The organism is Streptomyces niphimycinicus, assembly GCF_018883605.1.
Lineage (GTDB): Bacteria > Actinomycetota > Actinomycetes > Streptomycetales > Streptomycetaceae > Streptomyces > Streptomyces niphimycinicus.
Genome location: NZ_JAHLEM010000095.1, coordinates 1 through 44,540, shown reverse-complemented (window position 1 = coordinate 44,540; position 44,540 = coordinate 1). Strand labels below are relative to the sequence as shown.

The window sequence follows — 44,540 nt, the reverse complement described above, 5'->3', positions numbered from 1 at the left end:
GATCAGCTCATCCGCCAGGGCCTCGACCGCGCCACCTGTCGCGCGGTGGACGAGCCGCCGGCCGGTGAACGGGCGGACCCCCGCGCCGTCCAGGTCGTCCGGCCGGGTTCCGGGGCGGAGCCCCCCACGCGGCGGAGCCGCATATCGTCAGGTGTCGGGAAAGGGCGGGGAGGGGAGAAGCCCGCCGCAGGCGGCACGAGCCGCCGGGCGCCTCCTAGCCGACCAGTGCCCCGCCGTCCACGGGCAGGACGACGCCGGTGGTGTAGCCCGCCTCGGGCCTGGCGAGCTGGGTGATCCAGAAGGCGACCTCCTCCACCTGGCCGAGCCGCCGGAGCGGGACGTGCTCGCTCAGGGTCGTCCGCAGGGCGTCGATCTGCTCGGTGTCGAGCCCCTGGTGCCGCCCGATCGAGGTGGCGATGGGGCCGGGGGCCACACCGGCCACGCGCACTCCGCGCGGGGCGAACCGCACCGCCCAGCTCCGTGTCAGGGTGTCCAGGGCGGCCTTCAGCGCGGCGTACAGCTCGGTGCCGGGCATCGGCCAGCCGCGCCGGCCGATCGCCGTACTGACGTTGATCACGACACCGGCGCTCTCGGTCAGATGCGGAACGGCGGCCTCGGTGAGGTACATCGGCGCGAGCAGGTTGACGGCGAGCATCTCGTCCACGGCTTCCCGGCGGATGTCCCCGAGCGGCGTCTGCCGGACCACGGCGGCGTTGTTGACCAGCACGTCGATCCGGCCGAACGCCTCCAGCGCGGTGTCCACGATCAGTTCGGCGGCGCCGGGCGCCGAGACGTCGGCCACCAGCGGCCGGATGCCCGGCGCGTCGGCGGCCGTCTCGGCGAGCCGGGCCGCCGTCCGGCCGACCACCAGGACCTGGGCGCCCTGCTCGGCGAAGGTCCGCGCGGCGGCCCGCCCGATCCCCGTGCCCCCACCGGTGACGATCACCGCTGTGCCGTCGAAGTGCGCGGCTGTCATGTCTGTCATGCCAACGCACCGTAAACATTGACGCCTGCGTCAAGGTCAACTCCGGTGGCCCTCGGGTCGCTCACCGGGCCGCGGCGCCGCATATCCTGGGCGGGTAGATCCACACCATCCCTACCGGAGTGACCCTTGTACTTCACCGATCGCGGTATCGAGGAGCTGGAGCAGCGACGCGGCACCGAGGAGGTCACCTTCGAGTGGCTCGCCGAGCAGCTCCGGACGTTCGTCGACCTGAACCCGGACTTCGAGGTTCCGGTGGAGCGGCTGGCGACCTGGCTGGCCCGGCTCGACGAGGAAGACGACGACGTCTGAGCGCGAACGGCGCCTCAAGGCGGCGCCTGAGGGCGGTGGCGTATATGCGCTACGCGGCCCTAGCTGCCGCCCCTCACGCCACCACCGGACCGCGCCCCGGCGCCCCCGCCTCGTGGTCCAGCCGGGGGTCGGAGACCAGCACCGCCTGCTGTAGCCGTTGCAGTTTCGCCGAGGGTTCCAGCCCCAGCTCCTCCGTCATCGTCATCCGCAGCCGCTGGTAGACGGTCAGGGCGCGGGTGCGCTGGCCGGAGCGGTGCAGGGCGAGCATGTACTGCCCGTGCATGCCCTCGTGGAAGCGGTGCTCCACGACCAGCGAGGCGAGGTCGCTCAGCACCTCCAGATGGCCGCCGAGCCGCAGCCGGGTCTCGATGCCGCGCTCGGTGACCGTGAGCCGGGACTGCTCCAGCCGGGCGACCTCCGCTTGCAGCGGGCGCCCGTGCGGGGTGACGTCGACCAGGGCCGGTCCCTGCCAGAGGGCCAGCGCGCGCCGGAAGGAGATGTCCGCCGTCCGCTCGTCCCCGGCCTCCAGCGCGCCTTCGCCCTCGGCGACGAGGGTGCGGTACTCATGGACGTCGAGCTGGCCCGGGCCGACCACCATGGCGTAGCCCCCGGGCCGGGTCTGGAGCACATCCCGGGTGACGGCGGCCGACGGCATCCCCAGCCCCTCGGCGAGCAGCTTGCGCAGATGCAGGATGTACGTCTGGAGCGTGGTCAGCCCGGTGCGCGGCGGATGATCGCCCCACAGCTCGGCCATCAGCGACTGCACCGGCACCATCCGTCCGGCGTGGAGCAGCAGCAGGGACAGGACCTTGCGCGGCTTCATCGCGCTGGGCACCCCGGACCGGGCGCCGAGGCCGAGTGTCAGCGGTCCGAGCACGCTCACCCGCATGGGTGGCACCTCTCTTCGGGCTTCATGGGCGGTAGGCACGGACGAGCAGGTCGGCGGCGCTTTCGCAGACGGCCGTGGCCTGCGCGTCGGCGAGCGGGCAGGTGCCGTACATCGACTGATAGAGGCCCTGCTGGACGATCAGGGCCACGAACTGGCGGGCGGCGGTGGCCGGTTCCGGCACGGTCAGCTCGCCGCGGGCGGTGCGCCGGCCGAGCAGCTCGGCGAGGTGGGTCACCAGTCGCTGGGGCTCTCCCTCGGCGCAGGCGGGGCGCAGCGAGGGGTGGCGGGCGACCTCGGCGATGACCAGGCGGCGGAGCGCGGAGGCTCGTTCGTCGAGGAGTACGGCGAGCACCCGGTGGCCGAAGTGGATCAGCGCGGTGCGGGCGTCGCCGTCGTCGTACGCCTCGCCGGGCTCGGTGCCGTCGGGCTCGGTGCCGTCGGGTCCGGGGGCGTCGGGTCCGGGGGCGTCCGGGGAACCGGCGGCGAATCCTGCCGCGACCCGCTCCCGTTCCTCCTCGACGGCGGCGATGAACAGCCGTTCCTTGTCGCCGAAGTGGTTGTAGACGGTCTGCTTGGACACGCGGGCCTCGTCCGCGATGACGTCCACGCTCGCCCGGGTGTATCCCTCGCGCAGAAAGACGGCCACGGCCGCCTCCAATATCGCCTGCCGCTTGGCGGGCTGGGGGCCCGCGGGCCGCCCCGCGGCGCTGCGCCGGGGACCGCTGTCCGTCCGCAACGGCCCAACCTCCTCGCTCCGAGCCGGTCTTGCCTCGATGGACGTGTGAGTCTAGCCTTCGTTTACTGCAATGGACTAGCCCGTCCAGTCCAATTAATTCATCGGCAGATCATGTCGTTTCCGCACCGCTTCACAAGGAGAGCCCCTCATGAGCGCACCGGAGAGCAGCGGGGCCCTGAGCCCTCTCACCCTGGCGCCCGAGGCGCAGCGGCAGTTGTTCCTGGAGGCCCGGACGGCCAACACGTTCACCACCGAGCCGGTGACGGACGAGCAGGTCCGCGCGATCCACGAGCTGGTCAAGTACGCGCCCACCTCGATGAACCAGCAGCCGCTCCGGGTGGTCCTGGTGCGCTCGGAGGAGGCGCGCGCCCGGCTGGTGGGGCATATGACGGGGCGTAACCAGGAGAAGACGGCCAAGGCGCCGCTGGTCGCGGTGCTCGCCGCGGACCTGGATTTCCATGAGGAGCTGCCGCGGCTGGTGCCGTTCATGGAGAACCCGCAGCAGATCTTCGCCGACCCCGGTATGCGGGAGGCGTCGGCACACTTCAACACCGCGCTCCAGGTGGGCTACTTCATCCTCGGCGTACGCGCCGCGGGGCTCGCCGCCGGGCCCATGATCGGCTTCGACCACGCGGCCGTCTCCAAGGAGTTCTTCGAGGACGGGCGGCACGCGGCGGTCTGTGTGGTCAACATCGGCAAGCCGGGTCCGGACGCCTGGATGGGCCGGCTGCCGCGGCTGGAGTACGAGGAGGTCGTGCGCACCGTCTGAGACCTGCCAGCCGTCCGCTCCCGCGCCGAGGAGGCGCGGGAGCGGACGGCTGGCAGTCGATTCCGGTCAGCTCTCGATCAGTTCATGGAACGCCACGGTGTCGAAGATGTCCTCCATCCTCGCCGCCTTGCCGTCCCGCATCGTCCATGAGTGGACGAAGTCCAGCGTCGCGGTCGTACCGCGGCGCGAGGTCACCTCACGGGTGCCGAACACCACGACCCGGTCGCCCTGTTCGATGAACTCCTTCGGCGCGAGCTTCATCCCGCCCAGCACGGTCGGCACATGGGCGAGGAACTCCTTGATCCCCGCATGGCCCAGCTTGGTGCCGCCGAGCCCGTACTTGGCCATCCCCTCCGGATGGACCCACTCCACATCGGGGTGCACGCCCGACAGGATCCCCTCGATGTCGCGGTCGCGGAAGCCCGCGTAGGAGGCGCGGATGGCCTCGATGTTCGGTGATGCCATGGTGGTCGCCACTCCTCAGACGGCTGTGTGCCGCGGCTTAAGACGGAAGGTGCTCGGGATGGAGCGCCTGGAGCGTGCGCCGCACGCCCTCGCGCCACGGCACCCGGCAGGGCCCGGTGAGCTCGCGCCGCCGGGCGGGGTCGAATTGATAGGTCTCGCGGGTGACCTCGCTGGGCACGAGCCGGGCCCGCACCCCGGTGAGCTCCTCCAGATGGCGCACGCAGTCGGTCATCCCGACCGCCTCGTCCCCGCCCCAGTTGACCAGCGTGGCCGGGGCCGAGGCGGCCTTCCACAGATGGGGGACATGGGCGATGAGATCGTCGGTGTGGAGGAGCGAGCACCAGTTCTGGCCCTCCATGGGCACCGGTATCGGCTCGCCCGCGAGCATCCGCTTGAAGTAGAGCATCGGCACCCCGCCGTAGCCGCCGGGGCCGTAGGCGATGTTGAGCCGGGCGATGGTCGTCGGCAGGTTCAGCACCTGGGCGAACGCCCGTACCGCGCCCTCGGCGGCGATCTTGCCCACCGGGTAGGCGGGCAGCCAGTCGGCCACTCCGTCGACGGGGTCGTCCTCCGTGTACGCGTGGTCGAGGGTCTGCCGCTTGTAGAGCGCTCCGGTGGAGACGAAGAGGAACGCCTCCGCCGTCCGGCAGTGGCTCATCAGCCGGCCGGTGGCCACCGAGTTGACCTCGATGGCCGCGTTGACATCGCCGTCCTCACCGCGGCGCACCGCCGAGTGGAAGACATGAGTGAAGTCGTCCGGCAGCGCCTCGTACGCCGCCGCGTCCAGATCGTTCATATCCCAGTGGAACGTGGTGATCCCCTGGTCGTTCAGCTCCTTCTCGACACCGGGGGTGCCGAACCGGCCGAGGCACCACACCTCATTGCGCTCGGCCAGTGCCTCGGCCACCGGCCGGGCGACCTGTCCGGTGCCCCCGGTGACCAGGATCTTCTTGCCTTCCACCCTGCTCTTCTCCTTGTGCCTGGCCCGCTCGGGCCGCTGCCTGGCCCGGTCGGGCCTATGCCTGGTCCACTCGGGCCTATGCCTGGTCCGGTCAGTCCTATGCCTGGTCCGCGGTCCGGGCCCGGTCGGCGTCGCCCAGCGCACGGTCGAGTTCCCTGCGCAGAACCGCCTGGAAGGCCGCGACATGCCGCGGACCCATCAGTGTGTAGTGCTCACCGGGTACGTCCAGATACCGGTTCGGCTCCGTGGTGTGCTCGTCCCACCGGCGCAGCTCGTTCGCCAGCCAGTCCTCCTTGGTGCCGCGCAGCGGAATCGCGTAGAAGACCGTCATGGACCGGGTGGTGCCGCTGGGGTGGTAGTCGCGGCCCAGGGTGGTGAGGCCGTGGGCCAGCTCCGCCCAGGCGGTGAACGTCGCCAGGTCCAGGTCGAGTTCGTCCAGCCGGCCGCGCGGGGCGATCCGCAGCAGATGCGCGAGCTGCTCCTCGCGGGACAGGGGGCGCAGCTCGGCGGGGAGGTCGAGCGACTGCTTCTTGTTGATCAGGTCGAGGAAGAAGGCGAGGTTGGTCGCGGTCTCGATGAAGTCGAGCTCCTCCATGCGGTACTTGATATGCGGCGGAAGGTTGAAGCTGCCGACGAAGTCGACCTGCTCGCCCTGGGCCTCCAGCGCCTTGGCGATCTCGAAGGCCACGGCGCCGCCGTAGGAGTAACCGGCGACGGCGTAGGGGCCGTGCGGCTGGCGGGCGCGGATGGCCTCCACATAGCACTCCACCATCTCCTCGAAGCTGGTGAAGGGCTTCTCGTGCTCGTTGAAGCCACGGGCGCGCAGCGCGTAGAACGGCCGGTCGCCGACGAAGTACTTGGCGAGGTTGACGAAGACCAGCACCTCGCCGACGCCGGGGTGGACACAGAACAGCGGGGTCTTCTCGCCGCCGGTCTGGAGCGGTACGACCGGGTCGTACACCGCGGCGCCGGGCGTGCCGCCATCGCCGAGCCGGGCGGCGAGCTGCCGTACCGAGGGCGCCGTGAGCACCGTGATGACCGGCAGCTCCGCGACGCCGAGGCGCCGGTGGACCTGGCGGCGCAGCCGCAGGATGTCCAGTGAGGTGCCGCCCAGGTCGAAGAAGCTCGCGGTGGCGCTGATCCGCTCCGGGGCGGTGTCGAACATCTCGGCGTAGATCTCGGCCAGGACCCGCTCGGTCCCGCCCTCGGGCGGGGTGTGGCCGCCGAGCCGGCGAGTGGTCAGCTCCGCGACCCGCTCGATGACCTCGTCGAATCCGCCGGACTCCAGACGCCGGCGCATCCGCCGGCGCAGCGTCTTGCCGAGGCTGGTCTTGGGGAAGGCGTCCTTGGGCAGCGGCAGGATGAGGAAGGGCCGGAAGCCCCAGTGGATCACGACGGTGGAACGCACCGCGGTGATCATGCGGTGCAGCCCGGCCTCGTCGTCCTCCGCCGGTTCGGGGCTGACGGCGATGACGAGCTGCTCGGTGTCGCTGCCGGGGCGGCGGGTCGGGAACGCCGCCACAAAGCCGCTCGCCACGTCGTCGAGCTGCTCCAGGGCGGCCTCTATCTCATGGCTGAAGTAGTTGACGCCATTGACGATGACGCTGTCCTTGCTGCGCCCGACGAGGGTCAGCCGGCCCTCGTCGATCCGGCCCAGATCGCCGCTGCGGAACCAGCCGTCGGGGGTGAAGGCCGACTCGGTGGCCGCCTCGTCGTGGTAGTAGCCGGTGGTGATCATCGGCCCGCTGAGCTGGAGTTCGCCGATCTCGCCCGCGGGCAGCGCCCGGTGGTCGTCGTCGGCGACGCGGATCCGCAGCCCCTCGACGGGGGTGCCGAGGTTGGCGAACTCCTGACCCACGTCGGTGACCGGGAACGCGCGGTTGTAGATGGATCCGGCGCAGGTCTCGGTCATGCCGAAGGCGGGCCAGAGGGCTCCCGCCCGCAGTCCGTACGGAGCGTAATGGGCGAGGAATGCCTCACCGGTCGCGACGACATTCGCCTCACCGCCGCTGACGATATGGCGCAGCGCGCTGAGATCGAGCCCTTCACCGCCCGCCGATATCTCCTCCGCTATCTCATCGGCGGCGGAATTGAGCGGACCGAGGAGGAAATTCGGGGTGAAGGTCATCGTGACCTTGTGGCGGGAAATGATCCGGAGGAACCGCAGCGGCTCCTCGAGAATGACCGCGGCCTCCGCGTGCAATTGCTCGGCGCCCACGTACAACGGCAGCATATGCGCTTCCAGAAGCGCGGCCACATGGTCGTAGGAAATCCAGTTGAAGGTGGTGTCGGCGGCGGTGAGCTGTTGTTTCCCCGCCTTTCCGGCCATCGACGCCAGGATATTTCCATGGGTGAGCGTGACCGCCTTGGAATTCCCGGTGGAGCCGGAAGTCAGCACCAGCAGGGCGAGGTCCTCCGGGGCCGCGGAGTGCACGGCGGGCGGCTGCCCGCGCTCGCCGCCGGAGGGGTCCGCGGCCTCGTCGCGCAGCTCCTCCACCACGGCCACCGCGAGTCCGGGCACCTCCGGCAGCTCGGCCCGCATCGCCTCGGTGGTCACCAGCAGGGGACCGTCCAACAGCCCGTTGACATGGGCGAGTTGGGCCGCCCAGCGGGCCGGGTCGCCGGCGATGGGCACCATCGGGCAGGGCACGAAGCCGCCCAGCAGACAGGCCCAGAGGGCAGTCAGGAATTCCGGCTGGCGGTCCAGCAGCAGGGCCACCGTGTCCCGCGGCCGCAATCCCCGGCCCCGGAGTGCGGAGAGGAGGTCGAGCGCCGATTCCAGAAGTTCCGGGTAGGACTGCCGCACGGATTCGCTCGCCGTGGGCCCGACCAGATAGCGCACTCCCGAATGGGCGTGGCCGCGCGCCGCCCGCAACAGCAACTGGGCAACCGAGAGCGGCTCCGGGCCTTCCTCTGGTGCCGAGGTATTCAAGGGTGGTGACGTCATTACCCCACGGCCCTCTTCCTTCCCGATTCTGAGGCCACGAAGGTAACAGCCCCGAACATTTGTCTCCATGACGCTCCACCAGCGCTCTAGCGAGACTCTAACGGGGAATTTCCGGGGAGGAGGATTTTCTCGAAGAAGGGTGATCCGGTCCACCGGGAACGATGACTGCACCATGCATCTGTCACCGGCTCGCACGATTGCGCACAGATGCGCGGGCGCCCCGGAGGCGGCCACCGCCGGCCCTGGCGTCCCCTCTCGGGATGGGTCCGGCCCGGGCTTGACTCCACAGGGCCGCGATATATCGTGTCCAGTAGAGACGCGATATGTTGCGTCGTCATGACGCGTCGCACGTCCAGTCAGGGGAGGCCGGGGATGTCAGCCGGATCACAGTGGTCGATCACCGCACCGCAGAAGCTCACCTTCGACGACCCGGTGTCGGCCCTCGACGTCCGTATCGCGGGCGGCACCGTCAATGTGGTCGGCACCGGCGATGGCCCCGCCCGCCTCGAGGTCTCGGAGATCGACGGCCCGGCGCTGAAGGTCTCCCACATCGACGGCACCCTGAGCGTGGGCTATGACGACCTCTCCTGGAAGGGCTTCCGCAAGTGGCTCGGGCAGTGGAACCGGACCGCCCATGTCACCCTCACCGTGCCCGTCGGCACCAGCGCCACGGTCGGCGTGATCGGGGGCTCCGCCGTGGTCTCCGGGCTGGCCGGCCCTGCCGAACTGCGCGGTGTCTCCGGCGACTTCACCCTGCTCGGGCTGACCGGGCCGGTGCGGGCCGAGACCGTCTCCGGCCGGGTCGAGGCGCAGGCCGTCACCGGCGATCTGCGGTTCCACTCCGTCTCCGGCGACCTCACCGTCGTCGAGGGCTCCGGGCCCCTGGTACGGGCCGAATCGGTCAGTGGCGACATCGTGCTCGACCTCGCCCCCACCCCGAAGTGCTCCGACATCGGCCTCACCACCGTCTCCGGGGAGATCGCCATCCGGCTGCCGCACCCCGCCGACGCCGAGGTCGAGGCCAACACGGCCAGCGGCTCGGTCTCCAACGGCTTCGAGGATCTGCGGGTCAGCGGCCAGTGGGGGGCCAAGAGGATCACCGGGCGGCTCGGCGCGGGCAATGGCAGCCTGAAGGCCACCACCGTCTCGGGCGCCATCGCGCTGCTGCGCCGTCCGCCGTCCGAGGACGACACGGACACCACCGACGGCACCCAGGGAAAGGTCCTCTGATGCCCCCCGTATTCGCCCACGGCCGACTGCGCCTGTATCTGCTCAAGCTGCTCGACGAGGCGCCGCGCCACGGCTATGAGGTCATCCGGCTGCTGGAGGAGCGGTTCCAGGGGCTGTACGCGCCCTCGGCGGGCACCGTCTATCCGCGGCTGGCCAAGCTGGAGGCCGAGGGCCTGGTGACCCACACCACCGAGGGCGGCCGCAAGGTCTACTCCATCACCGACGCCGGACGCGCCGAACTGGCCGACCGCAGCGGTGAGCTGGCCGATCTGGAGCTGGAGATCCGCGAGTCGGTCGCCGAACTCGCCGCCGAGATCCGGGAGGACGTCCGCGGCTCCGCGAGCGATCTGCGGCGGGAGATGCGGGAGGCGGCCCAGCAGGCCCGCTCCGGCGGCGGCACCGGGGGCAGCGGCGGCAGCCAGGAGAAGCACGGCCCGTGGGAGGGGCCGTGGGGCGACAAGGAGACCTGGCGGCAGGCGAAGGAGGACATGCGGCGCGCGAAGGACGAGTGGAAGGAGCAGGCGCGCCGGGCGAAGGAGGAGAGCAGGCGGGCCCGGCAGGACGCCCAGCGCGCCCGTAAGCAGGCCAAGGACGCGCAGGACTTCGCGCGTGAGGAGGTCCAGCGGATCGCCCGGCGGGTCCAGGAGCAGACGCAGGAGCACATCCGGGCGGGCGACTGGCAGCAGGCGGTGCGCGAGGGGCTGGCCGAGGTGTCGCGCGGGATGAGCCGCATCTCCCGCCAGGGCGGTTCGCGTTCGGACTGGAGCTGGGGCTGGGGCTGGGACGACGAGACATCCGGGCCGGAGACCAAGGTCGAGCGGATGGACATGACCAAGCCGGAGGGCGGCCGCGAGGAGGAGAAGCCGACCGGCGGCGGTAGCGGCGACGACGGCAGCGGCGGCGACGGCGGCAGCGGCGACGGCGGCAGCGGCGCGGCCGGGACCCAGCAGCCCGAGTGGGCCAGGGACTTCACCCCCTCGGACGCCCCCGCCCGCGATCTGGAGCGGCTGCTGGACCGGTTCCGCGACGACATCCGCGACGCGGCCCGCGACCACGGGGTGACGGACGCCCAACTGGCCGACGCCCGCCACCACCTGGGGGCGACCGCGGCGCGGATCACCGCGCTGCTGCGGGGGGACCGGGCCTAGGCCCGGTCCGGGCGGGTCGACGCCTGCGGCGGGCTGTTCCCCTCCCCGCCCCTTTCCGACACCTGACGATATGCGGCTCCGCCGCGCGGGGGCTTCGCCCCAGACCCCGGGGCGACGGGGCCCCGGGGCGACGCCCCCGCCACGCGGCGGAGCCGCATGGCGACGCCGCGGGAAGGAGCGGCATGCCGACGCCGCAGGAAGGAGCGGCTACCGCTTGACCTCAACCGCGGTTGAAGTTTCAGGATCGAGGTCGGAGGGGCGCACCACGGGGGGCGCCCCTCCGGCCCCGATCCCCTTTTCCTTCTCAGCTCTTCCCGACCGCGAGGAGACCGTCATGTCCGCCCTGCCCAGTTCCGGCCCGCTGCCCGATCTCACCCGGCCCGATGTGGGCGCCGCGCTGTTCAGCACCTGGAGCGTGGGCACACCGGAACGGCAGCGGGCCACGGTCGACGCCATCGCCGCCACCTGGGACAACCGCCCCTGGCCGGCATCCGAGTTGCTCTCCTACAACCTCTACGCGGGTACCGACGGCGATACGCTGCTGCACCACTCCCAGTGGGCCGGTGAGGCCGCGTACCACGCCTTCGTCCGGACCCAGCGCCAGGAGCGCAACGACGAGATCGACAGCGCGGTCCCGGACATCAAGCGGCTCGGCCTCTCCTCGTACCGCCACTACCGCGGCTTCCAGGCACCGGCCGCCGCCCAGAGCGAAACGGTGGACTCCGGGCTGTTCGTCGTGGTCGAGATCGACTTCAGCGACCCCGATCCCCAGGCCCGCCGGTCCTGGGTCGACCTGGTCATCGAGGCCCTGGAGAACGAGCCCGACCCGGGCCTGATCTCCGCCGACTTCCATCTGATCGTCGACGGCGAGCGCCATCTGAGCACCGACCGCGCCCGGGTGCTCAACTACGCCCGCTGGACCGGCGCGGAGACGTACGAGGCGGCGATGGCGGCCGATGGGCCGCGCGGCGGCGGCTCGTCCCTCTGGGACAAGGTGCGCGACTTCCCCGGTCGGGTGGGGGCCTCGTCCCGCTCCTATCGCTTCCGGCGCGGCTTCGTACGGCCGTCGGCGGCGTAACGGAATTCCGGGAATTCCCCGGAGCGCGAGGGCCGGCGGGGCGCCGCCGCATTACGTCGCGAATCCCCGACCGGCACAACGGCCGGGGCCCGCACAACGGCCGGGGATATGCCAGCGCGATATTCAGACCGTCAATACGACCTTGCCGAACAGATCGCCGCCCGCCATCTTCGCGAACCCCTCACGGGCCCGGTCCAGCGGCAGCACCGAGTCGATCACCGGTCGTACACCGTGGGCGGCGCAGAAGCTCAGCAGGTCCTCCAGCTCGTCCTTCCCGCCCATCGTGGAGCCGACGACCTTCAGCTCCAGGAAGAAGATCCGGTTGAGCTCGGTGGCCTTCGGGTTGGGGCCGCTGGTGGCGCCGGAAATCACCAGGGTGCCGCCGGGCTTGAGGGACTTCACCGAATGCGACCAGGTCGCGGCGCCCACCGTCTCGATCACGGCGTCCACCCGGCGCGGCAGCCGCTCCCCCGGTTCGTACGCGCTCTCGGCGCCCAGCTCGATGGCGCGGGCCCGCTTGGCCTCGTCACGGCTGGTGGCCAGCATCCGCAGCCCGGCCGCCGCGCCCAGCACGATCGCGGCGGTGGCCACCCCGCCGCCCGCGCCCTGGACCAGGACGCTGTCGCCGGGGCGCACCCCCGCGTTGGTGAACAGCATGCGGTACGCGGTCAGCCAGGCCGTGGGCAGACAGGCGGCCTCCTCGAAGGACAGCTCCTTGGGCTTGGCCAGCAGATTCCAGCTCGGGACGGTCACCTTCTCGGCGAAGGTGCCCTGGTAGCGCTCGGTGAGGATGGAGCGGGGCTCCTTCGGGCCGACGCCGTGTCCGCTCTGGCCGATGACGGAGTGGAGGACCACCTCGTTGCCGTCCTCGTCGATCCCGGCCGCGTCGCAGCCGAGGATCATCGGAAGCGATTCCTCGCCGAGCCCCACACCGCGCAGCGACCACAGGTCGTGGTGGTTGAGCGAGGCGGCCTTGACGTTCACGGTCGTCCAGCCGGGCCGGGCCTGCGGATCGGGGCGTTCCCCCAGTTCGAGGCCGCTCAGCGGCTGGTCACGGTCGATACGTGCGGCATAGGCAGCGAACATGATCCCGACCTTAGGCCGCACGGCGACCCCGCGAAACCATGCCACGGTGTGACCCCGCTCGCCCGCCGCGCACAAGCCGACGGGCCGGTCCGCCCCTCCGGCTGAGGGGCGGACCGGCCCGTGTTGGCACAGCCCGTAACGGCGCCTGGGCCCTGGCGGGCGTCAGCGGCGAGCGTCAGCGGCGGGCGACGCCCTCCGCGCGGGCGGCCGCGGCGACGGCCGCGGTCACGGCGGGGGCGACCCGGTCGTCGAACGGCGAGGGGATCACCTTGTCCGCGCTCAGCTCATCGGCCACCACCGCGGCCAGCGCCTCGGCGGCCGCGAGCTTCATGCCCTCGGTGATCCGGGAGGCCCGGACCTGGAGGGCGCCCGCGAAGATGCCGGGGAAGGCGAGCACGTTGTTGATCTGGTTCGGGAAGTCGCTGCGCCCAGTGGCGACCACGGCCGCGTACCGGTGGGCGACGTCCGGGTGGATCTCCGGGTTGGGGTTGGCCATCGCGAAGATGAAGGCGCCGGAGGCCATCTTCGCCACCGCGTCCTCCGGCACCGTGCCGCCGCTGACGCCGATGAAGACGTCGGCGCCGTCCAGCGCGGCCTCCAGGGATCCGGTGAGCCCGGCCTTGTTGGTGAACCCGGCCAGCTCGCGCTTGACGTCGGTGAGGTCCTCGCGGTCCTGCGAGACGACGCCCTTGCGGTCGCACACGGCGACATCGCCGATGCCCGCCTCGGTGAGGATCCGGGCGATGGCCACACCGGCGGCGCCGGCGCCGGAGATGACGGCGCGGAGCTGGCCCAGCGCGCGGTCCGTCAGCCGGGCGGCGTTGCGCAGCGCGGCGAGGGTGACCACCGCCGTGCCGTGCTGGTCGTCATGGAAGATCGGGATGTCGACCCGCTCCTGGAGCTTGCGCTCGATCTCGAAGCAGCGGGGCGCGGAGATGTCCTCCAGGTTGACGCCGCCGAACGAGGGCGCGAGCCGGGCGACGGTCTCCACGATCTCGTCCACGTCCCGGCAGTCGAGCGCGATCGGCACCGCGTCCACCCCGCCGAACTGCTTGAAGAGGATCGCCTTGCCCTCCATGACCGGGAGGGACGCCTCCGGGCCGATGTCACCGAGCCCCAGCACCGCGCTGCCGTCCGTCACCACGGCGACGACCTGGGACTTCCAGGTGTAGTCGTGGACCAGCTCGGGCTGCTCGGCGATGGCGCTGCACACCTTGGCCACGCCCGGTGTGTACGCGAGGGACAGATCGTCCCGGTCGCGCACGGGCACGGTCGCCTGGACGGCCATCTTGCCGCCGCGGTGCAGGGCGAAAGCCGGATCGAAGGGCTCTTCGCCGGTCACGCCGTCGGCTCCGTCGCCACTGCCGCTTGTGCTGTCGCTGCGAGGATTGACCATCTCCGCTGCCACTGTTTGACCCCTTTGTCGTTTTTCTGTCGAGGGTATCCGCCCCAGGTTCGGAGCGGGCGGGCACCGCGTCGTCCCATTCAGCGGATGACCACCGCATGGGTCTGGGTACGGACGCCGGGCGCGTCGCACACACGCCCTGAGCCCCGGGTGAGGGGTGCCGTCTGTTCTACCTGAAGCGCGCGTCGAGCGACGAGCGAGTTCTGGTGCGATGACACCGGAAAACCAGGCATTGAGGCTGAAGGCAGGCGAATCTCTAGGGAAAGTCCATACCTCCGTCACGCGCTGTTCTCCGCGTGATCATGAGCCCGCCCCGCGTCTCCGGCCGCCGCTGTCCGGCCGGTGCCGCTGTCCGGTTGTGCACCACGGGGATCGCCCGTTATCCGATTTTGACATGGCCGGCGGCCCGCACGGGCCCGTCCGATGACAAGATGCCCCAATCACACGAGATCGCGACACCCACAAACGTGTTCCCGAGATCTCGCCCCCTCACCCTGCCGGAGGAACCAGCATGACCGCCAGCTTCACGCCCCGTGGGGCCACCCTGAAGTCCCGGATGGCCTCCGTCGGCGCGATAGCGGTGGCAGGTGCCTTGCTGCTGACGGGCTGCGGTGACCAGACCGACAAGGCCACCGGCGGGTCGAACACCAACGCGGCCCCGCTCTTCAACCAGCTCCCCAAGGAGATCCAGAGCGCCAAGGTCATCAAGGTCGGCTCGGACATCAACTACCCGCCGGTCGAGTTCAAGAAGAACGGCGAGGTCATGGGCATCGACCCGGACATCGCCGACGCCCTCGGCAAGCAGCTCGGGGTGAAGTTCGAGTTCAACAACGGCACCTTCGACACCCTGCTCTCGGGCCTGCGCTCCAAGCGTTACGACATCGCCATGTCGGCCATGACCGACAACAAGGGCCGCCAGGAGGGTGTCGACCCGGACACCGGCAAGAAGGCGGGCGAGGGCGTCGACTTCGTCGACTACTTCACCGCGGGTGTCTCGATCTACACCAAGAAGGGCGCCAACACGGGCATCAAGACGTGGGACGACCTGTGCGGCAAGAAGATCGTCGTGCAGCGCGGCACCGTCTCCCACGACCTGGCCAAGTCCCAGTCGAAGACGTGCCAGAAGAAGGGCAAGGGCAAGGTCTCGGTCGAGGCGTTCGGCAATGACACCGAGGCCCAGACCCGGCTGCGCGGCGGTGGCGCCATCGCCGGCGCCAGCGACTTCCCGGTCGCCGCGTACGCGGTGAAGACCTCCGGCGGCGGCAAGGACTTCGAGCTGGTCGGCGACCAGGTGGAGGCGGCCCCGTACGGCATGGCCATCGCCAAGAAGAACACCCAGTTGCGCGATGCCATCAAGCAGGCCCTCGCCCTGATCATCGCGAACGGCGACTACGACAAGATCATCGCGAAGTGGGGCGTCAAGGAAGGCGCGGTCACCAAGGCCATCATCAACGGCGGCAAGTGATCCGGCCCTCCCCCGTCCGCGCTCGCGCTGAAAGGCACCATCCGTGACGACAAAGATCGAAAAGGCGGGTCCGGTCGACGCCCCGCCGCCGGCGCCGGAGAACATCAAGGCCATCCCGGTGCGGCACTACGGCCGCTGGGTCTCCGCGGTCATCACCATCGCCGTGCTCTTCCTGCTCATCTCCGCGTTCGCCCGCGGCGATGTGAACTGGGGCGCCATCCCGGACTACTTCTTCGACGGCGAGGTCCTCAGGGGCGTCCGCAACACCGTCTGGATCACCATCCTCGCGATGGTGCTCGGGGTGGTCCTCGGCATCATCCTCGCCGTGATGCGGCTGTCGAAGAACCCGGTGACCGCCTCCATCGCCTGGGGCTATATCTGGTTCTTCCGCGGCACCCCGGTCTATGTGCAGTTGCTGGTCTGGTTCAACCTCGGCCTGGTGTTCGACTACATCAACATCATGCCGATCTACAAGGACGAGTGGTCGGACTTCATGACCCCGTTCCTGGCCGCCCTGCTGGGCCTGGGCCTGAACGAGGCCGCGTACATGGCCGAGATCTGCCGGGCCGGCCTCCAGTCGGTCGACGAGGGCCAGTCCGAGGCCGCCCAGGCGCTCGGCATGAGCCACGCCAAGACGCTGCGCCGGGTGGTGCTGCCGCAGGCGATGCGGGTGATCGTGCCGCCCACCGGCAATGAGTTCATCAACATGCTCAAGACCACCTCGCTGGTGATCGCGGTGCAGTACTGGGATCTGCTTCAGGCCACCTCCGAGGTCGGCCAGAACTCCGGTGCCACGGCGGAGATGCTCTTCCTGGCGGCCGCCTGGTACCTGATCCTCACCTCCGTCCTGAGCGTGGGCCAGTACTACCTGGAGCGGTACTACGCGCGCGGCTCGAGCCGCAGCCTGCCGGCCACCCCGCTTCAGCGGGTCCGGGCCAATCTGCTCTCCTTCAGCAACCGCTCCGGAGGTGTCGGCGCATGACCGCCATGGTGAAGGCCGAAGGCGTCCACAAGTCCTTCGGCCCGGTGCAGGTCCTCAAGGGCATCGACCTCGAGGTCGCGCCGCGCGAGGTGTTCTGCCTGATCGGCCCGTCCGGCTCCGGCAAGTCCACCTTTCTGCGCTGCATCAACCACCTGGAGAAGATCAACTCCGGGCGGCTGTACGTCGACGGCGAGCTGGTCGGCTACCGCCAGAAGGGCGACAAGCTCTACGAGCTGAAGGACCGCGAGGTCGCCGAGAAGCGGCGCGACATCGGCATGGTCTTCCAGCGCTTCAACCTCTTCCCGCATATGACCGCGCTGGAGAACGTGATCGAGGCGCCGGTCCAGGTCAAGGGCGAGACCAAGGCGGTCGCGCGGGAGCGCGCGCTGAAGCTGCTGGACCGGGTGGGCCTCGCCGACAAGGCGGGCAACTACCCCTCCCAGCTCTCCGGCGGCCAGCAGCAGCGCGTCGCGATCGCGCGGGCGCTGGCGATGGAGCCGAAGCTGATGCTCTTCGACGAGCCCACCTCGGCGCTCGACCCGGAGCTGGTCGGCGATGTGCTCGATGTGATGCGCGGGCTCGCGGAGGACGGCATGACGATGATCGTCGTCACGCACGAGATGGGCTTCGCCCGCGAGGTCGGGGACTCGGTCGTCTTCATGGACGACGGCGTGGTGGTGGAGTCGGGGCACCCGCGTGAGGTGCTGACCAATCCGCGGCACGAGCGGACGAAGTCGTTCCTCTCCAAGGTGCTGTAGGCGCTGTCACGGGCGTGAGGGCGGTACGGGCACCTGCCCGCACCGCCCTCGCGCACTCCATACCGGGGTTACTTCAGCCCGAGCACCATCGCGTCCGAGGGCGAGCACCATACGGCCCGCGCCTCCCCGAAGCCCCCCTCGCGCAGCGCCTCGGCATGCCAGGCGACGGACTGCGTCTCCCCGTCCGCGTGGTCGCCGTTGGCCGGGTTGCCGAAGATCGTGAACCGCTCGGCCACCGGTCCGGCCAGCACCTCGTCCCGTTCGGCGGCCTGCCACCACTGGACCCAGTCCTGCGCGCCCTCGGCCTGGGCCCGGGCCCGCCGCTCCTTCTGGAACGCGTGGTCGGCGGCGTTGAGCCGGGGCGTGGCCGGATCGGGCATATGGTCCGCGTTGAGGAACACCCCGCCCTCCCGTACGACGCCCGCGATCTGCCCGTACAGCACCCGCAGCTCGTCCGAGCGCAGCCAGTGCAGCGCCGTGGCGGTCAGCACGGCGTCGTACCTGCGGTGCGGCAGCCGCCCGGTCCATCCGGGGTCGCGCAGATCGGCGGTCACGAACTCGGCGCGCGGCTCGGCCGCGAAGTGGCCGCGGGCGATCGTCAGCAGCGCGGGGTCGAGGTCCACGCCGGTGCTGGTGGCGCCCGGGAACCTGCGCAGCGCCCGCTCCGAGATACTGCCCGTACCACATGCGAGGTCGAGGATCCTCGGCTCCGGGCCGACGACGGCCTCGACCGCGTCGAGCATCACCCGGAACCGCTCCTCACGATCGGGGAGGTACCACTCCTGCTGCCGGTCCCAGCTCCGCTGCCACGCCTGCCAGTCCGCCACGGCGACGGTGTCCGTCATCGAGCCCCTCCAAGCCATGTGTCGTAAGCCATGCGTCATCGTCTCCGGGGCAGCCGCCCCGTAATACCCTCGTAGGCAGAACGCCTCTTACCCGACTCTAGATGCCCCGTCGTAAGGACCACAAGTGGAACTGGCTTATTACTCGGATCTCGCCGTGCGCCTGGTCAACAGCGAGGAGCCAAGCCGCGGCACCGACACCCTGACCTCGGTGGAGGCCGTGCGGGCGCTCTTCGGGGAGAGCCGCCAGGCGGCCCGGCGGGCGACGGACGCCGATGTCACCCGGCTGAGATCGGTCAGGGCCCGGCTGCGCGCCGTCTTCGAGGCGGCGGCGGGCGGCGACGAGGTGCTGGCGGTGGACCTGCTGAACGCGCTGCTGATCGAGTTCCCGGTGAGCCCGCAGATCTCCGGCCATGAGACCCGTGACGACGACGGCCGCCCCGACTGGCATATGCATATCGCGGACTACGCCGCCAACGCGGGCTCCGGATACGCCGCCACCGCCTCCATGGGGCTGGCCTTCCACCTCACCGAACTGGGCGCCGACCGGCTGGGCATCTGCGAGGCGTCACCCTGCCGCAACGCCTATCTCGACACCTCGACCAATCGATCCCGGCGCTACTGCTCCGACCGCTGCGCGACCCGCGCCAACGTGGCCGCCTACCGCGCGCGCAAACGCCTGGACGCCGAGCGGTCGGCCGGGGCCGCGCGCAGCCGGCGCCAGGACCGCGAGCCCACCGGCCGTACGGCGGAGACCGCCCAGAAGACCAGCCCGGCCATGGACCGCTGACCCCGGCGCCCGGCGCCCGGCCGCGGCCGCAGCCGCAGCCATGCCCGGGCGACCACCAGCTCGTCCGGTACGACGCCGAACTCCCGGCTGTCGTTCTCCACATACGGGTTGTCGCCCTTGACCCACCAACCGCCCTCGCGCCGCTCCACCGCGCGCTTGACGATCAGCAGATCCTGCCGGAACGGATGGCGCACCACCACCACGTCCCCCGGCCGCACCGGCGCCCCGTAGCGGACCACCAACTGGTCGCCGGGGTACAGCGTCGGCTGCATCGACGGGTTGTACACCTCCGCGAGCCCGATCCGCAGCAGTCCGCGCTGGTCGCGGTCGGACTCCTGCCCACGATCGCCCAGCTCCTCCCGCATCACGGCACCTCCGGTTCTCAACCCCGCACCATCACGATCCCAGGCATCCCAGCCTGACACCGGACTTTTGACCTAAGCCCCCCGGGGCACCCGAGAAAAGCCTTCCCCCACGGAGTAATCTCGCACCTGAGAAGACGATCACGAATGGAAGGACAGCTCTATGCTCTCCCGCCTGTTCGCCCCGAAGGTTCAGGTCAGCGCGCACTGCGACCTGCCCTGCGGTGTGTACGACCCGGCCCAGGCCCGCATCGAAGCCGAGTCCGTCAAGGCCGTCCAGGAGAAGTACCAGGCCAACGAGGACCCGCACTTCCGCGCCCGCGCCACCACCATCAAGGAGGAGCGCGCGGAGCTCGCCAAGCACCATGTCTCGGTGCTGTGGAGCGACTACTTCAAGCCCCCGCACTTCGAGAAGTACCCGGAGCTGCACCAGCTCGTCAACGACACCCTCAAGGCCCTGAGCGCGGCCAAGGGCTCGACGGACCCGGCCACGGGGCAGAAGGCCCTGGACTACATCGCCCAGATCGACAAGATCTTCTGGGAGACCAAGAAGGGCTGACCGCTCTTCCCTTGCATCGCCGGACCGCACCCGAGCCGCCCCGAGTGGCCCGGGTGCGGTCTTCTTTGTGAGGAACACTTCCTTCATGGGGAACGCCCCTGCCGGGCGCGAGGGTTGAGACCCCTGGCCGACCCCCGCGCGCTCACCCCCGTGGGCTGATCCCCGCCACGGCCAGGCCCAGCAGGCGGTCCGCCTCGGTGGCGGGGTCCGGGTGGTGTTGGGTGGCGAGTGCGATTCCGGCGATCAGGGTGACCAGGTCGACCGCGGTGGCCCCGGGGGCCATCACACCGGCTCGTTCGGCTCGCCGCAGCAGTGGCCCGCCCGCCTCGGTGAGGGTGTTCACGCAGGGGTTCGCATGTTCCGGGGCGAGTTCGCCGGTGCGCAGCAGTGCGGTGGCCAGGCCCTGGACCGAGGCGGAGTAGACGGTGAGCTCGCCCAGCCACTCCAGCAGCGCGGCCCGTACGTCCTCCGCCTTCGCGAGTTCCCGGGCGCGGGCGGCCAGGACCTCGATCCGTTCGCGGAAGACGGCCTCCAGGAGGGCGCTTCGGGTGGGGAAGTGGCGGCGCACGGTGGCCGAGCCGACTCCGGCGGTGCGGGCGATCTGTTCCAGGGAGGCGTCGGCGCCGTGCGCGGCGACCTCCTCCTCGGCCACGGCGAGGATGCGCTCGTAGTTGCGCCGGGCGTCCGCGCGCTGGGCGGGCATGGCGTCACCTCCGGGTTGCCAAGTGGTTGCCAAGCGGTTGCTAAGTGGCGGGGTCCTCCGTATCGTACCGAGAGTTAAGTGGCGGGGCCCGCCGTTTAGTGTTCGCGCAGTCGATACATCGATATCCCCATGGCTGAGGAGCAGCACAGCATGCCCATGAACTCCCCGACGTCCGCCCCGTCCGCCCCCGTTCTGGTCACCGGCGCCACCGGACAGCAGGGCGGCGCCACCGCCCGTGCGCTGCTCTCGGCGGGCGTTCCCGTACGGGCGCTGGTCCGCGACCCGGCCACCGAGCGGGCCAAGGCCGTGGCGGCGCTCGGCGCCGAGCTGGTCACCGGCGATCTGCTCGACCTCGACTCGGTGCGGCGGGCCGCCGAGGGGGCGCGGGCCGTCTTCTCGATCCAGATGCCCGACATGAACGACCTCCAGGGCGACTCCGAGTGGGTCCAGGGGCGCAACCTGATCGACGCCGCGCGGGACGCGGGGGTGGCGCAGTTCGTGCACACCTCCGTCTCCGGCGCCGGGCAGCACCACACCGCGCCCGGCTGGGCGGAGGGCCGCTGGGCGGCGATGGAGCACTACTTCGCGACCAAGTCCGGCCTCCAGGACCGGGTCCGGGAGGCGGGCTTCCGCCACTGGACGCTCCTCAAGCCCGCCTTCTTCATGGAGAACTTCCCGTCCCTGCTCCCGAACGGCCCCGAGGGCGGCCTGGCCACCATCCTCCAGCCCGGCACCGAGCTCTCCCTCATCGCCGTCGCCGACATCGGCACGGCGGCCGCCGCGGCCTTCGCCGACCCGGAGCGGTTCCACGAGGTCGAGCTGGAACTGGCGGGCGAGTGCATGACGATGACCCGGGTCGCCGAGGTCCTCTCCGAGGTCGTGGGCACCGAGGTGATCGCCCCGTCGATGACCGCCGACGAGGCGCTCGCCGCCGGGATGCCGCAGTGGGGCCTCGGGCATGTGTGGCTGAACGAGGCCGGTCAGCCCGCCCGCCCCGCCTTCGCGCGCGCCCTCGGCCTCCCGCTCACCGGCTTCGCCGAATGGGCCGGGCGCCATCTGGGGCCCGCGGCGGCCTGACCCGCCCGCCCCGGCATCAACCACAGCCCGCCCCGGCGGCGGCGTCCGCTCCGGCTCAGCAGCGGCATCCGCTCCGGCCCGACGGCCCGACAGCGGCATCCGCTCCGGCCCGGCGGCGGCATCCGCTCCGGCCCCCGGCTGTGGTTGATGCCCGGACCGGAGTGGACGAGGCTGGAAGTGGACCCTGGGGGACGGACCCGGTGCCGTCCCCGGAGGGATGGCGACCATGATGCGCCACGACAGCGGCTCCGCGCGGGAGTGGGGCGGCCTGGACGAAACGGATACGGCGAGGGTCACCGTCAGCGACGACGGGACGCTGACCAGTTGGAACGAGGGTGCCCGTCGGCTGCTCGGGTATCGGCCCGCGCAGGTCGTCGGGCGGTCCGCCGCCGATCTGCTGGCCGATCCGGACCGCGCGGCGGACGCCGGGGTCCGCCGCGCCCGCACCCGGCTCACCCGATGGCACGGGACGGTGGCGCTGCGCCACCGGGACGGCCACGAGATGCCGGTGCGGGTGCTGGCGCACCGCACCGGGCCGGAGGGCGACTGGCTGCTGGTGGCCGCGGCGCCCCGGGCGGAGCTGCCCCCCGAGTCCTGGAACGACGCGCTGATGCGCTGGGCCTACGCGCAGTCGCCCTGCCCGATGGCGATCTACGACGCCGATCTGCGGCTGCGCAAGGTGAACGAGGAGATGGCCCGCGTCGTCGGCCTCCCCGAAGCGGAGATCCGCGATCTGCGGCTGTCGGAGATCGGGGGCAGGCTCCAGAGCGAGCAGCTCGAAGGGGTCATGCACCAAGTGCTGACCACCGGCGAGCCACGCGAGGTGGAGACCTGTCTGCGCACCGGCGGCGAGCCCGAGGAGCACGCCTGGTCGGCCGCGTTCGCCCCGTTGAAGGCGAAGGACGGCCAGGTGTACGCGGTCTGCATGGCGGCGCATGACATCACCGAGCAGTATCTGGCCCGCCAGCGGCTGCTGTTGCTGAGCGCGGCCAGTGAACGCATCGGCAGCACCCTCGACATCGACCGCACCGCGCAGGAGCTGGCCGACGTCTGCGTGCCGCGGCTGGCCGACTACGCCAGTATCGACCTGCTGGACCGGCTGGCCCAGGACGAGGAGCTGCCGTCCGGGCCGCTCACCGGCCCGATCGTGCTGCGCCGCACGGCCATGCAGTCGCTCTACGAGGGCTGCCCCGAGTCCGTGGTGCCGGTGGGGAAGGTGGACACCTATCCGCAGGTCTCGCCGATGGCGGAGTGCCTGGTGGTGGAGCGGCCCCTCATCTACGCGACCACCGACCCCATGATCGCCAAGTGGGGTGCGCTGAAGCCCGCCCGCGCCCGTTCGATCCGGCGGTTCGGCGTTCACTCGATCATGGCGGTGCCGATCCGGGCCCGGGGGACGACGCTCGGGGTGGCCGTATTCGCCCGTCACCACACCCCCGGGCCGTTCACCCAGGACGATGTGGTGCTGGCCGAGGAGATCACCACCCGGGCCGCCGTCTGCGTGGACAACGCCCGCCGCTTCACCCGGGAGCGCGACACCGCCCTGGCCCTCCAGCGCAGCCTGCTGCCCCGGACCCTCCCCCAGCCGCCGGCCGTCGAGGTCGCCTCCCGCTATCTGCCCGCGGGCCCGTACGCGGGGGCGGGCGGGGACTGGTTCGATGTCATCCCGCTCTCCGGGGCACGGGTCGCGCTGGTCGTGGGCGATGTGGTCGGCCACGGCATCCAGGCGTCGGCCACCATGGGGCGGCTGCGGACGGCGGTCCGTACCCTCGCCGACGTCGATCTGCCCCCCGACGAGCTGCTGACCCACCTGGACGACCTGGTGATCCATCTGGCCGCGGAGACCGGGGCCGAGGCGGCCACCGGGGATGTGGGCGCCACCTGTCTGTACGCGGTCTACGACCCCGTCTCGCACCGCTGCTCACTGGCCGCGGCCGGGCACCCGCCCCCGGCGCTGGCCAGGCCCGACGGCACCGTGGAGTTCCTCCCGGTACCGGCCGGACCGCCGCTGGGGGTCGGCGGGCTGCCCTTCGAGTCGATGGAGACCGAGCTGCCCGAGAACGCCGTGCTCGCCCTCTACACCAACGGGCTGATGGACGTATGGGACCGCGATGTCGACGAGGGCCGACTGCTGCTGACCAACGCGCTGGCCCACCCCAGCGGGTCACTGGACGGCACCTGCGACGCCGTTCTGCGCACGCTCCTGCCCGGCGGGGGCGCCCTCGACGACGTCGCGCTGCTGCTCGCCCGCGCCCGCTCCCTGGACGAGGCGCACGTGGCCACCTGGGACGTGCCCGCCGATCCGGCGTGGGTGGCCCGCTCCCGCCGGAACGTGACGGAGCGGCTGACCGAATGGGGGCTCGACGAGGCCGTCTTCACCACCGAGCTGGTCGTCAGCGAGCTGGTCACCAACGCCATCCGGCACGCCGTCCCGCCCATCCGGCTGCGGCTGATCCATGACCACTCGCTGATCTGCGAGGTCACCGACTCCTCCAGCACCGCCCCGCATATGCGCCGCGCCCGCACCTTCGACGAGGGCGGCCGCGGGCTGCTGCTGGTCGCGCGGCTCAGCCAGCGCTGGGGCAGCCGGCAGACCGCCGAGGGCAAGACGATCTGGTCGGAGCAGAGCCTTCCGGTCGGGGTGCCCACCAGGCTGCCGGGCCTGGACTGAGCGGCCGGGGGTGGGGCCCCTGGTCGGTGTGAAGCGGTCGACCCCGGTCAGAAGCGCCAGCGCGTCTGGCCGTAAGCGCCCTTGCGGAAGCCGAACGCCGTGGCCGGGGCGACCCGGAAGACCAGGGCCTCATGGCCGTCGTGGTGGAAGGCGCCGTCGCGCACCTGGAAGGTCCACTCCGCGCCGTACTTCGCCACGTACGCCGCGGCGATCCGCTCCAGCGTGGCGTCGTCCCACACCCGCTCGGCCTCGCCCTCGACCACCAGGTCCAGCCCCTCGTGCAGCACACCCGCCCCCGTGGTGAGGGCGCAGCGCGGATTGTGCGCGAGGTTCCGGGCCTTCTGCTCCTCGGGGCCGGTGCAGAAGCAGAGCGCGCCGTCGGACCAGACGGCGATGAGCGGGGTGACATGGGGGCGGCCGTCCCGGCGGACGGTGGACAGCCAGTACAGCTCCGCCGCCGCCAGCGCCGCACGCCCCTCCGGCCAGGGCGTGGCGGTGGCGTCCGGGCCGCTGAAGCGGGTGTCCAGCGCGGTCTGCGGCTCGTGCTCCCTGATCATTCGCTCGCTCCTCGGGTGGCCTGCGGTCCGGTGCGGTGCGGTCCCGGGTGCTTGGACCGCCCGGCGGAGCGAAACTCATCGCTCGTGCCACGCCCGCCCCTCCGGAGGGGTGCTACGAGACCTCGGCGGGCCCGGCGAGGTCCAGGGCGTCGAGCGCGTCGCGGGTGCGGGGCTCGTGGGAGCGCAGCAGCGGGCTCTCGTTGCGGACCAGCCACTGGCGGTACGCGGCGCTCGCCCAGGCGATCTCGAAGTACGCGTCCGCGAGGTCGCCGAAGAGGGCGTCGACGTCGAGCGGGGCACCGGGCGCGGTGTCCGGACCGGGTCCGGCGGCCTCGGTCCCGGTGACGGCCTCGGCCTCGGTGTCGGCCTCGGCCGGGAGCGCCGTGTCCGGGGCGGATGCGGCGGCCCCGGCGCGGGCCCGGGGCGCCGTGTCCGGGCCGGGTCCGGCGGCCCCGGTGCGGGCCGGGAGCGCCATGTCCAGGTCGAGTCCAGGGGCCCCGGCGCGGGCCGCCGGGACCGCCCGTGAGGCCAGGAACAGCCGGACCGTCAGCGGATCCCCGTGCAGCGGACGGACGGCCACGCCCTGGCGGGACCGCGCGGTGGGCTGGCAGGGAGTGACCACCTCGCCCGAGGCGACCAGGTCGGCGGCGGTCAGATAGTCCCCGTACACCACCCTCGGATTGAGCCCCGCGGCGGCCAGGACCCGGCGCAGCCCGGGCCCCTCGCCGTCCACGCTGGGGTCGACCATCCACTGGTCGGCGGCGAGGTCGGCGAGCCGCACCGCGGGCCGCGCGGCGGCCGGATGGGTTTCGGCCAGCGCCACGAACTGCGGCTCCCGCTCCACGAGCACCCGGCGCTCCACGCCCTCGGGCACCCGCAGCGGCGCGCCCTCGACCTCGTGCACGAAGGCGACGTCGAGTTGGTTGGCGGCGACCATCTGGAGCAGCGCGTTGGCGGAGACGTCGATATGGATGGTGGTGTCCGCGTCGGGATAGCGGTCGCGGAGCCTGCGCAGCCAGCCGACCACGGCCCGGCTGCCCGTGCTGCCGATGCGCAACCGGGCGTCGGCGGTCTGCCCCGCCTCCAGCCGGACCTCGCTGAGCAAGGCGCTCATCTCGGCCACTATCGGCCGGGCGCGGCACAGTACGGACTGCCCCAGCGGGGTCGGCCGACTGCCGGTGACCTCCCGCGAGAACAGCCGGCCGCCGATGGTGTTCTCGATGCGCCGGAGCTGGGTCGTCAAGGATGGCTGGGTCATGCCCAGTTGGCGCGCCGCCTTCCGTAGGCTGCCGGTGTCGGCGATGGCGCACAGTGCACGGAGGTGCCTCACCTCGAGCTCCACGACGGGAGCATATCTGCGCCCTTGTCGGTCACACCAGACTCTGAAACCACTCCAACCCATATCGGAATCGATCAATCGGTGGTCAAACACCGGTCAACGGGACGTCAAACCGCCATCTCAGCCAAGGGTTTGAGAGCCCGGCGGGGGATATGCCTTCGTGCTATCACCAGTTGATATCTCCGCGTACGGCTCGATCTCCTCAAGACTCGGCGTCAGCCAAGAGTTCATCCCACGGCCCCGGCCGCCACCCCACACGGCGACCGGGGCCCGAGGACGATGAGGAGCCCCCCACATGTCACTCCCCAAGCTCGCGCTGTCCGCGACCCTCGGCCTCGGCCTGGCGGCCGCACTGTCCGCCGTGCCCGCCTCCGCGGCCACGCCCGACCACTCCACGACGCAGCGCAGCGCCGCGGCCGCCGGCTACACGGCGAGCGGCGAGGAGAAGGCCGACACCGACGCCTTCATCAAGGCCGTCATGAAGTCGGCGCTGGCCAAGCAGGCCAAGGCGCGCAACGCGACGGCCGCCGTCACCGTGACCTACGACGCGAGCCAGGCCCCGACCTTCCAGTCGCAGATCTCCCGCTCCGCCCAGATCTGGAACTCCTCGGTGAGCAACGTGAAGCTCCAGGCGGGCAGCAACGCGGACTTCAGCTACCGCGAGGGCAACGACCCCCGGGGCTCGTACGCGAGCACCGACGGCCACGGCAGCGGCTATGTCTTCCTGGACTACGCCCAGAACCAGGAGTACGACTCGACCCGGGTCACCGCGCACGAGACCGGCCATGTGCTGGGCCTGCCGGACCACTACGAGGGCCCGTGCAGCGAGCTGATGTCCGGTGGCGGCCCCGGCACGTCCTGCACCAACTCGCAGCCCGACCAGGCCGAGATCAGCCGCGTCAACCAGCTCTGGGCCAATGGCCTGGCCAAGCTCGAGAAGCAGCTCGCCAAGTCCCACTGAGCCCGCTGAGCCCGCTGAAACCGCAGAGCCACTGATCCCCTGGATCAGGGCCTGACCGCCCGCACCCGGTTCCCGACGCCGGATGCGGGCGGTCGGCGTGTACAGGGGCCGTCGTCGGCGTGCACAGGGGCCGTCGTCGGCGCGTACGGGGCCATCCACCGCACGCACAGGGACGCAGCGCACGGGAAGCGACGCCGCCTCCGGCCGGAGGTACCGTATAGACACCAGGAGCATTTCGCACAGACCGGCCGGATTCCCTCCAGCCCAGGGCCCGGCCACAGGGAGTGAGCACCATGGAGACCCTGATCACCGTGGTCGTCATCCTCGCGCTGATCGGGGTGGGCGCACTGCTGATCCACCGGACCAATGTCCAGAACGGCAACCGCATGTCCGCCGAGAGCCACGACGATTCCCATGCCGGCGGGCGGCCGCACCATCGCCGGCGGCAGCACCGGGGCCAACAGGTCACGCCTCCCCAGGACCGCCGTACCTAGGGCCTGCCCTGCTCCTCCTCGCGCAGCGCCTCGTCCAGCGTGGCGACCGGGCGGAGCACATCCAGCATCCGGCCCGCCCGCAGAGTGCGCAGGATCAACGCGTTGTCGCAGACCAGCCGCATCCGCCCGGCCCGCTCCACTACACGTCGATGGGCCCGGCACAGCAGTCCCAGGCCCGAGCAGTCGAAGAAGGCGGCCGGCCGTAAGTCCACGATCACCGCGGGCCCGTCCCCGGCCGTGGCCGCGTCCAGCGCCGGTCCGACGCTTTCCACCCCGGCGATGTCGATCTCCCCGTGGAGCTCCACGACGGTGTATCCGCCGACCCGGTGCGTACGGGCGCGCGGAGTGGTGACGCCGGCGGCGTCGCCGTCCTGAGCGGCGGAATCGCCCCGAGCGACCGGATCACCCTGAGCGACCGGATCACCCTGAGCGGCGGAATCCCCCTCGGCGGACGCCCGCGCGGCCGGATCCCGGTCGGCGGGCCCAGCAGGCCCAGCGGGCCCCTGCGCGGCGTTCTGGGCACCGCGCTCCAGCGGCACCGGCGCATCACGGGGAGCGCCTTGCTGCGTCATCGCGATATCCCCTCGGAACGGCACACTGCCCCCTCTCACCTTCGTCAGGGTCCCGGAAGCGGGCAGGGTCGGGCATCGGGTGTGAATCCGCCGGGTCCTTGGGCGACGTCTCGCGAGCGTAAAGGGGTGACCCCCGGTTACAGAGGTAGGGACGCAGCATTCCGCCCGTGAATACCGCTCGTCCGAGTGAATTTCGGTTCGTACTATTGACACTTGGTCAGATACGGCCTAGGCGAAGGCATCACCGCCCCCTCCGGCCACCGGACCCGCCACCCCCGCGATCGCCGGAGTCAGATCCTCCAGTACCTCGAACGCGTCGTCCAGCCGGACCAAGCGCAGCAGCCGCACAAACCGCGGTTCGTCGATGACGAGCCGCAGCCGCCCGTCCCGCTCCAGCACGCGATTGCGCAATCGGCACAGTAACGACAATCCGGCACAGTCCAGGAAGGTCACCGGCCGTAGGTCCAGGACCAGATCCGGACACCGTGCCTGGATGAGGGAATCGAGCCGAGCCACGATCCGCCCCGCGGCGAAGATGTCCAACTCTCCCGCGATCTCGGCGACGGTGACGCCGCCGAGTGCGTGGACTCGGACGCCGAAGGCGGGCCGATCATCGAACATGCAAGCCTCCTTGACCTGGTGGAGGCGCGCGACACCGGAGCCCGCGGTCACGCCGGTCAGCGCCGGGGTCCAGGCCGGCCCTTCAGTAGATGACATACCCATCTACCGGCTGACCAGTCAACGAACGGCACGGCACGTGTCGTTGGCCTATTAGGGCCCCTCGGCCGCGAACTGTTACTCACCGGTAAAGCAGAGGTCTTCTCAAGTCCACCGGGAGCCGTGAGCATGCCATCCGGCAATCGCCTCGAAGTGAAGGATGTGACCGATGACAGCAGGACGCGCGCGATCACGGCGGCTCGGCATGACGACGGTGGTCGTCGCCCTCGCCATCGGCGTCGGCGGAACGGCCACCACGGCGACCGCCGCCACCCCCGGCACCACCGCCACCGCGGCGGCCACGGCTGCGCCGTCGAGCGCCACCGCCGCCGAGAAGGTCGACTACGAGACCTGGCAGCGCGATGTTCGCGCCATCATCGACGAGCAGGCCCGCCCCTACATCGAGGAGCGCACAGCCAACCCCTCGGGGCAGAAGCAGGCCATCGTCCTGGACATCGACAACACCTCGCTGGAGACGGACTTCCGCTTCGCCCTCCCCCAGCACCCCGTCGAGCCGGTCCTGAAGCTCTCCCAGTACGCGCACGAGCGCGGCGTGGCCATCTTCTTCGTCACCGCGCGGCCCGGCATCATCTCCTGGCCGACCGAGTGGAACCTGGAGCAGGTCGGCTACTCGGTCGCCGGTCTGTACGTACGCCACCTGCCGGATCTCTTCCAGAACGTGGCCGACTACAAGACCGCCAAGCGGGCGGAGATCGAGAAGAACGGCTACACGATCATCGCCAACATCGGCAACAGCGCCACCGACATCAGCGGCGGCCACGCCGAGAAGTCCTTCAAGCTCCCGGACTACGACGGTCAGCTTTCCTGAGCCGCGGTCAGGTCATCCCCTTCCGCCACCGCCCATCACCCCCCGCCGGGGAAAGGTCGAAAACTCCAGATCTTGGCGCCCAAGATTGGTGAGTAGACCGAGCGCACGGCACGTCTGCTCCGCTCAAGACTGGACACACCGCAGACTGTGCGTCGAGATCTCCGCAAACGGCGCGGATACGTCGGCACTGGGCGAAGGGGATGACCGATGACCGGCTCACACGTACTGGCACTCGGCCACTACCAGCCCGCGAAGGTGCTCGGCAACGAGGACCTCGCGGCCATGGTCGACACCAGCGACGAGTGGATCCGCAGCCGGGTCGGCATCCGCACCCGGCATCTCGCCCGCCCCGACGAAACGGTCGACGAGATGGCCGCGGCGGCCGCCGCCAAGGCGCTGGCCCACAGCGGTCTCGCCCCCTCCGACATCGACCTCGTGCTCGTCGCCACCTGCACGGCGATCGACCGCAGCCCCAATATGGCGGCCCGGGTCGCCGCCCGGCTGGGGCTCGGCTGCCCCGCCACCATGGACCTCAATGTGGTGTGCGCCGGTTTCACCCACGCGCTCGCCACCGCCGACCACACCATCCGGGCCGGGGCGGCCACCGCGGCCCTGGTGATCGGCGCCGACAAGTTCACCGCGGCCACCGACTGGACCGACCGTTCCACCTGCGTCCTGACCGGCGACGGCGCGGGCGCCGCCGTGGTGGTGGCCGCCGAGCGGCCGGGCATCGGCCCGGTGGTGTGGGGCTCGGTCCCGGAGATGGGCGGCGCGGTCCGCATCGAGGGCACACCGCCCCGCTTCGCGCAGGAGGGCCAGACCGTCTACCGCTGGGCCACCACCCATCTGCCGCCGATCGCGCGGCAGGTGTGCGAACGGGCCGGGATCTCCCCGGAGGAGCTGGCCGGGGTCGTGCTGCACCAGGCCAATCTGCGGATCATCGAACCCGTCGCCCACAAGCTGGGCGCGGTCAACGCGGTGATCGCCCGCGATGTGGTGGAGTCCGGCAACACCTCGGCGGCCAGCATTCCGCTCGCCCTCTCCAAGCTGGTCGAGCGCGGGGAGGTGGCCTCCGGCGCCCCGGTGCTGCTCTTCGGCTTCGGCGGCAATCTGTCGTACGCGGGCCAGGTCATCCACTGCCCCTGACGGCGTCCTGGCCGCCTCCACCACAACGTCCGATTCGTTCAAGACCGGCCGCCCGGGCGCTGCCTACGCTGCCCGTATGACAGCACGATTCAACGCCATCGGCCTGGTCGTCGCCGACCTGGCCGGCTCCCTCGCCTTCTACCGTCGCCTCGGCCTCGACATCCCCGCCGAGGCCGACGCCCAGCCGCACGCCGAGGCCGCCCTGCCCGGCGGGGTGCGGCTGATGTGGGACACCGTCGAGACGGTGCGCTCCTTCGACCGGGAGTGGACGCCGCCGAGCGGCTCCCACCAGGTGGCGCTGGCCTTCGCCTGCGACAGCCCGGCCGAGGTGGACAAGACCTACCAGGACCTCGTGGGGTCGGGCGTACGCGGCAAGAAGGAGCCGTGGGACGCGCCGTGGGGCCAGCGCTACGCGACGGTCCTCGACCCCGACGGCAACAGCCTGGACCTGTTCGCCCCGCTACCCTCCTGACCCCTGGAGCAGACGGCCCAGCGGGACGCCGGTCAGGGTCCTGACCTCGCGGGCGAGATGCGCCTGGTCGGCGTAGCCCGCCGTGGCCGCGACCGCCGCGAAGGGGACGCCGGTGCGCGCCAGGTCCAGGGCCCGGTTCAGCCGCAGCACCCGGCCCAGCGTCTTGGGGCCGTAGCCGAACGCGGCGAGGGAGCGGCGGTGCAACTGCCGCTCCCCCAGCCCCACGGCGGCGGCGATCCCGGCCACGCCCGTTCCGCGGGATACCCCGGCGACGACCGCGGCGAGCACCGGATCGGGCGGTTCCGCCGTCCGCAGGCGGCTCAGGGCGGCGTCCTCCAGCAGGCGGCCCTGGGCGGCCTGCCGCGCCGCCGCCCGCTCGGCTACGGCGTCGGCTTCGGCGTCGGCTTCGGCTTCGGCTTCGGCTTCGGCGATTTGCTCGGCGTCGGCGATTTGCTCGGTCAGCCGCCGGACCTCGGCGCCCGGCCAGAGCGCGGCCAACGGCACGAGCTGATCGCGGAGTTCATGCGCCGGTACGCCCAGCACGGCGGGGCCCTGCCCCGGGGCGAACCGCAGGCCCACGGCGCGGGTGCCGGGCGGGCCGGGGGCGAGGCGGGCACGCGTATCCGGCCCGGCGACCAGCAGCTCGCCGTCGGGTCCGATCTCGCTCCAGATCAGATCCGTGCAGCCGTCCGGGAGCACCCGCTGCGGCCCGGTGCCGGCCGTACGCGTCCACACCGCGGCGCCGCGGCCGATCAGCGCCCTTCGCTCCCGGTACTCGCTCAAGGGACCTCGCGCAGATACATCGCACCGCACGAGTGACAGAAGGGCCCCGAGTCACCCGTGGCCCACAGATCGGCGGCCTGGGTCTCGGCGTCCGGGTCCAGCTCCCGCCCGCACATCGCGGTCGTTCCGTTCCCGCGGACCATGTGCCAGATCTTGACGGGCGCGCCCGCGACCCGCCCGGAGCTGCCCTCCTCGTATTCGGCGCGCATCTCGTGCTGCATGGCGGTACACCTCCTGCTCACCACCACTACTCTCCATGCTCCCGCCACGCCAGGCCGGGCGCCACCTCCGCCGCAGCGCCCGCCCCCGCGCGCCCGCCGCCACGTCCGCCGCCACGCCCTCCGCCGCTAGAAGACGGACCAGCCGGTCAGCGTGGTGAAGTGGTCCAGGGCCGCCACTCCGGCCACCGAGTTGCCGCGGGCGTCGAGGCCGGGGCTCCAGACGCACAGCGTGCAGCGGCCGGGAACCACCGCGACGATGCCGCCGCCGACACCGCTCTTGCCGGGCAGCCCCACGCGGTAGGCGAAGTCGCCCGCCGCGTCGTACGTACCGCAGGTGAGCATGACCGCGTTGACCCGCTTCGCCTCGCTCTGCGACAACAGCCGCGAGCCGTCCGCGCGCAGCCCGTGGCGCGCCAGGAAGCCCCCGGCCAGCGCCAGATCGCGGCAGCTCATCTCGATCGAGCACTGCCAGAAGTAGTGCTCCAGGACGGTGGGCACCGGGTTGTGGAGGTTGCCGTAGCTCGCCATGAAGTGGGCGACGGCGGCATTACGGTCGCCATGGGCGGACTCGGAGACGGCGACCTCCTGGTCGAAGGCGAGGTCCGGATTGCCGCTCTCGGCGCGCAGGAAGTCCAGCATGGTGGTGCTGGCGTCGCCGGTAAGGGTGTGCAGCCGGTCGGTGACGACGAGCGCCCCGGCGTTGATGAACGGATTGCGCGGGATGCCGTTCTCGTACTCGAGCTGCACCAGGGAGTTGAAGGGGTTGCCCGAGGGCTCCCGGCCGACCCGCCGCCACAGCTTCTCGCCGTCGTCGGCCAGGACGAGCGCGAGGCTGAACGCCTTGGAGATGGACTGCACCGAGAAGGGCCGCTCCCAGTCGCCGACCCCGGTGACATGGCCGTCGACATCGGCGATGGCGATCCCGAAGCGGTCCGCGTCCACCGAGGCGAGCGCCGGGATGTACTGCGCCACCCGGCCCCGGCCGATCTGCGGCTTCACATGGGCCGCGACCTCGTCCAGCACTGCCTGGTAGTCCATGGTGCGGTGTGTCTCCCGGAGCGATGTGGAACGGATGCATCGGCTCGCACGATAACGCGCCCCCCACCATTGATCACCCCGTGTGTTTATGTGCGTGCGATGGGTAAGCAAGCGGGTGAACGAGGCGGACCGCGACCGGGGCCCGCCGTGCGACCAGAACGGAGGCGGTCATGGCCTCACCCATGTCCGCGGGGGACTTCCTGGCGGCGTTGACGAACGAGGGCGTGCGGGTGACGCAGGTCGGCGACTGGCGGGAGCACAACAGAAACCACAAGGGCCCATGGGGCCCGGTGCACGGGGTGATGATCCACCACACCGTCACCTCCGGCACCGAGGAGACGGTGGCGATCTGCCGGGACGGCTTCGAGGGGCTGCCCGGCCCGCTGTGCCACGGCGTGATCGCCAAGGACGGCGGCGTCCATCTGGTCGGCTACGGCCGCGCCAACCACGCCGGTCTCGGCGACGACGACGTCCTGCGGGCGGTGATCGCCGAGCGGGCCCTGCCGCCCGACAACGAGGCGAACACCGATGGCAACCGCGCCTTCTACGGCTTCGAATGCGAGAACCTGGGCGACGGCGAGGACCCGTGGCCCGAGGCCCAGCTCGACGCGATCGCGCGGGCCGCGGCGGCCGTATGCCGCCATCACGGCTGGACCGAGCGCTCGGTGATCGGCCACCTCGAATGGCAGCCGGGCAAGGTGGATCCGCGCGGCTTCACCATGGCGGCGATGCGCGAACGGATCCACGAGCGCCTCAAGTAGGCCGCTCACCTACGGGATGTCCGGCGCGTCCGCAGGGCCTCGCCCCTGGACCCCGCTTTTCCAGCCCTCCGGCACTTGAGGAGCGGGGTCTGGGGGCGGAGCCCCAGTTGCGGGAAGGGGCGGGTAGGGGAACAGCCCGCCGCAGGCGCCACAATCCGCCGGACACCCCCTGGCGCCGGGCCCGGGCCCAGGTACGGGCCCAGGCCCGGGCCCGGGTACAGGCCCAGGTACGGGCACCGCGGCACCCGCGGACGGCCCGCCCCTCAGGCCCCCTCCTCCGTGGCCCCCTCCCGATAGAGCGCCGCCTCCTCCAGATCCAGCCGGCGCAGCAGCGACCGCAGCATCTCCTCGTCGATCCGCCGCGCGTCCCGCAGGTCCACGAACACCTTCCGCTCGGCCTCGATCATCTCCCGGGACAGCCTCCGGTAGGTGTCGTCCGCCGATTCGCCGGTCACCTCGTTGACCGCCCCGAGCCGCTCCCATACGGCGTTGCGGCGCTGCTCCAGCACAGTGCGCAGCCGGTCGGCGAGCGGCGGCGGCAGGGCGTTGCGCTCATCGTCGAGCAGTTCCCCCAGGCGGCTCTCGGCCGCCAGTGACGCCTGGTTCTGCGCCTGTGCCTCGGCGAGCGTCTCGGCCCGTGGATCGCGGCCCGGCAGCCCGAGCAGCCGGATCAGGGACGGCAGGGTGAGCCCGTGGACCACCAGGGTGCCGATGACGGTCGTGAAGGTCAGGAAGAGGATCAGGTTGCGGGCCGGGAAGGGTTCCCCGCCGTGGGTGGTCTGCGGGATCGAGAAGGCGATGGCCAGCGAGACCACCCCGCGCATCCCGGCCCAGCCGACGACGACCGGCGCGGTCCAGTTGGTGCCGGGCTCGCGCTCGCGAATGCCGGGGAAGAGCATCCGCGGCACAAAGGTCGACGGGAAGACCCAGACGTAGCGGGCGACCACCACGGCCAGGAAGACCACGGCCGCGTACCAGGCTGCCTCGCCCGCGCTGTACTCCCCCAGGCCGCCCACCACGACCCGCAGTTGCAGTCCGATCAGCGCGAACACCGCCGACTCCAGTACGAAGTCGATCATGCGCCAGACCGCCGCCTCCTGGAGCCGGGTGGCGAAGTCGACCTGCCAGGAGTGGTGTCCGAGGTAGAGCCCGACCACCACGACGGCCAGCACACCCGACGCCCCGAACTGCTCGGCGACGGCGTAGGCGACGAAGGGGATGAGCAGCGAGAGGGTGTTCTGGAGCAGGGGGTCCCGCAGCCGGATGCGCAGCCAGTGCAGCGGCACCATGAGGATCAGACCGACCACGACGCCGCCGACCGCCGCGAAGGCGAACTCCCGCACCCCCTCGGTCCAGCTCACGCCCTCCCCCACGGCGGCGGCCACCGCCACCCGGTATGCGGTGATCGCGGTCGCGTCGTTGAACAGCGACTCGCCCTGGAGGAGTGTGGTGAGCCGGGAGGGCAGCCCGATCCGGCGGGCGATGGCGGTGGCGGCCACGGCGTCCGGCGGCGCGATCACCGCGCCCAGCACCAGCGCGGCGGTCAGCGGCAGCCCCGGGATCAGCAGATGGGCGACCACGCCGACCGCGACGGTGGCGAAGAGCACATACCCGACCGAGAGCAGCGCGATCGGCCGCAGATTGGCGCGCAGATCCAGATACGAGCTGTCCAGCGCGGCGCTGTGCAGCAGCGGCGGCAGCACCAGGGGCAGCACGATATGCGGGTCCAGGGTGTAGTCGGGCACCCCCGGGACGTACGAGCCGACGAGCCCGACCAGGACCAGCAGCAGCGGCGCCGGCACCGGGGTCCTGCGGGCCGCGCCGGCAACCACCGCGCTGCCCGCGACCAGCATCAACAACGGCAATACGTCCATCGACCGACCCCGTCCCCGCCGGCCGTGCCGACGGTCGTCCATGTGATCCGCCCATGCGGCGTTTTAGTCTGGCAATCATGAGCGAGTGCCTGCATGTTCCCGCACTACCGCGCCCCGAGCCGGAGCCGCGGTCCGAGACCTGTCCCGAATGCCTGGCGGTCGGCAGCCATCCCGTCCAGCTTCGGAAGTGTCTGGTCTGCGGCCACGTGGGCTGTTGCGACTCCTCGCCGTACCAGCACGCCACCCGGCACTTCGAGGAGACCGGCCATCCGGTGATGCGCAGCTTCGAGGAGGGCGAGGAGTGGCACTGGTGCTATGTGGATCAGCTCATCGTGTAGCTCCGGCTCCGCGAACGTCCTGGTCTTGGCGTTTTCCGCGCATTGTGGGAGATCGACCTCCGCGTTTGTCGGTCCGGGCAGCTAGCCTTCACCACATGATCCGATCAGCGAGGCCGTCCGACGTTCCGGCGATCCATGCGATGATCCGCGAGCTGGCGGACTACGAGCGGGCTCCGCGGGAGGCGAAGGCGACCGAGGGGCAGTTGCGCGAGGCGCTCTTCGGGGCGCATCCCGCGGTGTTCGCGCTGATCGCCGAGGAGACCGGCGGCGCCGGAGAGCCCGGCGGGCCGGTGGGGTTCGCCCTCTGGTTCCGTAACTTCTCCACCTGGACAGGCACCCATGGCGTGTATCTGGAGGATCTGTACGTCACCGCGCGGGCCCGCGGCGGCGGCCACGGCAAGGCGCTGCTCGCCGAGCTGGCGCGGATCTGCGTGGAGCGGGGCTATGCCCGTTTCGAATGGTCGGTGCTCGACTGGAACGAGCCCGCGATCGGCTTCTACGCCGCGCTCGGCGCGGAGCCGATGGATGGATGGACGGTGCGCAGGCTCTCGGGAGAGCCCCTGCGAGAGCTGGCCGCTCAGGCCATGGGCACCGCCGTGACCAGCGATTCCCTGAGTGAGGCGACATCTCTTTCGAATTGAGACCGCAAGACCTCTAGCCACGCTGCGTACTCATGTGCTTACTATGAGTGATATCGCGACTCTGTGGGCCCGGGTTCACCCGTGATGGGGGCCGTGCTTCGTCCGGGCGACACCGAACCGCAGATCGCGATAGCGTCGCAGCCAAAGTACATACAGCGCCGGTCCGTCCACCCTCCACCATAAGGGTTCGGGGCCGACGCTCCAATCAGCTCAGCTCAATCAGCTTGTGTCACCTTGGAGGTGAGGGTGTCCCAGATCGCAGGCGAGCCCGGGACCCAGGACTTCGTGGAAGTCCGGCTGCCCGCTGCGGGTGCCTATCTGTCGGTGCTGCGTACGGCGACCGCCGGCCTCGCAGCCCGCTTGGACTTCACCCTCGACGAAATCGAGGATCTGCGTATCGCCGTGGATGAGGCATGCGCGATCCTGCTTCAGCAAGCCGTGTCCGGCAGTGTGCTGAGCTGCGTCTTCCGCTTGATCGACGACGCACTTCAGGTCACCGTCTCGGCTCCCACCACCGACGGCCGCGCCCCCGAGCGCGACACCTTCGCCTGGACGGTGCTCTCCGCACTGGCGGGCAAGGTGGACTCGACCGTGGCCGAGGACCGAACGGTCAGCATCAGCCTGTACAAGGAGCGCGGCGCCGGCCCCGGACAGCCGTGACGGAAAAAGGGGGCTCCGTGAGCACTGCATCATCGCGGGGAGTGGGTACCCCGGCCATCCCGCACCCGCCGGCCCGGCCGCATCCCGCGGACTCGGAGGCGGCAGGAGACCGACCAGAGCGGGCGGACCACATGGATCAGCACGAACAGGTGCATCAGCAGCACGATCCACATGACCGGAGCGGCGCGCGGGCGATGTTCCTCGAGCTGCGCGGGCTGCCGGAAGGCTCCACCGAGCGGGCCGAGCTGCGCAACAACCTCGTGCGTATGCATCTGCCGTTGGTGGAGCATCTGGCCCGGCGCTTCCGCAACCGCGGTGAGCCGCTGGACGACCTCACCCAGGTCGCCACCATCGGGCTCATCAAATCCGTGGACCGGTTCGATCCGGACCGCGGGGTGGAGTTCTCGACCTATGCGACACCCACGGTCGTCGGCGAGATCAAGCGCCACTTCCGCGACAAGGGCTGGGCGGTGCGGGTGCCGCGCCGGCTTCAGGAGCTGCGGCTGTCGCTGACCACGGCCACCGCGGAGCTCTCCCAGCGCCATGGCCGCGCCCCGACCGTCCATGAGCTGGCCCAGCATCTGTCCATCTCCGAGGAGGAGGTGCTGGAGGGGCTGGAGTCCGCCAATGCCTACAGCACCCTGTCCCTTGACGTACCGGATACGGACGACGAGTCCCCGGCGGTCGCCGACACCCTCGGCGCGGAGGACGAGGCGCTGGAGGGCGTCGAGTACCGCGAATCGCTCAAACCGCTGCTGGAGGATCTGCCGCCGCGCGAGAAGAAGATCCTGCTGCTGCGCTTCTTCGGCAATATGACGCAGTCGCAGATCGCGCAGGAGGTCGGCATCTCCCAGATGCATGTCTCCCGGCTGCTGGCCCGCACGCTCGCGCAGTTGCGCGACAAGTTGCTGGTCGAGGAGTAGCGAGCGCTACGGGGTGCCCGGCGGGCTGCTCCCCTCCCCGCCCCTTCCCACAACTGGGGCTCCGCCCCAGACCCCGCTCCTCAATCGCCGGAGGGGCTGGACGGCGGGGCTGGGGCGGGGAGCAGCCCGCCGCAGGCGCCAAGGCCCGTAGGACATGCTCGAGGGTGAAACCGGCTAGGCGTCGCGCGGGCCGATGCCAAGCGCTTCGGTCGCCGTCGGGTTGATCAGCAGCGCCAGGACGGCGAGGGCCGCGATGGCGGTGACCACCCCGGCGGCGATCAGCGCGCCGCCGTTCTGCATCAGCGTCCAGGCCACCGGCAGCGCCATGAGCTGAGTGATCATCGCGGGGCCGCGGCTCCAGCGGCGGCGCAGCCACAGCCCACGGGCCGCCAGCAGCGGCAGCAGGGCCAGCGCGACCACGGTGACCCCGAGCATCTCCGCCTGCTGGGGGCTCTCCGGGTCTCCGGCCAGCCCCATGATCAGTACGTAGACGCCGAAGCCCAGCAGCACCACGCCCTCCGCGGCGGCCAGCGCCGCGGCGACGGTCAGCCGGGTGGGGCGGGGCCCGGTGGGCGCGGCGTCAGCGACAACGGCGCCGGTCGCCTTGGCGGCTCCGGCTCCGGCCTCCGGCCGAGACGCGGCCTTCCGCTCGCTCGCCTTCCGCGCCGTGGCCCTCTGTGCCTTCTTCGCGGTAGCGGACTTCTTACTGCTCACCCCAGCAGCGTAGCCGCCCCCGGGCCGCCCGGGCCCTACCCCCCTCGGACCGGTCGTCCCGGATAGGTAGGCTGGCGCGCATGCGCGCGCTCCTTGTGGTCAACCCGGCAGCAACCACCACCAGTGCCCGCACTCGGGATGTGCTGTTCCACGCGCTCGCCAGCGATCTGAAGCTGGACGTGGTGACCACCGAGTACCGGGGGCATGCGCGCGATCTGGCGCGGCGGGCGGTCGACGGCGGCACGCATGAACTGGTCGTGGCCCTGGGCGGCGACGGCACCGTCAACGAGGTCGTCAACGGACTGCTCCACCACGGCCCCGCCCCGCGCGAACTGCCCCGGCTCGCGGTCGTCCCGGGCGGCTCCACCAATGTCTTCGCCCGCGCGCTCGGGCTGCCCAATGACGCCGTCGAGGCCACCGGCGCCCTGCTGGACGCGCTGCGGGACGGCACCGAGCGCACCGTGGGCCTCGGACTCGCGGCCGGCACCCCCGGCACTCCTGACGAGTCGGTCCCGGCCCGCTGGTTCACCTTCTGCGCCGGGCTCGGCTTCGACGCGAGCGTCATCGGCCGGGTCGAGCAGCAGCGCGAGCGCGGCAAGCGGTCCACCCACGCGCTCTATATACGGCAGATGGTGCGGCAGTTCATCGGGGAGCCGCATCGGCGGCAGGGCGCCATCACGATTCGGCGGCCGGGCCAGGACCCGGTCGAGGGGCTGGCGCTGTCGATAGTCTGCAACACCTCCCCGTGGACCTTTCTGGGCAATCGCCCGGTCTACGCGTCACCCCAGGCGTCCTTCGACACCGCCCTCGACGTGCTGGGACTCACCAAACTGTCGACCTCTGCGGTGACTCGCTACGCCACCCAACTGCTGATGTCGACGCCCGAGCGCGGCCCTCGCGGCAAGCATGTGGTGGGGCTCCACGACGTGGAGGACTTCACCTTGCAATCCCAGGCGCCACTGCCGTTCCAGATGGACGGCGACCATCTGGGACTGCGTACGAGCGTGACGTTCACAGGCGTACGCCGTGCACTGCGTGTGATTGTGTGAGTGAGAGCGCAAAAAGTCCTTCCACTCGAACGTTTAGGCTGGCCTCCACCCACCGGAAGTACGGCTGTGACCGAGTCGACACCAAGGAATCAAAAAAAACTTTCCGGAAGGGGTTGTATCCGCCGCCGAGGTTTGCGAGTCTCTTCTTGGCGATCGGGACGGCCTCCAGAAGGCCCCCTTGAGAGCCCGAACCCCCTCCTCATTCCACGGGACTGAACCAGCCCCAACTGGTTGGCGTCCCTACCCTTGCGGGGGGATTCGTGAAAGCGTTCACATTCACAAGCAACGAGCCCGCAATACGAGGAGATGGAGCAGCCATGGACTGGCGTCACAACGCCGTTTGCCGCGAGGAAGACCCCGAGCTGTTCTTCCCCATCGGCAACACCGGTCCTGCGCTGCTGCAGATCGAGGAAGCCAAGGCCGTCTGCCGCCGCTGCCCCGTCATGGAGCAGTGCCTGCAGTGGGCGCTTGAGTCCGGCCAGGACTCCGGCGTCTGGGGTGGAATGAGCGAAGACGAGCGCCGCGCCATGAAGCGCCGTGCCGCTCGCAACCGGGCACGCAACGCCAGCGCCTGAAGCCCGCACCCCGTGGCCCCCGAGCCGCAGCGCGTAGTACCCCCGATGCGCACAGCAATTTGAGCTTTGAGCCCCGGACCGGATGGGTCCGGGGCTCAGTGCTTTCCGGGTACGGGGCCATGCCCGTAAGCCAGTTGCGGAAGTGTGGCCGACGCCTCAGTACCGCACCCGGCACAAAACCTCAGTGCTTCTCGGCACGCACCGGGAAGTCCAGCACCACACGGGTGCCCCGCTCCGGGGCGGGCACCATGTCGAACGTCCCGCCCAGCTCCCCCTCCACCAGGGTGCGGACGATTTGCAGGCCCAGGTTTCCGGCCCGCTGGGGGTCGAAGCCCTCGGGCAGCCCGCGCCCGTCGTCCTGGACGGTCACCACCAGCCGGCTCTCCTCACCGCTGCCACCGCGCACCGCCGTGACCTCGACCGTGCCCTGCTCCCCCGGTCCGAAGCCATGCTCCAGCGCGTTCTGGAGCACTTCGGTCAGGACCATGGACAGCGGGGTGGCGACCTCGGCCTCGAGAATGCCGAAGCGTCCGGTGCGGCGGCCGGTCACCTTTCCGGGCGATATCTCGGCCACCATGGCCAGCACCCGGTCGGCTATGTCGTCGAACTCGACCCGCTCATCGAGGTTCTGGGAGAGGGTCTCATGGACGATCGCGATCGAGCCGACCCTGCGCACTGCCTCGTTGAGCGCCTCCCGCCCCTGCGCCGAATCCATCCGGCGGGCCTGGAGCCGCAACAGGGCGGCCACCGTCTGGAGGTTGTTCTTCACCCGGTGGTGGATCTCCCGGATGGTGGCGTCCTTGGTGAGCAACTCGCGCTCGCGGCGGCGCAGTTCGGTGACGTCCCGCAGCAGCACCAGCGAGCCGATGTGCAGCCCCTTGGGCTTGAGCGGAATGGCCCGCAACTGGATGACCCCGTCGCCGCCCTCGACCTCGAACTCCCGGGGCGCCCAGCCGCTGGCCAGCTTGACCAGCGCCTCGTCCACCGGGCCGCGCACCGGTGCGAGTTCGGCGGTGGTCTTGCCCAGATGGTGGCCGACGAGATCGGCGGCGAGCCCCAGGCGGTGGTAGGCGGAGAGCGCGTTGGGGCTCGCGTACTGGACCACTCCGTCCGCGTCGAGCCGGATCAGCCCGTCGCCCGCACGCGGTGACGCGTCCATGTCGACCTGCTGATTGGGGAACGGAAACGATCCGGCGGCGATCATCTGGGCGAGGTCGGACGCGCTCTGGAGATAGGTGAGCTCCAGCCGGCTGGGGGTCCGTACGGTCAGCAGATTGGTGTTCCGCGCGATCACCCCGAGGACCCGGCTCTCCCGGCGGACCGGGATGGACTCCACCCGGACCGGCACCTCCTCGCGCCACTCGGGGTCGCCCTCCCGCACGATCCGGCCCTCGTCGAGCGCCGCGTCGAGCATGGGGCGGCGGCCGCGGGGGACGAGATGGCCGACCATGTCGTCCTGGTAGGAGGTGGGCCCGGTGTTCGGCCGCATCTGGGCCACCGAGACATACCGGGTGCCGTCGCTGGTGGGGACCCACAGCACAAGATCGGCGAAGGAGAGGTCGGAGAGGAGCTGCCACTCCGAGACCAGCAGATGGAGCCACTCGAGGTCGGAGTCGTCGAGTGCGGTGTGCTGGCGGACGAGGTCGTTCATGGAGGGCACATTGTGAGCCTACCCTCACCGGGGGATTAGCCTATTCGCGCATAAGCATGGACAGACAGCAGTGGTCTAGTCCAGAATATCGAGCACTGCGATCTTCCGCTCTCCCCGCACAGGAGGGCGGATCGAGGGGCCCGGAGCGCTCTGCCCTGACCGCCCGGGGTCCTCAGGTCGGCCGCTCGGCCGATGCAACTCCGGGCTGCGGTGCCGGGTGGGTTGAGGGTCCCGCCCTGGCGCCGCGGCCCGCGGGTGTCCCACGCGTCGTACTCAAGGCTCCCGCGCACCTCTCGCACTCAAGGCTCCCGCGCACCCGTCGTACTCAGGCTCCCGCGCCTCCTCGAAGGCCGCGGGAGCCTTTTCGGCATCCCAAGCCGTACGCCTCAGCGGGTCTCCGTCACCTTCGCCAGCGCCCGCGGCGCGTCCGGGTCCTGGCCGCGCGCGATCGTCACCTCGTACGCCAGCATCTGGAGCGGGAGGATCTCCAGGATCGGCTGGAGCTCCTCGGCGACCCCGTCCGTCGGCAGGGCGAACCCCGCCGAGGCCCGCTCCACCTCCGACGCGCTGCCGATGACGACCAGGTCGGCGCCCCGGCCGCGCAGCCGCTCCAGGACCGGCTGGAGCGCCTGGCCGCCCTTGCCCTCGGTGACGATCGCGATCACCGGCGAGATGTTGTCGACCATGGCGAGCGGACCGTGCAGCAGATCGGCGCCGGAGTAGGAGAGCGCCGGGATGTAGCTGGTCTCCATCAGCTTCAGGGCGGCTTCCTTGGCGGTCGGATAGCCGTAGCCCCGGGAGGTGAGGACCATCCGCTCGGCGAAGCGGTAGCGCGCCGCGAGCTGCCGGACCTCGTCCTGGCGGTCGAGGATCTGCTGGGCGAGGTCGGGCAGCACCTTGGCGGCCGCGCCGTCGCCGCCGCGCAGCCCCTCCACGAAGAGGTAGAGGGCGAGGAGTTCGGCGGTGTAGGTCTTGGTCGCGGGCAGCGCCTTCTCCGGCCCGGCCAGGACGTCGATATGGAATTCGGAGACGGCCGCGAGCGGCGAGTCGGCGTTGTTGGTGACCGCGAGGGTGATCGCACCGGCCGCGCGGGCGGCCTCGGTGGAGGCGACCAGGTCCGGGGAGCCGCCGGACTGGCTGACGGTGATCACCAGGACGTCGGTGAGATCCGGCTGGGCGCCGTACGCGGTGGTGGTGGACATGGAGGTCAGCCCGCACGGCTTGCCGAGCAGCACCTCGAGCAGGTACTTGGCGTACAGCGCGGCGTTGTCGGAGGTGCCCCGGGCGGTGAGGAGGACGAAGCGTGGGTTGCGGGCGGCGATGCGCTCCGCGATCTCGCGGATTCGCGGGGCGCCCTGGTCGAGGATGCGGCGCAGCACGGCGGGCTGCTCGGCCATCTCGCCGGACATGATCCGGCCCGGCTGGTCGCTGCGCTGGGCCGTCGTCGTGGCGGACATGCTGGGTGCCTCCAGGTGGCTCTGTGCCGGCTGTGCTGAGGGGCTGGGATCAGTCCCCGCGGTGGTCACCGGCGCCGATGCCGGCGATCACCTCGGCCGCCGCCCGTCCACACACCCGGGCGGCGCCGTGGGTCGCGATGTGCAGGGCTCCGGCGGGCGGCGCCTGGGGCACTCCCATCTCGACGACGACCGTCTCCGGCCGGGCGGCGAGCAGGGCGTCCAGCGCGTCGGCCATCCAGGGGTGCCGGTGGACATCGCGGACCACAGCGACGATCCTACGGTCCGCCGCGGTGTCGAGCATATTTTCGATCAGCGCGGGGACGCCCTGGGCGTCGGCGTCCAGCCGCCCGTAGGTGGCGGCCTGGGTGCCGGGGCGCAGCCGGGCCAGTTCGGCGCCGACGCCCCAGGGGGTCTCCTCGCCGACGGCGATGTTGGCGACCGGGGTGAAGGCGGCGACGTAGGCGGGCCCGGTCACCGGCTCGTACGACAGCCCGGCCGGGGTGACTCTGAGCGCGCGGCGCGCGGCGGCGAGCCCCACCCCCGCGGCGGGC

45 protein-coding genes and 2 pseudogenes are annotated in these 44,540 nt (G+C 71.1%); 24 read left to right on the top strand and 23 right to left on the bottom strand.

The window, feature by feature from the left end:
- Positions 1-214 precede the first annotated feature (214 nt).
- Positions 215-985: an SDR family NAD(P)-dependent oxidoreductase gene (locus KN815_RS11520; protein ID WP_216341683.1), complete on the bottom strand. Its 771-nt coding sequence runs from the start codon at positions 983-985 to the stop codon at positions 215-217.
- 126 nt (positions 986-1,111) lie between these two features.
- Here KN815_RS11520 and KN815_RS11515 point away from each other — a divergent pair, with 126 nt between their 5' ends.
- A complete protein-coding gene (locus KN815_RS11515; RefSeq protein WP_078643568.1) occupies positions 1,112-1,294 on the top strand; it encodes a DUF6104 family protein in 183 nt (60 codons plus the stop codon).
- Between the two features lie 73 nt (positions 1,295-1,367).
- Here KN815_RS11515 and KN815_RS11510 read toward each other — a convergent pair whose 3' ends face one another.
- Complete coding sequence (locus tag KN815_RS11510) at positions 1,368-2,183, bottom strand: AfsR/SARP family transcriptional regulator (protein WP_216341682.1); 816 nt, start codon at positions 2,181-2,183, stop codon at positions 1,368-1,370.
- Positions 2,184-2,205: 22 nt separating this feature from the next.
- On the bottom strand, positions 2,206-2,919 hold the full coding sequence (locus tag KN815_RS11505; RefSeq protein WP_216341681.1) for a TetR/AcrR family transcriptional regulator: 714 nt from the start codon (positions 2,917-2,919) through the stop codon (positions 2,206-2,208).
- 148 nt (positions 2,920-3,067) lie between these two features.
- Between KN815_RS11505 and KN815_RS11500 the strand changes: the two genes are divergently transcribed.
- On the top strand, positions 3,068-3,688 hold the full coding sequence (locus tag KN815_RS11500) for a malonic semialdehyde reductase (protein ID WP_216341680.1): 621 nt from the start codon (positions 3,068-3,070) through the stop codon (positions 3,686-3,688).
- Between the two features lie 66 nt (positions 3,689-3,754).
- Here the strand turns inward: KN815_RS11500 and KN815_RS11495 are convergent, their stop codons facing one another.
- From KN815_RS11495 to KN815_RS11485, 3 genes are all read right to left on the bottom strand, one after another.
- On the bottom strand, positions 3,755-4,153 hold the full coding sequence (locus KN815_RS11495; protein WP_216341679.1) for a nuclear transport factor 2 family protein: 399 nt from the start codon (positions 4,151-4,153) through the stop codon (positions 3,755-3,757).
- A gap of 37 nt (positions 4,154-4,190) precedes the next feature.
- Positions 4,191-5,114 (bottom strand): NAD-dependent epimerase/dehydratase family protein, encoded by a 924-nt coding sequence (locus KN815_RS11490; RefSeq protein ID WP_216341678.1) that lies wholly within the window; start codon positions 5,112-5,114, stop codon positions 4,191-4,193.
- A 97-nt stretch (positions 5,115-5,211) separates the two neighbouring features.
- A complete protein-coding gene (locus KN815_RS11485; RefSeq protein ID WP_216341677.1) occupies positions 5,212-8,061 on the bottom strand; it encodes a non-ribosomal peptide synthetase in 2,850 nt (949 codons plus the stop codon).
- Positions 8,062-8,433: 372 nt separating this feature from the next.
- On the opposite strand from KN815_RS11485, the gene KN815_RS11480 reads away from it, so the two are divergent.
- From KN815_RS11480 to KN815_RS11470, 3 genes are all read left to right on the top strand, one after another.
- Positions 8,434-9,291, top strand: a complete 858-nt coding sequence (locus tag KN815_RS11480) for a DUF4097 family beta strand repeat-containing protein (RefSeq protein ID WP_216341676.1) — start codon at positions 8,434-8,436, stop codon at positions 9,289-9,291.
- The gene (locus KN815_RS11475; RefSeq protein WP_216341675.1) at positions 9,291-10,439 is read left to right on the top strand and encodes a PadR family transcriptional regulator; all 1,149 of its coding nucleotides are present in this window, start codon (positions 9,291-9,293) and stop codon (positions 10,437-10,439) included. The genes KN815_RS11480 and KN815_RS11475 overlap by 1 nt, the downstream gene beginning before the upstream one ends.
- 334 nt (positions 10,440-10,773) lie before the next feature.
- The gene (locus KN815_RS11470) at positions 10,774-11,517 is read left to right on the top strand and encodes an antibiotic biosynthesis monooxygenase (protein ID WP_216341674.1); all 744 of its coding nucleotides are present in this window, start codon (positions 10,774-10,776) and stop codon (positions 11,515-11,517) included.
- A gap of 123 nt (positions 11,518-11,640) precedes the next feature.
- Here the strand turns inward: KN815_RS11470 and KN815_RS11465 are convergent, their stop codons facing one another.
- Both KN815_RS11465 and KN815_RS11460 read right to left on the bottom strand, forming a co-directional pair.
- Positions 11,641-12,603: a zinc-binding dehydrogenase gene (locus KN815_RS11465; RefSeq protein WP_216341673.1), complete on the bottom strand. Its 963-nt coding sequence runs from the start codon at positions 12,601-12,603 to the stop codon at positions 11,641-11,643.
- Positions 12,604-12,778: 175 nt separating this feature from the next.
- Positions 12,779-14,011 (bottom strand): NAD(P)-dependent malic enzyme, encoded by a 1,233-nt coding sequence (locus tag KN815_RS11460; RefSeq protein WP_216341672.1) that lies wholly within the window; start codon positions 14,009-14,011, stop codon positions 12,779-12,781.
- 508 nt (positions 14,012-14,519) lie between these two features.
- Here KN815_RS11460 and KN815_RS11455 point away from each other — a divergent pair.
- From KN815_RS11455 to KN815_RS11445, 3 genes are read left to right on the top strand one after another with little or no spacing between them, the layout of a single operon-like run.
- Positions 14,520-15,473, top strand: a complete 954-nt coding sequence (locus tag KN815_RS11455; RefSeq protein ID WP_216341671.1) for an ABC transporter substrate-binding protein — start codon at positions 14,520-14,522, stop codon at positions 15,471-15,473.
- Positions 15,474-15,516: 43 nt separating this feature from the next.
- The gene (locus tag KN815_RS11450) at positions 15,517-16,455 is read left to right on the top strand and encodes an amino acid ABC transporter permease (RefSeq protein WP_216341670.1); all 939 of its coding nucleotides are present in this window, start codon (positions 15,517-15,519) and stop codon (positions 16,453-16,455) included.
- Between the two features lie 5 nt (positions 16,456-16,460).
- Complete coding sequence (locus KN815_RS11445; protein WP_216341685.1) at positions 16,461-17,213, top strand: amino acid ABC transporter ATP-binding protein; 753 nt, start codon at positions 16,461-16,463, stop codon at positions 17,211-17,213.
- Positions 17,214-17,281: 68 nt separating this feature from the next.
- Here the strand turns inward: KN815_RS11445 and KN815_RS11440 are convergent, their stop codons facing one another.
- Complete coding sequence (locus KN815_RS11440) at positions 17,282-18,058, bottom strand: class I SAM-dependent methyltransferase (protein WP_216341669.1); 777 nt, start codon at positions 18,056-18,058, stop codon at positions 17,282-17,284.
- A gap of 124 nt (positions 18,059-18,182) precedes the next feature.
- Here KN815_RS11440 and KN815_RS11435 point away from each other — a divergent pair.
- Positions 18,183-18,671: pseudogene (locus tag KN815_RS11435) on the top strand (CGNR zinc finger domain-containing protein); the annotation flags it as partial.
- 44 nt (positions 18,672-18,715) lie between these two features.
- Here the strand turns inward: KN815_RS11435 and sodX are convergent.
- Positions 18,716-19,210, bottom strand: a complete 495-nt coding sequence (gene sodX / locus KN815_RS11430; RefSeq protein WP_216341668.1) for a nickel-type superoxide dismutase maturation protease — start codon at positions 19,208-19,210, stop codon at positions 18,716-18,718.
- A 160-nt stretch (positions 19,211-19,370) separates the two neighbouring features.
- On the opposite strand from sodX, the gene sodN reads away from it, so the two are divergent.
- A complete protein-coding gene (sodN, locus tag KN815_RS11425) occupies positions 19,371-19,766 on the top strand; it encodes a superoxide dismutase, Ni (RefSeq protein WP_020868495.1) in 396 nt (131 codons plus the stop codon).
- Positions 19,767-19,908: 142 nt separating this feature from the next.
- Here the strand turns inward: sodN and KN815_RS11420 are convergent, their stop codons facing one another.
- A complete protein-coding gene (locus KN815_RS11420; RefSeq protein WP_216341667.1) occupies positions 19,909-20,469 on the bottom strand; it encodes a TetR/AcrR family transcriptional regulator in 561 nt (186 codons plus the stop codon).
- Positions 20,470-20,619: 150 nt separating this feature from the next.
- Between KN815_RS11420 and KN815_RS11415 the strand changes: the two genes are divergently transcribed.
- Together KN815_RS11415 and KN815_RS11410 are read left to right on the top strand one after the other, a co-directional pair.
- Entirely contained in the window at positions 20,620-21,546 is a 927-nt protein-coding gene (locus KN815_RS11415; RefSeq protein WP_216341666.1) for an NmrA family NAD(P)-binding protein, read from the top strand.
- 226 nt (positions 21,547-21,772) lie between these two features.
- Positions 21,773-24,217: a SpoIIE family protein phosphatase gene (locus tag KN815_RS11410; protein ID WP_216341665.1), complete on the top strand. Its 2,445-nt coding sequence runs from the start codon at positions 21,773-21,775 to the stop codon at positions 24,215-24,217.
- Between the two features lie 47 nt (positions 24,218-24,264).
- On the opposite strand, the gene KN815_RS11405 is transcribed toward KN815_RS11410, so the two are convergent.
- Together KN815_RS11405 and KN815_RS11400 are read right to left on the bottom strand one after the other, a co-directional pair.
- A complete protein-coding gene (locus tag KN815_RS11405) occupies positions 24,265-24,774 on the bottom strand; it encodes a pyridoxamine 5'-phosphate oxidase family protein (protein WP_216341664.1) in 510 nt (169 codons plus the stop codon).
- Between the two features lie 112 nt (positions 24,775-24,886).
- Positions 24,887-26,104 carry a LysR family transcriptional regulator gene (locus tag KN815_RS11400; protein ID WP_216341663.1) on the bottom strand — a complete coding sequence of 406 codons (1,218 nt, stop codon included), beginning with the start codon at positions 26,102-26,104 and terminating at the stop codon, positions 24,887-24,889.
- A 304-nt stretch (positions 26,105-26,408) separates the two neighbouring features.
- Here KN815_RS11400 and snpA point away from each other — a divergent pair, with 304 nt between their 5' ends.
- Entirely contained in the window at positions 26,409-27,074 is a 666-nt protein-coding gene (snpA, locus tag KN815_RS11395; RefSeq protein WP_216341662.1) for a snapalysin, read from the top strand.
- Between the two features lie 293 nt (positions 27,075-27,367).
- Positions 27,368-27,568: a hypothetical protein gene (locus KN815_RS11390; protein ID WP_216341661.1), complete on the top strand. Its 201-nt coding sequence runs from the start codon at positions 27,368-27,370 to the stop codon at positions 27,566-27,568.
- Here the strand turns inward: KN815_RS11390 and KN815_RS11385 are convergent.
- Entirely contained in the window at positions 27,565-28,140 is a 576-nt protein-coding gene (locus KN815_RS11385) for an STAS domain-containing protein (protein WP_216341660.1), read from the bottom strand. The genes KN815_RS11390 and KN815_RS11385 overlap by 4 nt on opposite strands.
- 228 nt (positions 28,141-28,368) lie before the next feature.
- Complete coding sequence (locus KN815_RS11380; protein WP_216341659.1) at positions 28,369-28,761, bottom strand: STAS domain-containing protein; 393 nt, start codon at positions 28,759-28,761, stop codon at positions 28,369-28,371.
- Between the two features lie 265 nt (positions 28,762-29,026).
- On the opposite strand from KN815_RS11380, the gene KN815_RS11375 reads away from it, so the two are divergent.
- The 3 genes from KN815_RS11375 to KN815_RS11365 all read left to right on the top strand — a co-directional run bounded on the left by KN815_RS11375 (position 29,027) and on the right by KN815_RS11365 (position 31,304).
- Entirely contained in the window at positions 29,027-29,686 is a 660-nt protein-coding gene (locus KN815_RS11375) for an HAD family acid phosphatase (RefSeq protein WP_216341658.1), read from the top strand.
- 207 nt (positions 29,687-29,893) lie between these two features.
- Positions 29,894-30,832: a beta-ketoacyl-ACP synthase III gene (locus tag KN815_RS11370; protein ID WP_216341657.1), complete on the top strand. Its 939-nt coding sequence runs from the start codon at positions 29,894-29,896 to the stop codon at positions 30,830-30,832.
- A gap of 76 nt (positions 30,833-30,908) precedes the next feature.
- Positions 30,909-31,304, top strand: a complete 396-nt coding sequence (locus KN815_RS11365) for a VOC family protein (protein WP_216341656.1) — start codon at positions 30,909-30,911, stop codon at positions 31,302-31,304.
- Here the strand turns inward: KN815_RS11365 and KN815_RS11360 are convergent.
- The 3 genes from KN815_RS11360 to KN815_RS11350 all read right to left on the bottom strand — a co-directional run bounded on the left by KN815_RS11360 (position 31,293) and on the right by KN815_RS11350 (position 33,346).
- Complete coding sequence (locus KN815_RS11360; RefSeq protein ID WP_216341655.1) at positions 31,293-32,087, bottom strand: helix-turn-helix domain-containing protein; 795 nt, start codon at positions 32,085-32,087, stop codon at positions 31,293-31,295. The genes KN815_RS11365 and KN815_RS11360 overlap by 12 nt on opposite strands.
- Entirely contained in the window at positions 32,084-32,308 is a 225-nt protein-coding gene (locus KN815_RS11355; protein WP_216341654.1) for a hypothetical protein, read from the bottom strand. The genes KN815_RS11360 and KN815_RS11355 overlap by 4 nt, the downstream gene beginning before the upstream one ends.
- 126 nt (positions 32,309-32,434) lie before the next feature.
- Positions 32,435-33,346 (bottom strand): glutaminase, encoded by a 912-nt coding sequence (locus KN815_RS11350; RefSeq protein ID WP_216341653.1) that lies wholly within the window; start codon positions 33,344-33,346, stop codon positions 32,435-32,437.
- Positions 33,347-33,516: 170 nt separating this feature from the next.
- Between KN815_RS11350 and KN815_RS11345 the strand changes: the two genes are divergently transcribed.
- Complete coding sequence (locus tag KN815_RS11345; RefSeq protein WP_216341652.1) at positions 33,517-34,107, top strand: peptidoglycan recognition protein family protein; 591 nt, start codon at positions 33,517-33,519, stop codon at positions 34,105-34,107.
- 263 nt (positions 34,108-34,370) lie between these two features.
- On the opposite strand, the gene KN815_RS11340 is transcribed toward KN815_RS11345, so the two are convergent.
- A complete protein-coding gene (locus tag KN815_RS11340; protein ID WP_216341651.1) occupies positions 34,371-35,981 on the bottom strand; it encodes a Na+/H+ antiporter in 1,611 nt (536 codons plus the stop codon).
- A 77-nt stretch (positions 35,982-36,058) separates the two neighbouring features.
- Here KN815_RS11340 and KN815_RS11335 point away from each other — a divergent pair, with 77 nt between their 5' ends.
- The 4 genes from KN815_RS11335 to KN815_RS11320 all read left to right on the top strand — a co-directional run bounded on the left by KN815_RS11335 (position 36,059) and on the right by KN815_RS11320 (position 38,543).
- Positions 36,059-36,319 carry a UBP-type zinc finger domain-containing protein gene (locus tag KN815_RS11335; RefSeq protein ID WP_216341650.1) on the top strand — a complete coding sequence of 87 codons (261 nt, stop codon included), beginning with the start codon at positions 36,059-36,061 and terminating at the stop codon, positions 36,317-36,319.
- Positions 36,320-36,414: 95 nt separating this feature from the next.
- Complete coding sequence (locus tag KN815_RS11330) at positions 36,415-36,960, top strand: GNAT family N-acetyltransferase (RefSeq protein WP_216341649.1); 546 nt, start codon at positions 36,415-36,417, stop codon at positions 36,958-36,960.
- Between the two features lie 246 nt (positions 36,961-37,206).
- Entirely contained in the window at positions 37,207-37,620 is a 414-nt protein-coding gene (locus KN815_RS11325; protein ID WP_014054819.1) for an ATP-binding protein, read from the top strand.
- 17 nt (positions 37,621-37,637) lie between these two features.
- The gene (locus KN815_RS11320) at positions 37,638-38,543 is read left to right on the top strand and encodes an RNA polymerase sigma factor SigF (protein WP_372458320.1); all 906 of its coding nucleotides are present in this window, start codon (positions 37,638-37,640) and stop codon (positions 38,541-38,543) included.
- 174 nt (positions 38,544-38,717) lie between these two features.
- On the opposite strand, the gene KN815_RS11315 is transcribed toward KN815_RS11320, so the two are convergent.
- Positions 38,718-39,257 carry a hypothetical protein gene (locus tag KN815_RS11315; protein WP_216341648.1) on the bottom strand — a complete coding sequence of 180 codons (540 nt, stop codon included), beginning with the start codon at positions 39,255-39,257 and terminating at the stop codon, positions 38,718-38,720.
- Positions 39,258-39,337: 80 nt separating this feature from the next.
- On the opposite strand from KN815_RS11315, the gene KN815_RS11310 reads away from it, so the two are divergent.
- Complete coding sequence (locus KN815_RS11310) at positions 39,338-40,306, top strand: diacylglycerol/lipid kinase family protein (RefSeq protein WP_093464575.1); 969 nt, start codon at positions 39,338-39,340, stop codon at positions 40,304-40,306.
- A gap of 317 nt (positions 40,307-40,623) precedes the next feature.
- Positions 40,624-40,881, top strand: a complete 258-nt coding sequence (locus tag KN815_RS11305) for a WhiB family transcriptional regulator (RefSeq protein ID WP_014054815.1) — start codon at positions 40,624-40,626, stop codon at positions 40,879-40,881.
- A gap of 181 nt (positions 40,882-41,062) precedes the next feature.
- On the opposite strand, the gene KN815_RS11300 is transcribed toward KN815_RS11305, so the two are convergent.
- The 3 genes and pseudogenes from KN815_RS11300 to KN815_RS11290 form a co-directional block, all read right to left on the bottom strand.
- Positions 41,063-42,532, bottom strand: a complete 1,470-nt coding sequence (locus KN815_RS11300; RefSeq protein WP_216341647.1) for a sensor histidine kinase — start codon at positions 42,530-42,532, stop codon at positions 41,063-41,065.
- 386 nt (positions 42,533-42,918) lie between these two features.
- The gene (locus KN815_RS11295) at positions 42,919-43,989 is read right to left on the bottom strand and encodes an SIS domain-containing protein (RefSeq protein ID WP_216341646.1); all 1,071 of its coding nucleotides are present in this window, start codon (positions 43,987-43,989) and stop codon (positions 42,919-42,921) included.
- Between the two features lie 49 nt (positions 43,990-44,038).
- Positions 44,039-44,540: pseudogene (locus tag KN815_RS11290) on the bottom strand (glycoside hydrolase family 3 protein); the annotation flags it as partial.

Excerpts from the sequence above, each read along its gene's own strand:
- KN815_RS11520 (WP_216341683.1), bottom strand. The coding sequence starts at position 985 with ATGACAGACATGACAGCCGCGCACTTCGACGGCACAGCGGTGATCGTC.
- KN815_RS11510 (WP_216341682.1), bottom strand. The coding sequence starts at position 2,183 with ATGCGGGTGAGCGTGCTCGGACCGCTGACACTCGGCCTCGGCGCCCGG.
- KN815_RS11500 (WP_216341680.1), top strand. The coding sequence starts at position 3,068 with ATGAGCGCACCGGAGAGCAGCGGGGCCCTGAGCCCTCTCACCCTGGCG.
- KN815_RS11495 (WP_216341679.1), bottom strand. The coding sequence starts at position 4,153 with ATGGCATCACCGAACATCGAGGCCATCCGCGCCTCCTACGCGGGCTTC.
- KN815_RS11485 (WP_216341677.1), bottom strand. The coding sequence starts at position 8,061 with ATGACGTCACCACCCTTGAATACCTCGGCACCAGAGGAAGGCCCGGAG.
- KN815_RS11480 (WP_216341676.1), top strand. The coding sequence starts at position 8,434 with ATGTCAGCCGGATCACAGTGGTCGATCACCGCACCGCAGAAGCTCACC.
- KN815_RS11475 (WP_216341675.1), top strand. The coding sequence starts at position 9,291 with ATGCCCCCCGTATTCGCCCACGGCCGACTGCGCCTGTATCTGCTCAAG.
- KN815_RS11470 (WP_216341674.1), top strand. The coding sequence starts at position 10,774 with ATGTCCGCCCTGCCCAGTTCCGGCCCGCTGCCCGATCTCACCCGGCCC.
- KN815_RS11465 (WP_216341673.1), bottom strand. The coding sequence starts at position 12,603 with ATGTTCGCTGCCTATGCCGCACGTATCGACCGTGACCAGCCGCTGAGC.
- KN815_RS11455 (WP_216341671.1), top strand. The coding sequence starts at position 14,520 with ATGACCGCCAGCTTCACGCCCCGTGGGGCCACCCTGAAGTCCCGGATG.
- KN815_RS11445 (WP_216341685.1), top strand. The coding sequence starts at position 16,461 with ATGGTGAAGGCCGAAGGCGTCCACAAGTCCTTCGGCCCGGTGCAGGTC.
- KN815_RS11440 (WP_216341669.1), bottom strand. The coding sequence starts at position 18,058 with ATGACGGACACCGTCGCCGTGGCGGACTGGCAGGCGTGGCAGCGGAGC.
- sodX (WP_216341668.1), bottom strand. The coding sequence starts at position 19,210 with ATGCGGGAGGAGCTGGGCGATCGTGGGCAGGAGTCCGACCGCGACCAG.
- sodN (WP_020868495.1), top strand. The coding sequence starts at position 19,371 with ATGCTCTCCCGCCTGTTCGCCCCGAAGGTTCAGGTCAGCGCGCACTGC.
- KN815_RS11420 (WP_216341667.1), bottom strand. The coding sequence starts at position 20,469 with ATGCCCGCCCAGCGCGCGGACGCCCGGCGCAACTACGAGCGCATCCTC.
- KN815_RS11415 (WP_216341666.1), top strand. The coding sequence starts at position 20,620 with ATGCCCATGAACTCCCCGACGTCCGCCCCGTCCGCCCCCGTTCTGGTC.
- KN815_RS11410 (WP_216341665.1), top strand. The coding sequence starts at position 21,773 with ATGATGCGCCACGACAGCGGCTCCGCGCGGGAGTGGGGCGGCCTGGAC.
- KN815_RS11405 (WP_216341664.1), bottom strand. The coding sequence starts at position 24,774 with ATGATCAGGGAGCACGAGCCGCAGACCGCGCTGGACACCCGCTTCAGC.
- snpA (WP_216341662.1), top strand. The coding sequence starts at position 26,409 with ATGTCACTCCCCAAGCTCGCGCTGTCCGCGACCCTCGGCCTCGGCCTG.
- KN815_RS11390 (WP_216341661.1), top strand. The coding sequence starts at position 27,368 with ATGGAGACCCTGATCACCGTGGTCGTCATCCTCGCGCTGATCGGGGTG.
- KN815_RS11385 (WP_216341660.1), bottom strand. The coding sequence starts at position 28,140 with ATGACGCAGCAAGGCGCTCCCCGTGATGCGCCGGTGCCGCTGGAGCGC.
- KN815_RS11380 (WP_216341659.1), bottom strand. The coding sequence starts at position 28,761 with ATGTTCGATGATCGGCCCGCCTTCGGCGTCCGAGTCCACGCACTCGGC.
- KN815_RS11375 (WP_216341658.1), top strand. The coding sequence starts at position 29,027 with ATGACAGCAGGACGCGCGCGATCACGGCGGCTCGGCATGACGACGGTG.
- KN815_RS11370 (WP_216341657.1), top strand. The coding sequence starts at position 29,894 with ATGACCGGCTCACACGTACTGGCACTCGGCCACTACCAGCCCGCGAAG.
- KN815_RS11365 (WP_216341656.1), top strand. The coding sequence starts at position 30,909 with ATGACAGCACGATTCAACGCCATCGGCCTGGTCGTCGCCGACCTGGCC.
- KN815_RS11355 (WP_216341654.1), bottom strand. The coding sequence starts at position 32,308 with ATGCAGCACGAGATGCGCGCCGAATACGAGGAGGGCAGCTCCGGGCGG.
- KN815_RS11350 (WP_216341653.1), bottom strand. The coding sequence starts at position 33,346 with ATGGACTACCAGGCAGTGCTGGACGAGGTCGCGGCCCATGTGAAGCCG.
- KN815_RS11345 (WP_216341652.1), top strand. The coding sequence starts at position 33,517 with ATGGCCTCACCCATGTCCGCGGGGGACTTCCTGGCGGCGTTGACGAAC.
- KN815_RS11340 (WP_216341651.1), bottom strand. The coding sequence starts at position 35,981 with ATGGACGTATTGCCGTTGTTGATGCTGGTCGCGGGCAGCGCGGTGGTT.
- KN815_RS11335 (WP_216341650.1), top strand. The coding sequence starts at position 36,059 with ATGAGCGAGTGCCTGCATGTTCCCGCACTACCGCGCCCCGAGCCGGAG.
- KN815_RS11330 (WP_216341649.1), top strand. The coding sequence starts at position 36,415 with ATGATCCGATCAGCGAGGCCGTCCGACGTTCCGGCGATCCATGCGATG.
- KN815_RS11310 (WP_093464575.1), top strand. The coding sequence starts at position 39,338 with ATGCGCGCGCTCCTTGTGGTCAACCCGGCAGCAACCACCACCAGTGCC.
- KN815_RS11305 (WP_014054815.1), top strand. The coding sequence starts at position 40,624 with ATGGACTGGCGTCACAACGCCGTTTGCCGCGAGGAAGACCCCGAGCTG.
- KN815_RS11300 (WP_216341647.1), bottom strand. The coding sequence starts at position 42,532 with ATGAACGACCTCGTCCGCCAGCACACCGCACTCGACGACTCCGACCTC.
- KN815_RS11295 (WP_216341646.1), bottom strand. The coding sequence starts at position 43,989 with ATGTCCGCCACGACGACGGCCCAGCGCAGCGACCAGCCGGGCCGGATC.